Genomic DNA, 43193 nt, shown 5'->3' with positions numbered 1-43193 from the left:
TCCAGTTGCCAATGCGCCACCTCGGTCGCCGGCAAGGCGATGTCGCTGCGGGTGATTAGTCGCAGCGGCTGGGCATCGTCCAGCATGAAGCCCAGCCGATCGAGGGGGTAGTCGGTATCCAGCGGCAGGTAAGCGGCGCCGGCCTTGAGCACGGCAAGCAAGGCGATAACCAGCTCGAGCGAGCGAGGCAGAGCGATCGCGACGATACTTTCCGGCCCGGCGCCGTCAGCGATCAGAAGATGAGCGAGGCGATTGGCGTGTGCGTTGAGCTGGGTGTAGCTAAGCGACTGGTCGTCGAAAACGGCGGCGATGGCGTCGGGGCTGCGCGCCACTTGTTGCTCGAACGCGGCGGGCACGCTGATCTCGGGCACGGTATGCGCGGTGGCATTCCAGTCGTGCAAAAGTTGCTGGCGTTCGCCGCTGTCGAGCAGGTCGATGTCGTCCAGCGGCCGAAGCGGATCGGCCACCGCTTGCTCGATAAAATGCAGCAGCCGCCTGGCGTGCGCGGCGGTATCGCTTTCATCATAAAGCTGTCGATTGGCATCGACATTCAAGACGCAGCTGGCCTTGCCTGGCTGTCCTTCCAGGGTTACCGAGAAGTCGTTGACCAGGCCGTTGGATAAGGAGCATGACGAGGTCGGATATCCGTTGAGCCGAAATCCGTAGTCGAACGGCATGATGTTGATGCGCGGCCCAAAGGTGCTGGCTGCGGAGTGACGCATCAGTTGAATATCTTTGCCGCGGAAATACTGGTGCTTGAGCACGCGCAGTATTTCGCGGCTGCTGCGCCTGGCCAGTGTGGCCAGTGAGTCGCCGGCTTGCGGCTGTACGCGCAGTGGCAGCACGTTGGCGGTGGTGCCTGGGGTGTCGCGCAGGTGCTTGGCGCGCGCGGCGACGGGAAAGTCGAAGGTGTCGATCTGGCCGCCGCTGACTCGATACAGATAGGCGACGACGGCGGCGGTGATCAGCTGCGGCCATTTGGCTTCGCCACTCTCCGCGGCCATCAGTTTGGCGGTAAGCGTGGCGGATATCGGCGCAGCGTGGCGCCAGAAATCGCTGCTCTGGCCTAATGGCTGGCCGTTAAGCGCGCTGGTGTCGGCAAGGTTGCGCACGTAGTCGCGCCAGAAATCCTGGTCGCGCCGATAGCGTGCGGATCTGCGATAGGCCTGGTCGTCGTCAAGCAGGGCGTCGACGGCGCCAAGATGTGTCTGGGGAATCGCCACGCCCTGGCATAGCGCGGTATAGACGTCCGCTAGCCGGCTAATGTCCAGGGCCGAGCCGGCGCCATCGAGCACGATATGGTGGTAGCGCTTGTACCAGAGGTAGTGATCGTCGCTGAGCTTGAACAGTATGTAATTGAACAGCGGCGCCGTGCGCAGGTCGTAAACGTGCATGGCATCGGCATGCATGGCGGCCAATGCCATGTCCATCGGCTGCTGCGCGGTCGAGAGGTCGACATAGTCGAGCGGCAGGCTGGGTGGCTCGCCTAGATATTGCAGCGGACCTTCTGGCCCATCGCAGAAGCGCAGATGCAAGGTCGTTGTCTCGACGACAAGATGCTGCAATGCCTGCTTGAAGGCATCGACATCCACCGGGCCATCGATGTCCAGATAACCGCAGCTGTGATAAAGCCGGTTGCTGGGGTCCAGCTCCTGGGCAAACCACATTTCCGACTGTGGGGCGGAGAGAGGGCGCAAGACGCTCTGCTTAGCTAGGCTCATGACGACATCCGGCGGATAAGACGATGCAACGGCCATCTATCTGCAGCAGACGATGGCAGCCGTACGGTGGATTCGATGCGGGTGAGTGGGTGGGACATCGGCGTGCATCGGCAGACGCTGAATGGGCTTCAGGCCACGTTTTGCCGCCGATGGTTTTCCATTCGGCGGCCGGCACAAACAACGGCAATCATCCCCGCCACGGCGATTTCCTAGCTGGGCGCCTGACTGGAATACGGGTTGCACAGCGAGACCGCGATTTTTCTGGGGCCGGCGAAGGTGCGGCGGCCGTGCGCAAACTGCATATTGTCCAGCAGCAGTACATCGCCTCGCTGCCAGGCAACATCATAGGTTTGCTGGTTCAAGGCACTGCGAACCGCATGTAGGACATCGGGACTGATTTCGGCGCCGTCGCCGAAGAACGATTGCCGGGGCAGGCCATCGGCGCCGAACATGTCGATCATCGACTGCGCGGTATCGTCGCCCAGCGAAGAAACGTGAAACAGGTGCGCCTGATTGAAGAACACCTTTTCCCCGGTGACCGGATGGGTGGCGACCCCCTGGCATACTTGTCCGGTTCGCAGTGTTTCTTCGTCCAGCCAGCTGTGCTCGATGCCGGCGCTTTCGCAGAAGCTGGCCACCTCGTTCTTGTCGCTGGTCTGGAATACGGTTTCCCAGGGCAGGTCGACATAGGGGCGGTAGTGGCGCACGTATTTCACTTTGCGCTGCTCGAATTCGTCCATCAGCGTGCTGCCGATGGCTTTGCTCGCTGCGCTTACCGAAGCAATCGGCGTGGCTCCGCCGCTGGTCGCTGGCTGCAGGCAGCAAAAAGCCACCAGCATGGGCCAGTCGCGCTGATAGGCATTTTCACAATGCAGTGGAATCTCTTGCGTTTGCGGAAATTCGGTCGCCGTGAATACTTCGCCGCCCAGCGAGGTGCGCGGGGTCGAGCGATAGGTGTAGTTGAGTCGTGCGTCGGAAACGCCGCTCACCACCTCGCTGAATTTTTCCACCGTGTCCACTGGAAAGCCGCGAAACAGAATGGCGCCATGTTCAAGCAGGTCGTCTTTGAAGACGGCTGCGTGTTCGGCAAAGATCGATGCGAGGTCACGATGCCCGTTGGTGGCGGTAACCAATAGTGGGGATCTGACGTTTCCGCTCAATCGCTGCTTACTGATTTCTTGCATAAAGCGACTCCATGGGGATGGGGTTATTTCGCAATTAACAGAATTCAACGCCACAGGTAAATCATTAACCAAAGAAAATCCGCGCCATATTGGTTATTATTTATTTATGACTAATGGCACTGGTGTCCTAAATTTGCACTTATTTGTCTTTGGTATTTCACGGACATTACATTTTCGGGCTCGCATCCGGCTCGCCCCGGCTGTATGACAGTCAGGCGACAAACTTCTTCCGAGCCCTGAAAATAAGGGCTCGCCAAGCTCCATGAGTGAGTCCGTTCCGCGGCGGCTTTGCTATTACATGCGAGATTACGCATGCGACGTGAATTCGGCGTGATTCGACTTTATACCCGTCATCACATTTTCTTGACCGTCGTATCGTCGATCCTATGGCCGACTCGCTGCATCGGTGGCAAGCATGCAGTCACGACGCACGGCATCGGCGTCAGCTCATTCCCTTTGTCGCATTGCGTGCATCATGGTCGTCACATTTCTCGCTCAAGCTTGCCCCTGTCCCGCGTGCGATTTCCGCCAAGCCATGGCGCGGAAAGACGCCGGGCGGAGTGATTCATTTCTCAGCCGCCATCACCAGACAGGGTCCAACGACCACCATGAGTAGCGGAAACGTATTGCGTCATCCCGGCTTTTTACGCCTTCTAGCGGGAAGCGCGGCCGCCTTGCTTGGCGATCAGTTCACCTTCATCGCGATTCCCTGGCTGGTCTTGAAGCTGACTCAAGAGAGTCTTGCGCTTGGCATGGTGGTGGCTTTCATGGGCTTGCCGCGGTTGATTTTCTTGCTACCTGCCGGTGCCTTGGTCGACCGCTATTCGCCGCGCACCATTCTGGTCACGGCATCGCTTGCCAGCGCCGTGGTGCTGGGCTGCTTTGGCATGTTGGTGCTTGCCGACATGGTGACGCTATGGATGCTTTACGGCTTTGCCGTATTGATGGGTTTGGTCGGCACGTTCACGCTGCCTGCACGTATGGCGATACTTCCGCGGGTGGTTGCGCCGGAGCAGTTGCAGTCGGCCAACTCCATCATGATGGGTGCCACGCAGATTTTTGTACTGGCCGGTCCTGTGCTCGCCGGCATCTTGGTGAGTACGTCCAAGGGCCTGGGTACGGCCTTTCTGGTGGACGGCATTTGTTTTCTGCTTGCCGCGGTCAGTGTGCCGCGACTGGTGCGTGCGGCCGAATCGCCCGATGGCGAGAAAGACAAGCATATGTTCGCCGCGATCTTCGCGGGCTTTCGCTGGGTTTGGGGCGATCGCGTGCTGCGTCTACTGGTGGGTTACTGGATCATGGCGGCCTTTCTGGCGATGGGAACCATGCAGGTTGGGCTGCCGTTGCTGGTGGAAAAACAGCTTAAGCTCGATAGCGCGGCGTTCGGTCTGCTCATCTCGGTGAGCGGCGCAGGGCAACTCATGGGCATCTTGTTGTCTGGCTTGCGCGCGCTGAAGAAGATTCCGCTAGGCGTCGCCGTATGCATGGCCGATATCGTGGCGGGCTTGTCCTTGGTCGGCATGGGGATCAACCAGGTGCTGGCCGTGGCGCTGGTCCTGGTGTTTACCATCGGCGTCGGTGCCGGCTTCGTGCAGGTGGGGTTGTACACCTGGATTCAACATCGCATTCCCAATCATTTGCTGGGGCGCGTGGTCAGTATTCTGAGCCTGGTCATGACCGCGATCGCCCCGGTCTCGGCGCTGCTGGCCGGTACCTTCACGCACTACATCACGGTATCGGTGTTGTTCATGAGCATGGGCGGGCTATTGTCCTGCTTCGCCTTGCTGTTTCTCGCCAACCGCACGATTCGCGGCATCAGGGCGGTGGATGTGCTCGCCGTGACTGACGGCGGCGACGAGCCTGTCGTGGCGAAAGGCGATGCGATCCAGCCATCGACTTCCGAGGCCGTGACTGCGGATGGTTGAGCGCTCGCTTCAGTGATTTCGTGATGCGCTCATCATGTTGCCCCATGGCGCCGTTGTGCACGGTTGATCGATGCCGGGTCGGCACGGTCATTCGTAAGGCATAAGCCGTCTATTTGACTATTTCGTCACGTTACCGAGCGGCTGCGTCAAGTGGCCAGGCTGCGCGTGAAGATTCGGCGACGCATCGGATGTGCTGGCCAGGTGGGGCGCAGGCGGTTTTCTTGGTGTGTAGGAACCTGAGTCGCTGATGATGTCAATGTGAAGTGATCAAGATCGCCCCTGTTGACTAGGCTGCCGCGCTGGCTTTCACAAAACATGCATATGCTGCGCGTGTGATGACCTGTCGGTCACGATAATCGTCAGCGAGTTGTCTGCATAACAAAATGCCCCGGCCGGTGCCGGGACATTCACGTCGGGTGATTAAAAAGCTCAGGGGCCTTTAAGGCCTGCCACCAGGCGTTCGTCGCGTGGAATAACCGGTGAAATGGGCTGAATCGGAGTCGGCATCAACTTGGCGCTGTCGTTGCGGACACTGCTGGCACATTCGCTTACGCAAAATCCATAATCGGTCTCGCATTGAATAGGTCTTGCGCCGGCGAGAATGCATTCCTGGACATGTTGACGGCACAGTGCGCATGACTGCGCATCGGCATGGGCCGGGCTGGCCGATCCCAATACGGCTGCAATAACGAGGCCCGCAGATAAAGCGATATTACGCATCATAAAGCTCTCCCCTTCAGTGGATGATTCCCCCGTCGGCGATATTACCCTGACGATTATCGTCCGGAAAAGCGCGCTGAGTTATCGAGTAAAGCCCATGGCAGGCGCTAACCCTGCTTGTGCCTTATTCAGATCGAGGGAAATCATTCAATGGCGGCGATTATCCGTGGCTATTTGCCCGGTACGGCGGCCATGGCGGAACGAGGCATCGGTCACGATGGCACAACAATGCTCATCGTCATCATGCGCGGGCCACTTGCGCAGGGGTGGGGGCTACCCGATGATCGGTCGGATGGTGCAGGCCAGGGCCGTGGGCACTCCTCTGGTCGTTGGTACGCCTTCATCATGCAGTGCCCGTGCTATGGGGAGTGAATGGTATGAAGAGCATCTTCGTTGGATGGGTTCTGGCCGCCACGGCGCTGTCCGTGAATGCCGCCGATATCCGCAGTAGCGACAGGATTCCGCACGTCTATGCCAACGCACCGGTGTGTCCCGGCGGGCAGGTGGCGGTGGCGCACATCGTTAATGGCCGGCTGGTCTGGCAGTGCGTGCCTGTTTGACGACACTGGCCGGCTTGTGTCGAGCCGGTCGCTTGGCGCGAATCGGAATAAGTGTGTTCTGATTCGCGCTCTTTACCGCGTATCCATGTGCACGGTGGCATGAGCTTGCAGCGCAAGGCATGACGGCCTGGCTTTCGCTGCATCGCCGGGGTCGCGCACTCCATGCAGGCATCCGGCGATGGAATAAATGGACGTCTAAACACATCCTGGCGCGAGGCCTGCGCAGGGTGTGCCTTCGGTCAGGCGCGGCTTGAATCTATCGCCGCTGCGGTTTGATCCATGCAGCTGCCGAGGCTTCGGTACGCAGTGCATTCGCCGCAAAGCGACCAGTTACTTAGACGCGCGTGGCGCGGCAGCTCGATCCGCGTCTTCAGTGGAGCGTTCGTGCATGGCCGGGATTGCTTTCGTTACATCGACGGCCACGGCAAAGGCGCGCGCACGCCACGCGCATCGGCTCGATATGCGTTGAGTCTTCCTATGCCGGCCCGGTGGTATTTCCGCTAGGCCAAGACCATCGTGGAAACGGCCGTTGCGCGTTTCTGCGACGCAGTGCACTCAATCCGCTTGCCGTGCCGCGCCGGCCTTTCTGCTCGGGCGTTTCCGTGCGTGTGTCGATGTTGCGATGCAGCTTGTGTCGCGTCCGTAATTGTCTAAGCATGCCCCTCAAGTCGTATTTGTATGATAAATAGATTTCCTGAGGGAGGCGGGACGGAACGTCGGTCGGTCGACATATTCCTCTGCGCGGATTAGCTCTGGCGGTACTTCCGGGAAGGCCATGTTCCTGGTTCGTCCTCACGTCATCGAGGGCGGCGAAGCGATGCGCGACATCATGCGCGATCGGGGCATGCACCTTTTGCTATCCCGTTAATGCCAGGTCGTCATGCGCGTGCCATCGAGGCGAGCTGGACGGCGGCACGTGCCGGAATAGGGTCGGACTGCGACATACAACCGATGCATAAGCGGTGTCGACGATGGAGCGAATCCATCGTCGGCCAGTGGAGAAGTGCGCCTGATGTCCTGGAGAAGCATTAGAAGGCGCAGGTAACAAGGGGTAGTTCGTCTGACTGGCGCCGCCCAACAGGCGCGGTGTTGATGACGGATGTTCGAAGCGTCGGCCCTGAACCGCCGGCTTGCAACAAAACCATCGGCGATCACATTCGCCGTGCTGCATCTCGTAGGACTCGAGCAGGCAGCCAACTCAATGAGATCCATTAAAGGTGAGGGCGGGGGAATGCAACGACAGATTCTGGCTGGTTCGATCCATCAGGTGTTGTTCGCCGTAACGAGCGCGGTCTGCTTGACGTTCTGCTCCAATACACAGGCGCAGGAGGCAACCGCAGCGCCCAATGCCTCCCAGGCAAGCGCGGAAAAGAACGCCGGGCAGGACGCCAATAAGGAGCAAAAGCCGGCAAAGGATGTCACCCAGCTCAACGCTGTCAGCGTGACCGGCCAGCTCGCCTCGATCCGCCGGGCGCAGGCGATCAAGCAAGATTCCGTGGGTGTCGTGGATGCGGTGTCGGCCGAGGAGGCGGGTAAATTCCCTGACCAGAATGTCGCCGATGCCTTGCAGCGCGTACCCGGCGTGGCCGTCGACCGCTCCGGCGGCGAGTCCAGCCAGATCACGGTTCGCGGCTTCGGTCCCGACTTTGTCAATGTCTTGCTCAACGGTCGCACCATGGCAACCGATGCCAGCGACCGCGCCTTCAATTTCGATGTCTTGCCGTCCCAGTTGATCAGCACGGCGGCGATACAAAAAACGGCGTCAGCGGATGTCGCCGAAGGCGGCATTGGCGGCACCGTCAATATCATTACGGCGCGACCGCTGGATACCAAGGGCTTTCATGCCTCCGCCAGCGTCGCCGGCGTGAACGATAGCCTTAGCGTGAGCCCGAGTGGAAAAGTCACCCCAAGAGCATCGATGCTGATCAGTAACACGAATGCGGACGGCACCTTCGGCTGGTTGATCGCGGGCATGTACGACAAGCGTGACCACCGCGAGCAATCGGTGGATGCGCAGGGCTGGATCACCGGCCTTAACTACAGCAAGATCAATCCCGCCTACACCAATATCGCGTTGCCACAGACGCTGGCCGGATCAGTCTACGAGCAGACGCGTACGCGGCGAGGTCTCAGTGGCGCGATCGACTGGCGCCCCACCCAAGACCTGACCGTCAAGCTGGACACCATGTTTTCGAATTACAAAGTCGATTCGAAATACCACGGCTTTGGCTCTTACATGAATACCGGGGACGTCAAGTCGATTACCGCCGACCCCAATGGCACGGCCTTGAGTTTTACGCGAGGCAACACGGGCGTGCTTGCCAACGACTACATCGAGCAGTCGGCGCCGCGTAATGCTTATAACTTGCAGACTGGTCTCAACCTTGCCTACAAGATCAATGATTCGACCACCATCGACTGGGATACGGCGGTATCCCGTGCCTGGAATAAGGAGTCGGCGAACAGCTATTTCTTTGTCGTGGGCACCCGCAACGTCGGGGTCAGCCCGACCTGGGTCAATAACGGCTCTTCGCAGTTGCCCAGCTATAGCAATCTGATTTCGACCACCGACACCTCGGACTTGCGTGCGCATTGCTGCTCGGTCGGCGGCCAGGAGCCGAATGTCAGCGACAAGATTCTGCAGAGCAAACTGCATTTGTCCAAGAGCTTTAACGAGGGCACGCTGGCCGGCCTCGATTTCGGCATCGAGGGTACCGATCGAACCAAGACCCTGGTCAGCTGGGTTACCCCCAATAGCCTGCTGTGCGGTGAGTACTGCGGCTACGTGGCATCCATCCCCGCCGATGCCATCGGGGCGCATGTCTTCAATGCAGGCAACCTGGCCAATGGGGTATCGCCGGGTTTTCCGACCCAATGGCTTACTTATGACGTGAATAAGCTGCTGGCCTATCTGGCCAGTCCGGCGGCCTACAATCAATTGCCCAACCCCGCCGCATTCGCCGCGGCGCTGGCCGCCAATGGCGGTTCGTTCGCCGCGCGGCAGGACCCAAACACTTACAGCCGGATCAACGAAAGAACCAAGTCGGCTTATGGCAAGGCCAATTTTCAGGGCACGATCATGTCCAAGCCCTGGACCCTGGAAGTCGGCCTGCGCTACACCGAAACCGATACGACCTCGCGCGCTTATTCGGTGCCGTTGGAGGCGATTACCGTCAATCCGAACGATACGAGTAATTCGATACCCAGCTATGGCTCGCTGGCACCTATTTCGGCGACGGGTAGCTATCGCAACTGGCTGCCATCGGCCAACTTCAAGTTGAATCTGCGCGACGACATCATCTTCCGGACAGCGCTTTCCAAGACGGTGACCCGGCCGGACCTGAGTAATCTTTCCGCGGCAACCAGCTACAACTTCAGGCCGCAGACGCAAGGGGTTACCAAGGGTAATGCCGAGCTGCTTCCCTACGGCTCGAAGAACTTCGACATGGGCCTGGAGTGGTATATCAACGACGCCAGCTATGTGGCGATCGATGGGTTTTACAAGAAGGTCAGCAACTTCAATACCCTGGTGACGACCAAGACGACCATCCTCGGATTCCCCTTTGACCTGACCCAGCCAGTCAATTTGAATTCGGCGACGATTAAGGGCGAAGAAGTCACCTTCAATTACCAGTTCACTCGACTGCCGGCGCCGTTCGACGGCCTGGGCGTCGCAGCCAACTACACGCATGTCACCAGCAACGCGTCGATCAGTCCGTCGATTATCGCCAAGGCCGGCAAGTTCGCGGTTCCCGGCATTGGCGACTCGGCCAATCTAAGCGGTTACTACGAGAAGGGGCCGATCCAGCTGCGCCTGGCCTACAACTGGCGCGACAAATATCTATCGACGATTTCAGGAGACGAAAGCCAGCCGACGACGGTAAAGGCTTATGGGCAGCTGGATCTGAGCGCCAGCTACAAACTGATGGATAACGTCTCGGTGTTTTTCGACGCTACCAATATCACGCGCGAAAAAATCTTCCGCTACCAGGTCTATACGAATCGGCCGACCTACGCCGAAGTCGATGGAAGAACGCTGTCCGCCGGCATCAGGGCTTCATGGTAATGCGCGGCCATCGGCAAGCAGGGCGGGCGCGCGATGTGGGCAGGCCGAAGTCGGCAACGGCAGCATCGGCCTTGAAATGGCTGGGCGTGTCGATGTGCATGGCCTTTGCCGCGGCCGGCGCGGGCAGGGCGGCTACCAAGCAGCCCGGCAGCCCGCCGGCGTCGCATGCGCTGAGCGTGCAGCACGGCAAATTCATGCTCGACGGCAAGCCCTTTCAGATTATTTCCGGCGAAATGCACTATCCGCGTATTCCGCGCGAGTACTGGCGATCCCGCTTGAAGATGGCCAAGGCGATGGGGCTTAACACCATCACCAGCTATGTTTTCTGGAATGCTCACGAAAGCACCCCGGGGGTCTACGATTTCCAAGGGCAAAACGACCTAGCCGAATTCATTCGCGAAGCACAGCAGGAGGGGCTGTACGTCATTCTCAGGCCCGGCCCCTATGTCTGCGCCGAATGGGAGTTCGGTGGCTTTCCCTCATGGTTGCTGAAAGACCAGGACATCAAGGTGCGCTCGACCGACCCGAAGTTCATGCGGCCGGTACAGCGCTGGCTGCATCGACTCGGCTCGGAAGTGGCTGGCTTGCAGCTGGCCCGTGGCGGCAACATCATCGCGGTGCAGGTGGAAAACGAATACGGCAGCTTTGGCGATGATCAGGTCTATCTGGACGGCATCCGTCGCACGCTGGTGGACAGCGGCTTTGATAAATCCTTGCTCTATACCTCCGATAGCGCCGACCGCCCCGGCGCGCTGCCCGATCTGCCGGTGGTGATCAATTTCGGTACCGGCCATGCCAAGGAGAAATTCGCGCAGTTGCATCGGTGGCGCCCGGATGGGCCTTCCATGACCGGTGAATACTGGGCGGGCTGGTTTGATCATTGGGGCGCGCCGCATCACACCGCGGATGCAAGTGTCGAGGCCAAAGAGCTGGCCTGGATGCTGGGCCAGGGCTACTCGGTCAGCATGTATATGTTTCATGGCGGAACATCGTTCGGCTGGATGAATGGCGCCAACTGGGACGAAGACAGCTATCAACCCGACGTCACCAGCTACGACTATGACGCCCCCTTGGGTGAGAGCGGCCGCCCCAGCCCGAAATACTTTGCGCTGCGCAAGGCCATCGCCGAGGCCACCCAAAAAGCACCGCCGCCGCTGCCGGAGATTCCGTCCACCCAGGCTATCGCCGGCATAACGCTTAATGAGTCGGCGTCGCTTTGGGATAACCTGCCGACGCCCACGATGTCTCATGAGCTCAAGACGATGGAGGATCTGGATCAGGCTTATGGCGACATTCTTTATCGAAAAAAGGTGGTCGCCGAAACAGCTGGCGAGCTGGTCATCGACGGTTTGCATGATTACGCGCAAATCTATGTCGATGGCGCTCTGGTCGGCACACTGGATCGCCGACTGAAACAGAACAAGCTTGCGGTGAAGCTCGCCAAGGGCAGCACGCTGGACATTCTGGTCGAAAATTCCGGGCGGATAAATTTCGGCAAGGAGCTGCTCAAAGAACGCAAAGGCATTCTCGGATCGGTCAGCGTGAAAGGCAGTGCGCTCAGCGACTGGCAAATTTATTCGCTGCCATTGAGCAACTATGCAAGTCTGAACTACAGCAGTAAGCCCTGCCGGCAGGCGCCATGTTTTTATCGCGGAAGCTTCGATGCGGCGATGTCGGGTAGCGCATCGGCAGATACCTTTCTCGATACGACGGGCCTGACCAAGGGCTTCGCCTGGCTTAACGGTCACCCCTTGGGTCGTATCTGGAAGATCGGCCCGCAGCGCACCCTGTATGTTCCGGGGGTATGGCTTAAGCCCAAGGGCAATCAGCTGACGGTGATCGACTTGCAAGGGGCCGGGCGGCCGGTGCTGAACATGTTGAAGCAGCCTATCCTCGATGCGAAAGCCACGGCCGCGCTGCCCTAGGCAGGTTCTGAGCCCGCGATGACGCAAACCCTTTTTGTCTGGAGATCTTCTTAATGAGCGGTTTGACCTCAAACATCATGCGCACCGCGCTGTTGTCCGCGCTGGTCTTCACGGCATCCGTACAAGCCCAGCAGGCCCAGGATGCCCAGGCGAAAGATGCAGCAACGGCGTTGCCGCAAATGGGTTTCAATAATTGGAACTCTACCCATTGCCGTGCCGAATTCGACGAGGCGATGATTCGCGGCGTCGCCGACAAATTCGTCAGTCTCGGCCTTCGCGATGCCGGTTACCGCTACGTCAATATCGATGATTGCTGGGCCAACTGGAAACGCGACCAGGACGGCAACCTGCAGGCCAACCCCGAGCGCTTTCCCGGCGGCATCAAGGCGCTGGCCGACTATATCCATGCTCGCGGGCTCAAGTTCGGCCTTTATTCGAGCGCGGGGGTAAGCACCTGCGAGCCCAGTGAAAAGAATCGCGGTTTTCCGGGCGGGCTGGGTCACGAAAAGCAGGACGCCGCCTTGTTCGCATCCTTCGGTGTGGATTATCTGAAATACGATAATTGCAACAATCAAAAGATCGACGCCAAGCAACGTTATCAAGCCATGGGCGAGGCGCTGCGGGCGAGCGGGCGGCCGATTTTCTACAGTGTTTGCGAGTGGGGCGAAAACAAGCCCTGGCTGTGGGCGGGAGACCCCGCCGTCGGCGCAAGCTCATGGCGTACCACCGGGGACATCCGCGACAAGTACACATCGATGGTCGAGATATTCAAGCAGAATGTCGTACTTGATGGTTACGCCAGCCTGGGACATTGGAACGACCCGGATATGCTCGAAGTCGGCAACGGCGGCATGACCCATGAGGAATACCGCACGCACTTCAGTCTATGGGCGATCATGGCGGCACCGCTGCTGATCGGCACGGACTTGCGCAAGATCAAGCCGGATGCGCTGGACATTCTGTTGAATAAAGAAGTGATCGCGGTGGATCAGGATGCGCTTGGTGTGCAAGGCAAGCGCATCCGTGATGCCAGTGGCATTCATGTGATCGTCAAGCCGCTCAAGGACGGTAGCCGTGCCGTGGCGGTGTTCAACGAAACCAATGCCCAGCACGACGTCGCGGTCAGCGCCGAAGAGCTCGGCTTGAAGGCATCGGGGGCATACCGCATACGGGATCTGTGGCAGCACAGCCAGTCGCAAGGCGATGGCTCGATCAAGACGCATTTGCCTGCGCACGCCACGGCGATGTATCGCATCAGTGCCATGTAATTTTCCGCTTGCCGGCAGCTGTCTGGCTGCCGGAGCTGGCGCCGGTCGTGTCGATGCGGGGCAATTGTTGCCTATGAATATCCTTGTTAGTCTCTGGCCATGGAGACCACGAAGATGCTCGATCGGTTTCGCCGTTCCGGCCGCCTGACGCTGACCGGGCAGGTGCTGGAGTCGCTAGGGCAGGACATCGTTTCCGGAAAGCTGGGCAATGGCAGCTTCCCTACCGAGGCGGAAATTTCACAGCGTTTCCAGACCAGCCGAAGCGTCACCCGCGAAGCAGTGAAGATGCTTACCGCCAAGGGCATGGTCTCGGCCAGGCCGCGCAGCGGTATCGTCACCCAGCCGCAAGAGCAGTGGAGCTTGCTGGACCCCGACGTGTTGCGCTGGATGCTCGAGCGAAAATTCTCCTACGAGCTGCTGCGTCATTTCACCGAAATGCGCCTGGGCATCGAGCCCATCGCCGCCGCGCTCGCCGCGAAGAACGCCAGCCCAAGTGCGTTGCAGGCCATCGAGCATGGCCTGCAACGGATGATTGCCGCCGAGCATGGCGACGATGATCATCTGGAGGCGGATATCTCCTTTCATGTGGCGATATTGAACGCGACCGGCAATCCGTTCTACGTTCAGCTCGACGAGCTGATCACGACGGCGCTGAAAATTTCCATCCGCATGACCAACCGCATCAAGGGGCATACGGCCAGCGTGCCGGCGCACCGGCGTGTATTCGATGCGATCAAGGCCGCGGATGAGTCGCGCGCAAGCGCCGCGATGATGAAAATCATTGCCGAGGTGATCGCGCTTATTTCACGTGCACAGGCACTCGATGCGCGCGCAAGCAAGCCAAAGAAGCTGAAGTGACGCGCGGCAATGACCCGTGCAGCTATAGGAGTCGCCGTTGTCGAAAAAGAGCCAGGAAGCATTCGAGCACCGCCTGCAGCGGGTAAGCGACGCCAACGACGACGGCTAATGCTCCCAGACATCTCGCGGTATTGGCCAGTCACTGCGCGGCTGAAACAAAAAACGGCGACCGTTGCTGGAACGATCGCCGTTTTGCCATGCGAGATGCCGGGCCTGCGGCCCGGGTGATGCCTTGTTAGCGTTGCGCGCCCTGCGGCTGTGGTTGCTGTGGTGCCTGCGGTTGCTGATGCTGTTGCTGCTGTGGGTTCGATGGCTGCTGTTGTTGCCCGGCCTTCTGGAACTCGGCGCTGCTTTGCTCCAGCGGCTTGTTTACGGATTGATCGACATTCACTTCGGCCATGCGCTTGAGTGGCGAGTTAAGATCGCCTTGCACGGCGAAGGCGCGCTTGCCGTCGTCGCTCAGTACCACGTGATCGACCCGGGAAAGGCCCTCGGCACGGGCTGCCGCGGTCAGCGAGCCGGCAAGGTTGATGGATTTCTGGTCCGAGCTGCGGCCGTGTTCCACGTCGATGGCGCGGACGTTTTGCAGCGCCTGGGTATACATCGCATTACCCGGGTTGTGGCTGTCGGCCAGGCTGGCCTGAGGCGGGTGCGCAGCCAGTTGCACGGCTTCCAGTGTCTTCGGGCCGGCGACGCCATCGGGCGTCATGTTGTGCGCGCGCTGAAATTTCTCCACGGCAGCCTTGGTGCCGGCGCCGAAGCCGCCGTCCGCATGCAGTGGGCGGTCGTGCGCATCGGTGAAACCCAGCTTGGCCAGATCGGTTTGCAGTGCGGTGACCTTGTCGCCGTGCGATCCCTGATGCAATGAGCCGTTGCCGCCCGCCGCATGATGTTTGTGCTTTTCCGGCTCGATCGCTTTCAGGGCGTCCTTGATGTCTTGATCGCTGGCCGACTTCGATGGATTGAAGTTCGGATCGCCCACCTTGGCATGCGCGCGATCGAGGGCAGCGGCTTTCTCCGGGTCCTTGTAGGCGTTCTTGTATTGCTCGGCCAGGGTGGCGGCCTTGGGGCCGTCGTAGTACGAGTAGGTGCCCTTGATCTCGTTGGCTTTCGCAAGCACGTCGTTGTAGTCGCCGCCGTCCTTCATCACCTTTTCGAACTTCTTCATCTGCGACGGGATCTGGTTCTCCGTCTTGGCCAGAATGGCGACGGTTTCTAGGCGACGATCTTCCGGGATGTTCTTGCCGTACTTGTCCAGCATGTCCATCGCCGACTGGGTCGCGTCTTTGATCTGCGGATAGTCGACGTTCTTATGGATCCACTTCTGGCCGTCTTCGGAGGATGCCCACGCATTGATGCTATTGCGGGTGTCTTTGTCGATGAAGGCGAGGGTGGTGCGGTTGTGTTCGCCGTTGCCGTGAGTCAGCAGGTCGCTGCGAAGCTGTGCGGTGTTCTGGGTGAACTTCAGGTCGTGATCTTTGGCGTATTTCGCCGACTGATCGATGATGCCGTCCACGTAGGTGGTCTGGCCGGGCTTCAGCGCCGCGCCGTCGGTCGAACCCAGTGCCCAGGTGCCGCGCTTGCCCAGATCGACCTGGATGGTGCCCAGCGAATAGCCGCTGTCGGCGACGATTTTGTCCGCGCTGCCCCAGTTGGGGTCCGAGGTGCCGGAGGTGACGCCGGCGATAGAGAGATGAAACGAAGACGGGCCGCCTTCGGTGCCGCGCCCCACGACAAAATAGGTGGCGCCTGCAAGCGAGTTGACGTCGTGTGTATCGAGACCGGGCATGGTATTCCTCCTTGAAGTAATGATCTGACTACTGGTCGTTGGCGATGGTTAGATACTTGTCCAAGGCATTGGCGCGTTCGCAGAGGCGGAATATTTCGTTCTGGGTCAGCTGAAGGTCGGCCACCGCTTCATTGCCATAAAGCGTGACTTCGAAATCGCCATTCTTGTTGTGGAAGTCCAGCCACGCCCGTTCGGCGCTGACCAGTCCATCCTTCGCCTTGCCGTTGAGCTTGCCCAGCAGCGCCTTGTAAGTGGTGTTGAGCCGGGTGTCCTGGGTCTTCTTCTCGGCGGACAGGCAGGCGGCCGTGGCGACGGTGTCGGAGCCGGCCTTGTCGATGCAGGCATAAAACGTGGTGGTAATGCCCTTGGGCGCCTGGCGCTTGATCACCTGGCTGGTGCTGTCGGCGGCGAGCGCTGCAGCGCCGTAGACAAGAAGGGCGAGGCTAAGGGCGAGGGTCTTGACCGTTCTCATGGTGTAACTCCTGATCGTCCGTTTCTTATGACTGCTGCGAGGGTCAAGCCGGCAGCCAGCGTACGTTAAATGCTGACAGCCTTGCGGGCGGACGCTTCACTGCGAGGCGCACCGGAAGGCGGAGCATATTGGATCAATATTGACCACTCAACAGGCGCCCCTCCATCAGTCGACAGGGCGGTCCGGTGCCGGGGCGGCTCGGGCGGCCGCGGGCCGAATAGGCCAGGCTTGGAAAGCTATTGATTTCTCTGGTTTAACTTTAATTTGTTTGTACAAAATAATGATTTTATTGAATTTTAATTGGCCGTAGCCAGTGGCGCTACGGCCTGCCTGGTTCATGGTTTTGGGTTTATCGGTTTCAAGGGCTCAAGAACCTAAGTCGCCTGCGTAGCCATCACCGGTGAAATATTCGCGGCGCGTAACGACGGCCACAACACACTTAGTTGCCCGAGACTCAGCACGATAAGCGCGCTGATGGCGATGTAGGTTTGCGGCATGCGGGCCATTTCGTAGTGATCCACGATAAACGAGTTGGCGACATTGGCCAGGATCACGCCGATGACGGCGCCGACCCCGACCACCAGAAAATTCTCGGTATGAAAATACGTGAGAATATCGATGCGTCGGGCGCCCAGGGCGCGTCGAATACCGATCTGCCGCCGCCGCTGCGAGACCCAGTAGCTGGTCAAGCCGACGATGCCCAGTCCGGTGATCAGCAAGAGCAGCACGCTGACATAACCGAGGATCAGCGCCATCGAACGAAGCGGGCGATAAGCGTCCGCCCGGGTTTCTTCGAACGTGCTCACCTTGCCCAGGACACGAGTGCGGCTGACTGTGACCAGTGCTTTCTGCGCGGCCTGCAAGACGGCATCGCGCTGTCCCGGCTTGGCCCGCACCACATAAAGACTGGTGGCGCCCTGCCACAAGAACGGGGCCAGCACCGAGAACTCGGCGATGTCAGTCGCGGTGGATACGTTGGACGCCTGCATCTGCTCGACGATGCCGATAATGGTCGATGGATTCTTGCCAAGGTAGATCGGCCGACCCAGCGCGCTGCCGTTGGGAAACAGCCGTGTCGCCAGGGCCTGGGTCACCACCACCACCGCCGCTGAGTCGGGGTTTTCATGATCCCGATCCAGGTCGGCCACCTCGCTACTGGTAAACCAGCGACCGGCCACCAGATGCACGCCCAAGGTCTTGAGTCCATGATCGTCCACCGGATACAAGGTGGTCTCGGTAATGCCCTTGACGTCTTCGGCATTCAACGCCACGGTGAAGTGATAGCCGCCGCCAAGCAGCGGCAGGCCCAGGGTCACCATTGCATCTTCCACGCCCGGTAACGCGCGCAGGGTAGCCAGGTCAGTTTGCACGCGGGATTTGAAATCGCTGGAGTTGTCGCCCCACAGGTTATAGAACGAAAAGATATTCGCCTCGTCCACGCCGCTGGGGCGGGCCATCCGCTGCACCTGCTGCTCGGCAATGAACAGCGCGTTGCACACGATGGCCAGGGTCAAGGCAATTTGCAGCACGATCAGCACAGCACCCACCGGGTTGCGGCGTAAGGCTGACAAGATCGGAAGAACTTCCATCGCCGTATTCCTTTATTGTGTTTTCAGTTGCAGGGCGGGCTGGATGCGGCTGGCGCGCCAGGCGGGGTAAATGCCCGCGCCCACCGTCGCCACCTCGGCCAGCAACAGGGTGATCAACACCAGCACAAAATCGACCCGGGTCACGTTGGCGAGACTTTCGGCCACGATGCTGCGTTCGGTGGCGGCACCGAGCAGGGTCAGCAACAGGCCGGCAATGCCGCCAAGCGCCCCGATCAGCGCGGTTTCGGTCAGGCATTGCATGAATAAGTCGCGTTGCGAGGCGCCCAGGGCGCGCCGTACCCCCAGGTCAGCCGCGCGGCCGCTGAACTTCGCCAGCATCAAGCCGATCGCAGTGATCAGGCAGACCAGCAAAAAGCCAAAGCCCAGCGCCATGATGGCGCGTACTTCATCGGGGATGACGTGCTTGTAGACCAGCCATTCGCGCACATTGCGCAGCCGGGTCATCGGCGACCAGTTGAAACGCCCCGAGCGTTGCTGATCGGCGGCGTACTGGCCGAGAAACTCGCGATAGCTGGTCGCCTCGGCGGTGGTCGGCAGCTGCAGCCAGTACTGAATCCACACGCAGTTCGAGCTGAGCAGGCCTTGCCAGCCGGCGCCTGCATCGGGCACTTCATCGCAATTGGTGTGGCCGATGGTCTGCATCTGCCGATCGATCGCCGTGGTGAACGGCAGGAACAAATTGTCGGACTGCGCCAGCGCATCGCCGCCAAGATCGTAAAAGCGCGGCGCGGGATTCCACGGCTTGAGCACGCCGATGATGCGGTAATCCTGCCCGCCCAGGATGATGCTCTTGCCCACGGCATCGACGCCGTTGAACAGGCGCTCGGCCAGCTTTGAGCCGATCACCACGACATTGGCTCGAGCCTCTTCGTCCGCCGCAGTCCAGGCACGGCCGGATTGAAACGGTGTGTCGAACATGGCAAAAAAGCCAGGGCCGGTAGCGCGCGCGGAAACCGCGAACTGCGCCTTGCTGGTATCGGCCGGGGTCACGGTCAGCCGCGTTTGATACATCGCCGCCTGGCTTAGCGCCGGGTGCGAGCGCATCAATGCCTGGGTGTCGCGATAGCTTAGAAGATCCGGCGGCTCATCGCTTTTGCTGCGTGACTTCGGCCCCAGGCTATCGAGCTGTGCGACGAACAACTGCGACGATTTCCAGGGAATCGGATCCCCGGACATCGCGTAGTAAATCGTATACGTACTCATCGAGCCGCCAATGCCAATGGCAATGGTGGCGATCGTGAGTCCGGTAAGAATCAGATTACGTTTGAGACTGTTGGCGGCAAGCCTCAGGTAATAAGCGAACATAGACGTATCCTTTGCTAAAGAACTGCCACGGCGGACACCCATCTGGCAGATACCGCATCAAGCCGTGACCAGCAGGGTGTCGCGGGGTGTCGAAACACAAAACCTTCTACGCGGGCCCCTCAGGTGAAACAGCGGCATGATTGGGCAGCCCGTGTAGAGGTCATGTCATGAGACTTAGAAATCCATCGTGCGGCAGCCGAAAAGGCATTCAGAAGTAAGGCCTGCGTCGCGGCACATCTGCACGAATTTGTTGGATTCGATGATTTGCTTGCTCTCCGGCGTGTATTGCAGGCCGGCGACGAATTTCAGCCAGGGCTCCTGGCCCAGCGCATAGACATAAGCCGTTTTGCAGCCGAGTTCCTCGACGATGCTCCAGGCATGCGCCGCGTCCGAGCCCGACAAGCGCCGCGACTCGTCGTCCTTGCGGCCCACCGGGTTGCTCAGGTAGGTGCCGTAAAGCCAGGTCAGCGGCGCGCCGTTGCATTCCATGCCGACGAACAGGTGGTCGACCTTGCCTAGCCGCTCGGCGATGCGCCGGTACAGATGGTGGTCCTTGCCGTCAGAGTCGGCGACGAAGAGAAAGCTGCGCTGCTTCACCTTCACGTACATGGCATGTTTGCTGCTGATGCTCAGGTCGGCGTGCTCGCCGTAAAAGGGCAGGCTGCTGATGACGCCGTCCGGTATCTCCACGCTGTCCATCGGGTCCATCACATCGACGTTGAAAAAGCCCAGGCTTTTCAGCGCCAGGCGCATCGATGGGTCGGCAAAATTGTGCGCATTGTTGCGTGGTACCAGAATGCGGCCGATCCGATTGCGCAGCTGCAAGAGCACTTCGGGGCAGAAGTGATCCTGGTGGTTATGCGTCAGAAAAACATAGTCGATCACATCGGGCAGGTCGTTGAAGGTCAGCCGCGCTTCGGCTTCATTGGCGTCCCAGGTCACGAACGGATCGATCAGGATCGACACCGCGTCGGTCTGGATCAACACGCAGGCATGACCGAAATAACGCACCCTGACGCCATCGCCGCTGTAGTTGGGTTGGTTGCGCGACGGCGGGGTGGCGGTAAAGAAGTCGCGAAAACGCTCGCGCAGGCTCTCATCGACGCCCAGCGAACTCATCAGCTCGTTGAACGACACCGAGCTGATCCGGCTGGACGACAACAGGTCCAGCCGCTGGTCCGAAAACGGCATGGGTACGATGACCCGCCCGGGGGCATCGATGCGCGGGGTATTGAGAAAAAAGTTGCGATCCTCGTCCTTCATATCGCTGAAGCAAAGCTCCTGCGTATACGCATTGCTCAGGCCGGTGCCGTAAAGCAATTCTTCAAACAGGCGCAGGGAAGGGCGATGGTTCAGGTCATAAGTGGCCTCGACCAGGCCGGCCAGCGACGCCGGCAGTTTCTTGTAAATATGGTCGAGGCTGTGGCCGGTTTCGGTTTTTTGCAGCTGGCGGTCGAGCTTGATCAGGTCGTCGGCAAACTGGATCAAGCCGGAGCTGTGCTGCAAGGTGTCTTGCAGCAGGGCGCGAACGACCGGGACATCGCCTTGCTTCAGTTCCAGAAAGGTGCCGCCGAGCAGCTCGGGATTCTTCGAGGCTGCTTCGTGCACCCCTGGGCTGGCTATAAACGACTTCAGCATCGGTACTTGCCGGAACGCCAGGTTGAGTGCCTGTTGTGCAGGTGACAACAAATGGCCCCACGCATACCAGCGGCATGACAGCGGCTCGATCTTGGTGTCATTTTTTAAGTAAACCTGATCCTCTGAATAAACGGCACTCATGACTGCTCCTCCGGCAATACATTGCTGACAGTGTGGAAAACATGGTGAGAAAAGACCGGCATCGTGAAACGCTTGACCGCCTGGGTCTGCGGCAACATGGCAAGCCTCATATGCAGGCGCTCGCATTCAACGCTTGCGTCAGCACCTTGCCGATCTCGGCGCGGAACTCGGCATCGAGCATGCTTTCGACGGCACGCGCAGATGCATGGCCCGAGGCAAGCGCGGCGCGGAAAAACAGCATGTCCCCGAGGTATCGCGCCGGTGCAAAGGTCTGCAGTAACGACGCACTGCGGTCAAAGTGGTTTTTCATCCGCACGATGCTGTCGCGGTCGGCCGCCGACACCAGCCGCTGGCGAATCAGTTCGTCCAGGATCTCGTCGCTGCCTTGATCCTGCGCCGACAGCTGTTGCGCGCTAACGCCAAAACCAGCCAGGACGATCGATAGCGTTTCCCGCTCAGCCGCACGCGACTGTGCTTCGGTCAGGCGCTGCGCCTCCGCTTCCTGCGCGGGCGGATACGCATCGAGCAAAGCCAGCAAGGCCACTTCATCGCCGGCCTGCTGCAGCTGGGTCGCCATGGCGTGGGCGACAAGCCCGCCGATCGACCAACCCAGCAGGTGATATGGACCCGTCGGCTGTACCTTGCGTATTTCGCGGATGTAGTAAGCGGCATCCTCTTCGATGCTGGAGCGATGGGTTTCCGGATGGCTGTTTTCTGGCGCATGCAAGCCGTAGATCGGACAGTCGGCGCGGATATGGCTGACCAGGCCGGCGTAGCACCAGGGCAGATTGCCGGCAGGCGGCAGGCAGAACAGCGGAGCCTGCCGTCCCTTGCTGCGCAGCGGCACCATCGCGGGCAAGGAGCTGGCGGCCAGGCGAGCATGGAACTGCTCGGCCAGCCCCGCCACGGTGGGCGCCTCGAACAAGGCACGTATCGGCAATTCGATGCTTAGCGTCGTGCGGATACGGCTGAGCAAGCGCGTGGCCAGCAGCGAATGGCCGCCCAGATCGAAGAAGCTGTCGTCAATGCCGACCGATTCCCGGCCCAGTACTTCGGCGAACAGGCTGGCGAGAATTTCCTCGTGTGGCGTGCGCGGCGCGCGGTGCACGGACGAGGCGAAATCCGGTGCCGGCAGCGCCTTGCGGTCGAGCTTGCCGTTGCTGGTCAACGGCAGGCCCGCAAGCACCATCAGCGCGGCAGGCAGCATGTGCTCAGGCAGCTGTTCGGACAGTGTCCGGCGCAGCGTAGCCACCTCGATCGACTGCCCCGGGGCGGCTACCAGATAAGCGACCAGCTGCTTATGACCGTGCTGATCGTCGCGGGCGACGACGGCGGCCTGGGCTATCGCGGCTTGCTGCAACAGGCTGGCTTGGATTTCGCCAAGCTCCACGCGAAAGCCGCGGATTTTCACTTGCTGGTCGGCGCGACCGACAAAATCCAGCTCGCCATTCGGTAGCCAGCGAGCCAGGTCACCCGTGCGATACATGCGGCTGCCGTGCGCATCGAACGGGTTGGCGATAAAGCGCTCGGCGGTTTGCAGTGGGCGATGCAAGTAACCGCGAGCCAGGCCCGCGCCGGCGATATACAACTCACCGGCCACGCCGACCGGCAACGGTTGCAAGGCGGCATCCAGTACATAGACCTGGGTGTTGCGGATCGGCCGGCCAATCGAGGGCGCCTGCTCGCCCGACAAACGGGCGGTGACGGTCGAGCAGCCGGTCGTTTCGGTGGGGCCGTAGGCGTTGACCATGCGGCGTTGCCGTGACCATTGCGCCGCGATGGCTTGCGGGCAAGCCTCGGCGCCGGTGATCAGCGATTGCAGGGTGCTGAGGTTGTGCTCGGTGCCTAGCGTGGCCAATACGGTCGGCAGCAACAAGGCATGCGTGATCTGCTCCTCCTCGATCACCTGGGCCAGTTCATGACCCAGCAGCATGCCTTGGCGTGGCAGCACCAGGCGGGCGCCGCTGGCAAAGGCCATCAAGGTCTCCATCACCGACGCATCGAAGCTGGTCGAGGCGAATTGCAGCACTCGCGCCGATGCATCGATGGCGAAGCGTTCGATCTGGCTGAGCGCCAGGTTGTGCGCGCTGGCATGCGTGACGACCACGCCTTTCGGTCGGCCGGTCGAGCCCGAGGTATAAATCACATAGGCCGGATGGGTCGGGGCGAGCGTGGCGCGGCGATCCTCATCGCTGAGGTCGGTAGGCGCGGCTTGTTGCACGCGCTGGATCTGCCCGGCCTGATCCAACGGCATCAGCGAGCAGCCCGGCGGCAGGCGTTCGGCGACCGCGCTGATCGTAATCACCCGCAACGGCATCGCATCGGTAAGCATGAAAGCCAGCCGCTCGCGTGGATACTCAGGGTCCAGCGGCAGATAGGCCGCGCCGCTCTTCAGCACGGCCAGCAACGCCACCAGCATATCCAGCGAGCGCGGCAGGGCAATGGCGATGATTTGCTCGGGGCCGGCGCCGTCCTCGATCAGACAACGAGCGAGTTGATTGGCTCGCGCATTGAGTTGCCGATAGCTAAGCGTCTGCTTTTCGAACACCACCGCGACAGCGTCGGGTGTACCTGCGACTTGCTGCTCGAACCACGATGGCAAGGTCTGCGCGGGCAGCGGGTGGGCGGTATCGTTCCAGCCGAGTAGCAGTTGTTGGCGCTCCGCCGTACTGAGCAGGTCGATCTCGCCGATGCGCTGGTTGGCATCCACGGCGACCGCTTCCAGCAGGCGTACCAGGCGTTGGGCGAATAGCTCGATCGTGGCTGTATCGAACAGATCGGTGGCGTACTGAATGCTGCCGTGGATTTCCAGCGGCGTGCCATCGGCGGCACGGCTTTCGGCAAAACCGAAGGTCAGGTCGAACTTGGCGGTGTCCTGGCCAGCCGCTTGCGGGGTAAAGCTCAGGCCAGGGAGTTGCAGCTCGGCGACGCTATGGTTTTGCAGCACCAGCATGACCTGGAACAGCGGGTGATGATTCAACGAGCGCGGCGGGTTGAGAATTTCGACCAGCCGCTCGAAGGGCAGGTCTTGATGGGTGTATGCAGCCAGGTCATGGCTGCGTACCTGGCCCAGCAAGTCGCGGAAGCGAGGGTTGCCCGAGGTATCGGCACGCAGCACCAGGGTATTGACGAAAAAGCCGACCAGGTCGTCCAAAGCATCATCGGTGCGGCCGGCAATCGGCGTGCCGATGGGGATGTCATGACCTGCGCCGAGCTTGCTCAACAGCACCGCGACGGCGGCGTGCAGCACCATGAACAAACTGGCCTGACTGCCGCGCGCCAGCTCAGACAAGCGCGTGTGTATGCGCTGGTTCAAACGGAAGCCGACATGTTCGCCACGGAAGCTGGCCTGGGCCTGGCGGGGGCGATCGGTGGGCAGGCTGAGCTGTTCCGGCAGATCGGCCAGCGCCGAGGTCCAATAGGCGATTTGCCGGGCAATCGCGCTGTCGGCGTCGGACTCATGCCCCAGCCACTGCCGTTGCCATAACGCATAGTCGGCGTACTGCACCGCCAAGGCGGCCCAGGTGGGCGGGTGATTGTGCAGGCGTGCCGCATAGGCACGGGTCAGGTCGTGCTTGAGCGGGGCCAGCGAGGCACCGTCAGCGGCGATGTGATGCAGCAATAGCAGCAACACATGCTCGGTCGGGTTCAGCCTGAACAGCGATGCGCGGATGGGTAGCTCACGACTCAGCTCAAAGCTATAAGCGGCGGCCTGATCGAGTTGTTGACTAAGGCTGGCCTCGCTGGCGGCGAGCCATTCAAGGCTTAGCCGGGCGGTATCGGTGCTGAGAATGGTTTGCCAGGCCTCGCCATCGCTGTCGGCAAAGATCGTGCGCAGACTTTCGTGGCGCAGCAGCACATCGTTCAGCGCGGCCTGCAAGGCGTCGGTATCGAGTGGTCCTTGCAGGCGCAAGCCCAGGGGTATGTTGTAGGTCGCGCTGGGGCCCTCGAACTGATGCAGGAACCACAGCCGCTGCTGCGCAAACGACAGCGGAATGCGCCCAGGCCGTGGCATCGGGTGCAGCGCCAGGCGGGCGATATGCTCGGTGCCTAGCTGCTCCGCCATGCCGGACACCGTCGGCGTTTCGAACAGCGCGCGGATCGGCAGCTCCACATCCAGGGTCGAGCGGATACGGCTGACCAGCCGCGTCGCCAGCAACGAATGGCCGCCCAAATCGAAGAAGCTGTCGTCGATGCCGACCGACTCCAGGCCGAGCACATCGGCAAACAGGCTGGCGAGAATCTCCTCCTGTGGCGTCCGTGGCGTACGTCGGCTGGTCGAGATGAAATCGGGCGCCGGCAGCGCCTTGCGGTCCAGCTTGCCATGGGCGGTCAGCGGCAGTGCGTCGAGCACGATCAGCGCGGCGGGCACCATGTAATCGGGCAGGTGCTCGGACAGGGTGCGGCGCAGCGACACGGCATCGATATGATGACCGGCCGCAGCCACCAGATAGCCGACCAGTTGCGGCTGGCCGGCGTGATCCTCGCGGGCAATCACGCTGGCATGGGCGACGGCGGCTTGATGCATCAGGCAGGTTTCGATTTCGCCCAGCTCGATGCGGAAGCCGCGGATCTTGACTTGATGATCCGCGCGGCCGACAAAATCGAGCTCGCCATCGGGCAGCCAGCGCACCATGTCACCGGTGCGGTACATCCGGCTGCCGGCGGAGTCGAACGGGTTGGCGACAAAGCGTTCGGCGGTCTGCGCGACGCGGTTGAGGTAACCGCGGGCCAGGCCGTTGCCCGCGATATACAGCTCGCCGGCGACACCGACGGGCCGTGGCTGCAAGGCCGCGTCGAGCACGTACATCCGGGTGTTCCACAGCGGGCGGCCGATCGGTACCAGGCCAGCCGGTGCGCGGGCCGGGTCGGGTTTGCGCTGTACCTGCCACAGATGCGACGACACCTGGATCGTCGTTTCGGTTGGGCCATACAAATTGACGATCGGTGCACGCCAGCGCTGCACCAGCTTTTGCGCCAGCTCCTGCGGTAAGGCTTCGCCACCGGCGAAGATCAGGCGAAACCGCGGCTGCGCTGCGCTGGTAAGCAGGGTCGGCAGCATCGATGGCACCCATTGCGCCAAGGTGATTTGCTGACTCTCGCTATAGGCGAGGATGCCGTCGAGATCGTGTTTGAGCCGGTCCGGCAGGAGATACATCGGAATACCGCTAAGTAACGGAATCCAGAGCTCCCATTCAGCCGCATCGAAACTGACCGAGGTACGCGCCAGCAAACGGTCGTCGGGGAAACAGGGGTAGCAGGTCTGCATCCACTGCATGTGATTGACCAGGTTGGCCTGGCTGACCATGACCCCTTTGGGCTTGCCGGTAGAGCCGGAAGTAAAGATCACATATGCCAGATGCGCTGCTCGTAGCGGCCGCTTGCGCTGTGCGTCGGTGGGATTGCTGTCGGGCCGCTGCGCCAGATCGGCCTGCATGTGGTCGTGGTCAAGCAGCAACAAGCTCACCCCGGCCGGAAGCTGGGCGGCGGCGCCGGCATGGCTGATCACGCACGCCGGCACGGCGGCATCGAGCATGTAGGCGAGGCGGTCGCGCGGATACTCCGGGTCCAGCGGCAGGTAGGCCGCACCCGCCTTGAGCACGGCCAGCAGCGCGACCACCATGTCGATAGAACGCGGCAGCGCGATCGCGACGATCTGCTCCGGGCCGATATCTTGCGCGATCAGCTTATGCGCGAGCCGATTGGCGCGGGCGTTGATCTGCCGATAAGTCAGCTCGCTGGCTTCGAATACCACCGCGATGGCATCCGGCGTGCGCGCGACTTGCTGCTCGAACCACTGTGGCAGGGTGAGTTCGGCCAGCGGGTGGTCGGTTTCGTTCCAGCCGAGCACCAGTTGCCGGCGTTCGGCGGGGCTGAGCAGGTCGATCTCGCTGATACGCTGGTCGGCGTTGTCGGCGACCGTTTCCAGCAGCCGCACCAGCCGCTGCGCCAATTGTTCGATGGTCGCGGCATCGAACAAGTCGGTGGCGTATTGAATGCTGCCCCAGAATGGCTGCGGCGTGCCGTCATTCGCGCGGCTCTCGGCAAAGCCAAAGCTCAGGTCGAACTTGGCGGCGCCATAGCCGGTGCTTTGCGCGGCAACGGTAAGGCCAGGTAACGCCATCGTCGCGCTGGCGTTGTTCTGCAGCGACACCATGACCTGGAACAAGGGGTGATGGCTTAGCGAACGGGCTGGGTTGAGAATCTCGACCAATCGCTCGAAGGGCAGGTCTTGATGGGTATACGCGCCCAGGTCATGACTGCGCACGCGCGCCAGCAATTGAGCAAAGCTGGGGTTGCCCGAGGTATCGGCGCGCAACACCAGCGTATTGACGAAGAAGCCGACCAGGTCATCCAGGGCGTCATCGGTGCGACCGCCGATAGGCGTGCCGATGGCAATGTCATCGCCCGCGCCCAGTTTGGACAGCAGCACGGCAACCGCCGCATGCAGCACCATAAACAGCGTGGCTTGATGCTGACGTGCCAGCTCGCTTAGCCGTGCATGCAGCCGGCTGTCCAATGCAAAGCCCACATGCTCGCCACGGAAGCTGGCCTGCAGGGGACGCGGCCGGTCGGTGGGCAGGCTGAGCTGTTCGGGTAGGTCGGCCAGCGCCTGCTTCCAATAGGCGATTTGCGCGGCAATCGCACTGTCCGCCTGGGATTCGTGACCCAGCCATTCGCGTTGCCACAGGGCATAGTCGGCGTACTGCACCGGCAGCGGTGGCCAGGCCGGCGCATCGCCTTGAAGGCGTGCGCTATAGGCCGTCGTCAGGTCACGCGTCAATGGCGCCAACGACAAGCCATCGCTGGCGATGTGATGCAGCAACAGCAGTAATACATGCTGGGTCGGCCCTAGCGGGAACAGCCAGGCACGCACCGGGATCTCGCGGCCCAGCTCAAAGCCATAATTCGCGGCTTCGCTCAGTTGCTGCGCCAGGTCGGCTTCGCTGCTGGCCACGATCTCCATCGGCAGCTGCGTTGCGTCGGCATCGAGAATGGTTTGCCAGGCGCTGTCACCGCCATCGCTGAAAATCGTGCGCAGGCTTTCGTGGCGTGCCAGCACATCGTTCAAGGCGCCCTGCAGCGCCGGTATGTCGAGATGCCCGTCCAGGCGCAGGCCCAGGGGAATGTTGTAAGTCGCATTAGGCCCCTCGAACTGCTGCAGAAACCACAATCGCTGCTGGGCGAACGACAACGGAACAAGCGTCGGCCGAGGCATCGGCTGCAACGCCTGGCGTGCCCGATGGCCGCGACTCAATGGCCCGGCGAGCGCGGAAACGGTGGGGCTTTCGAACAATGTCCGCAGCGGCAGCTCGACCCCCAGGGTGGCGCGGATGCGACTGAACAAGCGGGTCGCCAGCAAGGAGTGGCCGCCCAGATGGAAGAAGTTGTCGTCGATGCCCACCGTTTCGAGGTTAAGCACTTCGGCGAACAGCCCGGCGAGGATTTCCTCCTGCGGTGTACGTGGCGTGCGTTTGCTGATCGAGACGAAGTCCGCCGCGGGTAAGGCGGCGCGATCCAGCTTGCCGTTGGCGGTCAGTGGCAAGGTATCCAGCACGATCAGGGCGGCTGGCAGCATGTAATCGGGCAGGCGTTCGGCCAGGCTGCGGCGCACCAGCGCGACATCGATGCGCTGGCCTGCCGTGGCGACCAGATAACCGAGCAACTGCTTTTGACCGGTGTGATCCTCGCGCGCAATCACCGTGGCCTGGGCCACGGCAGGCTGCAGCATCAGGCAGGTTTCGATTTCGCCCAGCTCGATGCGGAAGCCGCGAATCTTCACCTGCTGATCGGCGCGACCGATGAAATCGAGTTCGCCATGGGCCAGCCAGCGCACCAGGTCACCGGTGCGATACATGCGCTGGCCCGCTGCGAAGGGGTTGGCGACGAAGCGTTCGGCCGTCAGCGCCGCACGATTGAGGTAGCCACGGGCCAGGCCGTCGCCGGCGATATACAACTCACCGGCGACACCGGCGGGCAGCGGCTGCAGCGCGTCATCCAGCACATACACCTGGGTGTTCCAGATCGGACGGCCAATCGGAATACGTTCGTTGCGCAGGTTGTCCGTCGTCACGGTATGCACGACGCAACCCACCACTGTCTCGGTCGGGCCGTACTCATTGACCAGCGACGAATGAGGGGCGTGTTCCAGCCAGCGTGCCACCGAGGCCGGGTTCAAGGCTTCGCCACCGATGACCAGGGTATGGGCCATGCCGGCACGGTGCTCGGGCAGCACCAGCTGATTGAGTACATCCAGCTGTGCCGGGGGTAGCTTGAGCAAGCCAAACGGCGCGGCGTGCGCGGGGTAGCCGGCCAGTACCTCGAACTCCTGCTGCTGCGGCAATAGCGTGACGGTTTGTCCGGCCAGCAACGGCAGGTACAGACTCGTCACCGTGGCGTCGAACGACAATGATGTATTGACCGGCGCACCCGTGCCTTGGGCAGTGGGGTAGGTGGCGCCGGCCCAGGCGAGGTAATTGCTCAAGCCGCGATGCGTGATCACCACGCCCTTCGGTTTGCCGGTCGAGCCCGAGGTATAGATGACGTAAGCCGGGTGCGCCAGGGTCGGCGCGCCGCGACGCTGGTCGTCGCTGAGGTCGGTATCTGCCGCTTGTTGCAGGCGATGGATTTGCGTCACCTGATCCAGCATCAGCAGCGGTGCGTGGGCTGGCAGGCGTGCGGCGATATCGCTGACGGTAATCACCCGTAACGGCGTGGCATCGCCCAGCATGAAGGCGAGGCGGTCGCGCGGATATTCCGGGTCCAGCGGCAGATAGGCGGCACCGCTTTTCAGCACGGCGAGCAAGGCCACCAGCATGTCCAGCGAGCGGGGCAGGGCAAGGGCGATGATTTGCTCGGGGCCGGCGCCTTCCTCGATCAGGCAACGCGCGAGCTGATTGGCGCGTGCGTTGAGCTGTCGATAGCTAAGCCACTGCTTTTCGAACACCACGGCGACGAGGTCGGGGCTGCGCCTTGCTTGCTGTTCAAAAAGCTGCGGCAAGCTCAGGGCGGGCACCGGCTGCGCGGTGTCGTTCCAGCCGAGCACGAGTTGTTCGCGCTCGACCGGGCTGAGCAGATCGATCTGGCCGATGCGCTGGTCGGCGTTGTCGGCGATGGCTTCGAGCAAACGCTGCAGCCGCTGGGCGAACAGCTCGGCGGTGGCCGCATCGAACAGATCGGTGGCGTACTGAATGCTGCCGTGGATTTCCAGCGGTGTGCCATCGGCGGCACGGCTTTCGGCAAAGCCAAAGGTCAGGTCGAACTTGGCCATGCTGTAGCCAGTCGCTTGCGCCGCCAGCGTCAGGCCGGGCAGTTCCAGCGTATCGCTGCTGTTGTTCTGCAACGCCACCATTACCTGGAACAACGGGTGATGACTCATCGAGCGCGACGGATTGAGAATCTCGACCAGCCGCTCGAAGGGCAGGTCTTGATGGGTGTACGCACCCAGGTCATGACTGCGCACCTGGGTCAGCAATTCGCGGAAACTGGGGTTGCCCGAGGTATCGGTGCGCAGCACCAGGGTGTTGACGAAAAAGCCGACCAGGTCGTCCAGGGCGTCATCGGTGCGGCCGGCAATCGGTGTGCCGATGGGAATGTCATGGCCTGCGCCGAGCTTGGACAGCAGCACCGCGACGGCGGCGTGCAACACCATGAACAGACTGGCCTGATGGCTGCGTGCCAGCTCGGCCAGCCGCCTATGCACCTGGCCATCCAGATGGAAGCCCACATGGCCGCCGCGGAAGCTGGGCTGCGTCGGATGCGCTCGATCCGTCGGCAGGCTCAGCAATTCGGGCAGATCGGCCAGCGCCTGCTTCCAATAGCTGATCTGCGCCGTGAGCGCACTGTCTGGATCGGATTCATGACCCAGCCACTGCCGTTGCCATAACGCATAGTCGACGTACTGCACCGGCAGCGCGGCCCATGCCGGCGGCTGGCCCTGGAGGCGAGCCGTATAAGCGGTGCCGAGATCGCGAGCCAACGGTGCCAGCGATGCACCGTCGCCGGCGATGTGATGCACCAGCAGCAACAGTACATGCTCGGTCGGGCTTAGCCGGAACAGCCACGCGCGTAGGGGAATCTCATGCGCCAGGTCGAAGCTGTAGGCCGAGGCGTGGCTTAGCTGTTGCTGGATATCGACGTCGCTCGCCGCAACGATGTCCAGCTTTAGCTGGGCGCTGGCGGCATCGAGAATGGTTTGCCAGGCGCTGTCGCCGTTGTCGCTGAAAATGGTGCGCAGGCTTTCATGCCGGGCCAGCACATCGTTCAAGGCGGCTTGCAAGGCATTAGCATCGAGCTGGCCTTGCAGGCGCAGGCCCAGGGGGATGTTGTAGGTCGGGCTGGGGCCTTCGAACTGATGCAGAAACCACAAGCGCTGCTGGGCGAACGACAATGGAATGCGTTCGGGCCGTGGCATCGGATGCAATGCCGTGCGAACCGCACGCGCCACGCCGAGCTGCCCGGCGACGCCGGCCACAGTGGGATGCTCGAACAAGGCGCGAATCGGCAGTTCGGTTTCCAGGGTCGAACGGATGCGGCTGACCAATCGAGTGGCCAACAGGGAATGCCCGCCCAGGTCAAAAAAACTGTCGTCGATACCGACCGAGGCCAGCCCCAATACTTCGGCGAACAGGCCGGCGAGAATTTCTTCCTGTGGCGTGCGCGCGGCACGCTTGCTGGTCGAGATAAAGTCCGGCGCGGGCAGCGCCTTGCGATCGAGCTTGCCATTGGTAGTCAGCGGCAAGGCATCGAGCACGACCAGCGCGGCCGGCACCATGTACTCGGGCAGATGCTCGGACAAGGTGCGGCGCAGCGACAACGCATCTACTTGATGACCCGCCGCCGGCACCAGATAACCGACCAGCTGTTTATGCCCGGGCTGATCTTCGCGAACGATGACGGCAGCCTGGGCGACCATCGGCTGTTGCAGCAGCGAGGCTTCGATCTCGCCCAGCTCGATGCGGAAACCGCGGATCTTGACCTGGCCATCGGCGCGGCCGACAAAGTCGATCTGGCCCTGGGGCAACCAGCGCACCAGATCGCCGGTGCGATACATGCGCCCGCCGTGCGCGTCGAACGGATTGGCGACAAAACGTTCGGAAGTCAGCGCAGCGCGATGCAGATAACCGCGTGCCAGACCTTCACCGGCGATATACAACTCACCGGCTACGCCGACCGGTAATGGCTGCAAGGCGGCATCGAGCACATAAAGCCGGGTGTTATCCATCGGCGCGCCGATCGGCACGCTGGCCGCCACGGCATGCGGCGAACGCATGGGATAGTGGGTGGCGAACGTGGTGGTTTCGGTCGGGCCGTAGACGTGGACGACGCGGGTGTTCGGGCAGCGGTCGATGACTTTCTGGAAGGCGGCCGGCGAGGCGGCTTCGCCACCGGTCCACACCGCGCGTACCTGGCTGAAGCAGTGCGGCTGCTCTTCGGCCAGCAAGCGAAACAGCGCCGTGGTGAGGAACAGCGCCGTGACGTTTTGTCGGGTGATGACACGCTCAAGCACGTGAATGTCGGTATCGCCGGGCGGCGCCACGATGATCTGCTGGCCAGACAGCAGCGGCACCCAAAGCTCGTAGGTCGAGGCATCGAAGGCCTGCGCCGAATGCATCAGCACGCGTTGCTGGGCACCGTCTTGCCAGCAGCGGTCCATCGCCAGTTCCAGCACGTTGCGATGCGTGATGCCGATGCCTTTGGGTGCGCCGGTAGAGCCGGAGGTGTACATCACATAGGCCAGCTGGCCCTCGGGCACACTGATCGCCGGCGGGGTCGTCGGATGCCGGGCAATCGCCGCGGCATCAAGATCCAGCTGCACCAGTTGCGCGTGATGCGCGGGCAGGCGAGCGGCCAGCGCCGACTGGATGACCAGCACCGGCGCCTGGATATCGTCGAGCATAAAGGCCAGACGGTCGGCCGGATAACGCGGGTCCAGCGGCACATAGGTGCCACCGGCCTTGAGAATGCCCAGCACGCCGATCAGCACATCGAGCGAACGTTCCACGCACAAGCCGACCATGGTCTCCTGGCCGACACCGAGCGCTTGCAGGTGATGGGCCAGCTGATTGGCGCGGCGGTCGAGTTGCGCATAGGTAATGGATTGATCGTCGGCGATGGCGGCGATCGCATCGGGCGTCTTGCCGGCCTGTTCGGTAAAACGCTGCGGCAAGTTGCCGTTGGCGGCCGGGCGCTGTGTTTGGTTCCACTGGATCAGCAATTGCTGGCGTTCGTCCGCGCCGAGCAGGTCGATCTGATCCAGGCGCTGATCCGCATCCGTGGCAACCGCCTGCAGCAGGCTGACGATGCGTTGGGCGAATCGCTCCACCGTGGCCGCATCGAACAGGTCGGTGGCGTACTGGATGCTGCCGCGGAGTTCCTGCGGCGAACCATCCGCCGCACGGCTTTCGGCAAAGCCGAAGATCAGGTCGAATTTGGCCACGCCATAGCCCAGCGACTGCGGTGCCAGGGTCAAGCCGGGGAATTCCATCGCCGCATCGGCATTGTTCTGCAACACCATCACCACCTGGAACAACGGATGATGGCCCAGTGAGCGCAACGGATTGAGGATTTCGACCAGTCGCTCGAACGGCAGGTCTTGATAGGTGTAGGCGCTCAAGTCGTGACTGCGGACCCGGGTCAGCAGTTCACGGAAACTCGGGTTGCCCGAGGTGTCGGTACGCAGCACCAGCGTATTGACGAAAAAGCCGACTAGGTCGTCGAGCGCATCGTCAGTACGGCCTGCAATAGGCGTACCTATCGGTATATCGGTGCCGGCGCCGAGTTTCGACAGCAGTACCGCAATGGCCGCGTGCAAGACCATGAACAGGGTGGATTGATTGTCATGGGCCAGCGCCGCCAGGCGTGCATAAAGAGCGGCATCGAGACGGAAGGCGACATGGCCGCCACGGAAGCTGGCCTGTGGCGGACGCGGCCGATCGGTGGGCAGGCTGAGCTGCTCGGGCAGATCGGCCAGCGTACGTTTCCAGTACGCGATCTGCGCGGCAATGATGCTGTGAGGATCGGATTCGTGACCCAGCCATTGACGCTGCCACAGCGTGTAGTCGGCGTATTGCACCGGCAGCGGCGCCCAATCGGGTGCCTGCTGCTTCAAGCGTGCGCTGTAAGCCTCGGTGAGGTCGCGAAACAGCGGCGCCCATGACCAGCCATCGCTGGCAATGTGATGCACCAACAGCAGCAGCACATGCTCGTCCGGGCTTAGCGGGAACAGCCAGGCGCGGATCGGAATCTCATGCGCCAGATCGAAGTGGTAGACGGCCGCCTCGCTGAGCTTGTGCTCAAGCTCGGCCTCGCTCACGGCAACGATGTCCAGGTTTAGCCGGGCCACCCCGGCATCGAGAATGGTTTGCCACGCGCTGTCGCCGCCGTCGCTGAAAATGGTGCGCAGACTTTCGTGACGCATCACCACGTCATTCAATGCCGCCTGCAGCGCCGTCGCGTCGAGCTGGCCGTGCAGGCGCAGGCTCAACGGAATATTGTAGGTCGCGCTTGGCCCTTCGAATTGACGCAAGAACCACAGCCGCTGTTGCGCAAAGGAGAGCGGCATCCGCTCTGGCCGCGGCATCGGCGTCAAGGCCAGGCGCACACTGCCGCCGGCCCCCAGTTGCTCGGCCAGGCCGGCAACGCTGGGGCTTTCGAACAGCGTACGGATCGGCAGTTCAACATCCAGGGTCGAGCGAATGCGGCTGACCAGCCGCGTCGCCAATAGCGAATGGCCACCCAGGTCGAAGAAGCTGTCGTCGATGCCTACCGATTCGAGGTGCAGCACTTCGGCGAACAGGCCGGCGAGGATTTCTTCCTGCGGGGTGCGCGGCGCGCGTTTGCTGACCGAGACGAAATCCGGCGCCGGCAGGGCGCGGCGATCGAGCTTGCCATGCGCGGTCAGTGGCAACGCATCAAGCACCACCAGCGCGGCCGGCACCATGTAGTCGGGCAGCTGCTCAGCCAGGGTCTGGCGTAGCGTCGGCGCATCCAGGCTTTGTCCGGCGCTGGCCACCAGATAGCCGACCAATTGCTTCTGGCCTGGCAAGTCTTCACGCGCAATCACCGCCGCCTGGGCCACTGATGACTGTTGCATCAGACAGGCTTCGATTTCGCCCAACTCGACGCGGAAGCCGCGGATCTTGACCTGGCTGTCGGCGCGTCCGGCGAAATCGAGCTGGCCGTTGGGCAGCCAGCGCACCAGGTCGCCGGTGCGATACATGCGCCTGCCGCCGGCGTCGAAGGGGTTGGCGACAAAGCGTTCGGCGGTCAGGGTGGCGCGATGGACATAGCCGCGCGCCAAGCCTTCACCGGCGATGTACAGCTCACCGGCGACGCCTTGCGGCAACGGCTGCAAGGCATCGTCCAGCACATACAGCTGGGTGTTATCCAGCGGGCTGCCAATCGGTACGCTGGCACCGACGCTATAAGGGGCGAGCATGGCGTGATTGGTGGCAAACGTGGTGGTTTCGGTCGGGCCGTAGCCATTGACCACCTTTAGCCGTGGAAAGCGATCCAGCAGCGATTGAATGACGATGGGCGAAAGCACATCGCCACCGGCAATCACCTGGCGCACCTCGGCAAAGCAATCGACGCACTCTTCCGCCATCAGATGAAACAGGCCGGCGCTCAGCCACAGCGAGGTCACGTTTTGCTGGCGGATGACACGTTCCAGCACGCGAATATCGGTTTCGCCCGCTGGCGCCACGACAATTTGCCGGCCGCTGAGCAGCGGCACCCACAGCTCATAGGTCGACGCATCGAAGGCTTGCGCCGAATGCATCAGCACGCGTTGCAGGGTTTCATCCTGCCAGCGTCGATCCATCGCCAGTTCCAGCACGTTGCGATGGGTCACGCCAATGCCCTTGGGCGTGCCGCTGGAGCCGGAGGTGTACATCACGTAGGCCAGGTGCTCGGCGCGTGCGGTTGTCTCGGGCGCGCTGATGGGGCGCCGGGCAATCGCCTCGGCCTCGCCATCGATTTCCACCACCCGGGCCCAGTGTGAAGGCAGCCGCTCGACCAGCTCGGCCTGTGCCACCAGCACCGCGATCATGGTGTCGTTAAGCATGAAGGCCAGGCGCTCGGACGGATAATCCGGGTCCAGCGGCACATAGGTGCCGCCCGCCTTGAGGATGCCAAGCACGCCGATCAGCACATCCAGCGAGCGTTCCACGCACAGCCCGACCATGACCTCCGCGCCCACGCCGAGCGCTTGCAGATGGTGTGCCAGTTGATTGGCGCGGATATCGAGTTCGGCATAGCTTAGCGATTGATTGCCGGCGACCGCGGCGATCGCATACGGCGTCCTGCCGGCCTGCTCGGCAAAGCGTTGCGGCAAGGTGCCAGTAGCGACCGGGCGCTGGGTATCGTTCCAGTCCAGCAGCAACTGCTGCCGTTCGGCATGACCGAGCAGATCGATCTGGCTGATCGGCTGATCGGGATTTTTCGCCACCGCCTCAAACACCGCGCGCAGCCGTGCCACCCAGGTCTGCGCCGTGGCGCTGTCGAACAGGTCAGTGGCGTAGGTCAGGCTGGCTGCCAGCCCATCGGCTGCGCCGCTGTCGGTACGCCGCTCCGAGAAGGTAAAGGTGAGATCGTAGTTGGCGCTGTCGCCGCTCAGCGGCTGCGATGAAACGTCAAGGCCGGGTAGCTGCAGCGATGCATTGGAGTTGTTGCCGAACACCAGGGCCACCTGGAACAGCGGATGGTGCGACTGCGAGCGGACCGGGTTGATGATTTCGACCAGGCGCTCGAACGGCAGATCCTGATGCGTATAGGCGGCCAGATCGACCGCGCGGACTTGCTGCAACAGCTCGCGGAAGCTGGGGTTGCCCGAGCAGTCGGTGCGCAATACCGAGAGATTGACGAAGAAGCCGACCAGATGGTTGAGCGCGTCATCGGTGCGCCCCGCCAGCGAGGTGCCGATGGGAATGTCGGTGCCCGCCCCGAGCTTGCACAACAACGTAGCGATGGCCGCGTGCAAGACCATGAACAACGTGGCCTTGGCATCGCGCGCCAGTTCCAGCAAGCGGACATGCAGCGGCGTGTCTAGCTCAAAGATGCGTAGTTCGCCATGGAAGCTCGATTGCGCCGGGCGCGGCCGGTCCGTAGGCAGCGTCAGCTGCTCGGGCAGGCCGGCGAGCGTTTGCTTCCAGTAAGCAATTTGCGCGGCAAGCGCGCTGTCCGGGTCCGATTCATGGCCTAGCCATTGGCGCTGCCACAGCGCGTAATCGGCGTACTGCACCGGCAGCGGCGACCATGTCGGCGGCTGACTTTGCAGGCGTGCCGCATACGCAGTGGCCAGGTCGCGCGATAGCGGCGCCCACGACCAGCCGTCGCTGGCGATGTGGTGCACCAACAGCAGCAACACGTGCAGCGTTGGGCTTAATGCGAACAGCCATGCACGGATCGGCATCTCGCGCGCCAGGTCGAAACTGTAGCCGGCGGCCAGGTCGAGTTGACGCTCAAGTTCTGCTTCGTCGCAGGCGACCACGGAAAAATTCAGCGATACGGCATCGCTGTCGAGAATGGTCTGCCAGGCGTGGCCATCGCGGTCGCTTTCGCTGAACACCGTGCGCAGGCTTTCGTGGCGTATCAGCACATCGTTCAAGGCCGCCTGCAAGGCTGCCGTATCGAGCTGGCCTTGCAGCCGTAGTCCCAAGGGAATGTTGTAGGTCGGGCTGGGGCCTTCGAACTGGTGCAGAAACCACAGTCGTTGCTGGGCAAAAGACAGCGGAATGCGTTCGCTGCGCGGCATCGGCCGCAACGCCGAGCGCGCGGCGCCGCCCATGCCTAACTGCCCGGCCAGGCCGGACACCGTGGGGCTTTCGAACAGGGCGCGAATCGGCAACTCGACATCCAGGGTCGAGCGAATGCGGCTGACCAGGCGGGTGGCCAGCAAGGAATGGCCGCCCAGATCGAAGAAGCTGTCATCGATGCCGACCGATTCCAGGCCGAGAATTTCCGCAAACAGGCCGACCAGGATTTCTTCCTTCGGCGTGCGCGCCGTGCGTCGGCTGGTGGAGATGAAATCCGGCGCGGGCAGTGCCTTGCGATCGAGCTTGCCATTGGTAGTCAGCGGCAAGGCATCGAGCATGACCAGGGCGGCAGGCACCATATGCTCGGGCAGGTGTTCGGACAGCGTGCGCCGTAGCGTGGCGGCATCCAGGGTTTGTCCAGTGGCGGCGACCAGATAGCCGACTAATTGCTTGTGACCGGGCTGATCCTCGCGAACGATGACCGTGGCCTGGGCCACCGACGGCTGCTGCAGCAAACAGGCTTCGATCTCGCCCAACTCGATGCGGAAGCCACGAATCTTGACCTGACTGTCGGCGCGGCCGACAAAGTCCAGCTCGCCCTGCGGTAACCAGCGCGCGACGTCACCGGTGCGATACATGCGGCGACCGTTCGGATCGAACGGATTGGCGATAAAGCGCTCGGCGCTCAGCGCCGGGCGATTCAAGTACCCGCGTGCCAAACCCTCACCGGCGATATACAACTCACCGGCCACGCCGACCGGCAACGGCTGCAAGGCGGCATCCAACACATAGGCTTGCAGATCGGGGATGTGTTTGCCGATCAGGCTATTGCTGCGCGCGGCAATCCGTTCGCGGTCCAAGGCGACAAAAGTGACGTGTACGGTGGTCTCGGTGATGCCGTACATATTCACCAGTCGCGGACTGTCTTCGGCATGCCGCTCGTACCAGTCATGCAGGCGCGCCAGTTCCAGCGCCTCGCCACCGAAGATCACCCAGCGCAGCGACAATTGCTGACCCAGCTGCGGTTGCTCTCGATCGGCCTGCATCAATTGATAGAACGCCGAGGGCGTCTGGTTGAGCACGGTAACGCGTTGTTCGACCAGCAGCGTGAGGAAGTCGGCGGGCGAACGGCTGGTGAGATACGGCACCACCACCAGACGTCCGCCATGCAATAGCGGCCCCCACAGCTCCCACACGGAGAAGTCGAAAGCGTAGGAATGGAACAAGGTCCAGACATCGCTCGCACCAAAATGGAACCAGTCCTGCGTGCTGGCCATCAGCCGGGTGACGTTCTGGTGTGGAATGACCACGCCCTTGGGCTTGCCGGTGGAGCCGGAGGTGTAGATGACATACGCCGGATGCCGGCTATGCAGCGGCTGCACGCGCTCGCGGTCGGTCGGGTTATGGGTCGGGCAGGCGGCGATGGCCGCACTGACCAAGGCATCGTCGAGGCATAGCAGCGGAGTCGCCGGGATGGCGGGCGCATATCGGTGCGCAGCGCCATGGTATTGCCCCGGGGTGCCCGACAGATCGAGTTGTTCGATCGGGCATAGCGGCGCCGCGATCACCGAATGCAACAGATGCAGCAATTGTTCGGTCAGCGATACCGCCGTGTGGCGATCGAACAAATCGTTGGCGAAAGCCAGGCTCGCCGAGATGCCCGCCGGGATACCGCCGGCAGCACGGCTCTCGGTGAAGTTGAACAGCAGGTCGAAGCGCGTGCCGCCGGCCGAACGCAAGGGCTGCGACGAGGTATCCAGCCCTGCCAGGGTCGGGGCGGTCTCGTCTTGGTTTTGCAGCGCCAACAACACCTGGAACAACGGATGATGCGAGTTGGAGCGCTGCGGATTAATGATTTCGACCAGCCGCTCGAACGGCAGATCCTGATGCGCATAGGCGGCCAGATCGGTGCCACGCACACTGGCGAGCAAATCCTGAAAGCTGGGATTGCCCGAGGTATCTACGCGCAAAACCAGAGTGTTGATGAAAAAGCCGACCAGATCGTCGAGCGCATCATCGGTGCGTCCGGCGATCGGCGTGCCGACGACGATGTCGTTACCCGCGCCATGTCGTGATAGCAGCGTGGCGACCGCGGCATGCAGCACCATGAACAGCGTCGCGCGGTTGTGCCGGGCCAGTTCCAGCAAGCCACGATGCGTCGCCGCATCGATCTCTACTTGCACATGGTCGCTGCTCAGCGAGGCCTGGGCCGGACGCTGGCGATCGGTCGGCAAGATCGGCTGCCGCGGCAGGCCGGCGAGGGCCTGTTTCCAATAGCCGATCTGGCGGGCGATGGCGCTGTCGTGATCGGCGTCCGTGCCGAGCAGGCGCTGCTGCCACAGGGTGAAGTCGGCGTATTGCACTGGCAGTTCGGCCCAGCGCGGCGCATGCCCCTGGCGGCGAGCGCCATAGGCATCGCCCAGGTCGCGCAGCAGCGGCGCTACCGACCAGCCATCGGCGGCAATGTGATGCACCAGCAACAGCAAGACGTGTTCGCTCTCGCTTAGCGCAAACAGCCATCCGCGCAGGGGTATTTCTTCAGCCAGCTTGAAGCTGTAGGCGCTGGCCTGGGTCAGTTGTTCGGCGAGTTCGGCTTCGCTGGTGGCGATGGATTCGAGGCTTAGCTGCAGCGTCTGCGGGTTGAGAATGATTTGCTCGCCGACGCCATCGGCTTCGGCAAACATCGTGCGCAGGCTTTCATGGCGTGCCACCACATCGTTCAGCGCCGCATGCAACGCGGCGCTGTCGAGTGGCCCTGCAAGGCGCAAGGCGACAGGAATGTTGTAAGGCTTCGGGCCTTCCAGCTGATGCAGAAACCATAGCCGTTGCTGCGCGAACGAGAGCGGGATGGTTGGCGGGCGCTCGCTGCGGCCCAAGGCCAATCGGGCGGCATGGCCCTGGGTCAGCTGCAACACCAGTTCGGCGATGGTCGGCGTATCGAACAAGGCATGGATGGCCAGTTCCACCCCCAGGGTCGAGCGGATACGACTGATCAAGCGGGTGGCCAGCAAGGAATGGCCGCCCAGGTCGAAGAAGTTGTCGTCGATGCCGACCGTTTCCAGGCCAAGCACTTCGGCGAACAGGCCGGCGAGGATTTCTTCTTGCGGATTGCGCGGTGCGCGGCGGCTGATGGAGCCGAAATCGGGTGCCGGCAGCGCCTTGCGGTCCAGCTTGCCATTGGCCGTTAGCGGCAAGGCCTCGAGCACGACCAGCGCCGCGGGCACCATGTAGTCAGGCAAGTGCCCGGACAGCGTGCGGCGCATGCTCGTCGTATCGACAACCTGTCCCGCGGCGGCGACCAGATACCCCACCAGCTGTTTCTGCCCCGCCTGATTCTCACGGGCGATCACCACCGCCTGGGCGACGGCAGGCTGTTGCAACAGGCTGGCCTCGATCTCGCCAAGCTCGATGCGGAAGCCGCGAATCTTCACTTGATGATCGGCGCGGCCGATAAAGTCGAGACGGCCATCGGGCAGCCAGCGCGCCAGGTCGCCGGTGCGATACATGCGCCTGCCGCAAGGATCGAACGGGTTGGCGATAAACCGTTCGGCGGTCAGCGCCGCGCGGTTGAGATAGCCACGCGCCAGGCCTTCACCGGCGATATACAACTCGCCAGCGACGCCGCTGGGCAGCGGCTGCATGGCGGCATCCAGAATGTATACCTGGGTGTTCCAGATCGGACGGCCAATCGATGGTGCGTCGGTGCTGGCCTGGTCGAGTTCGGCGAAGGTCGACCAGATCGTGGTTTCGGTCGGCCCATAGAGATTGACGACATCGGCGCCGGCGCGGTGAAGCTTTGCCGCCAGTGAGCTGGCCAGGGCTTCACCGCCGACCAGCGCGCGCAGCCCCTGCAAGGCAGCCGTGCCGGCGGCGGCCAGCTCCTGCCATAGCGTAGGCGTCGCCTGCATCATGGTGGCGCCGGTTTGCACGATGAGTGCCGCCAGCGCCAGCGGATCGAGCACGGTTTCCCGCCGCGCAAGCACCAGGCTGGCGCCGCTGACCAGCGGCAGGAAGATTTCCAGCGCGGCAATATCGAAGCCGATGGTGGTGACCGCAAGCAGCCGCTCCTGCGGGCCGAAGGCGAGTTGCGCCTGCATCGAGGCGAGGAAATTTCGCAGGCCGCGGTGCGCTATCACCACGCCTTTCGGCTTGCCGGTAGAGCCGGAGGTGTAGATCACATAGGCCGGGTGCAGCGCGGTTGTGGCGCGCACGCGTTCGGCATCGGCGATGTCGCCATCGGCACATTGGCGCAACTCGGCGATGAGCGCGGCATCGTCCAGGTTCAACCGCGATGGCACCGTCGGGAAATCGATCTCCACCGCATGCTGGGTGGCGATGCAGGCCGCACGGGCATCCTCGGCCATATAGGTGAGCCGGTCATGCGGGTAGTTGGGGTCCAGCGGCAGATAGGCCGCGCCGGATTTGAGCACCGCCAGCATGGCGATGACCATATCCACCGAGCGCGGCAGGGCGACGGCGACCATGTCTTCCGCACCGATGCCTTGGCCGATCAAGACCCGCGCCAGGCGATTGGCTTGGGCATTGAGTTCGCCATAGCTGAGCGATATCTGGTCGAAGATCAGCGCCACGGCATCCGGGGTCGCTGCCACCTGTTGTTCGAACAGCCGTGGCGTGGTCTCGGCAGACACATTGTGTGCGGTGTCGTTCCAGCCGAGCAGCAGCTGCTGCCGTTCGGCGCCATCGAGCAGGTCGATCTGCTCGATGCGTTGCCCGGCGTTGCGGGCGACGGCTTCTAACAGGCGTACTAATCGCTGCGCGATGCGTTGCGCCGAGGCGGCGTCGAATAAATCGCTGGCGTATTCCATGCTCGCCCGCAGTGTCTGCGGATTGCCGTCCAGCGCGGCGCTTTCGGTAAAGGCAAAGCTCAGGTCGAACTTGGCGATGTTTTGCTCAGTCGCCTCCGGGGTAATCACCAGCCCAGGCAAGGCCAGCGCATCGCCCATGTCGGTCTGCATCGAGACCATCACCTGAAATAGCGGATGGTGACTGTGCGAGCGGGCTGGGTTGAGAATTTCCACCAGCCGCTCAAAAGGCAGGTCTTGATAGGTGTAGGCGTTGAGGTCATGGCTGCGTACCTGCGCCAGTAACTCGCGGAAACTCGGGTTACCGGAGGTATCGGTGCGCAGCACCAGAGTATTGACGAAAAAACCAACCAGGTCGTCGAGTACATCGTCGGTACGGCCGGCGATGGGCGTGCCGATGGGAATGTCGTTGCCGCCGCCGAGCCTGGATA

At 62.0% G+C, this 43193-nt stretch carries 15 protein-coding genes (1 of these 15 only partly in view); 6 read left to right on the top strand and 9 right to left on the bottom strand.

Features of this window, described 5'->3' with window-relative positions; genetic code table 11:
* The coding region (locus OUZ52_RS01765) for a condensation domain-containing protein (protein WP_266156589.1) at positions 1 to 1721 on the bottom strand (1721 nt) is incomplete at its 3' end.
* Positions 1722 to 1930: 209 nt separating this feature from the next.
* Positions 1931 to 2905 carry a TauD/TfdA family dioxygenase gene (locus tag OUZ52_RS01760; protein ID WP_266156588.1) on the bottom strand — a complete coding sequence of 325 codons (975 nt, stop codon included), beginning with the start codon at positions 2903 to 2905 and terminating at the stop codon, positions 1931 to 1933.
* 608 nt (positions 2906 to 3513) lie between these two features.
* Here OUZ52_RS01760 and OUZ52_RS01755 point away from each other — a divergent pair.
* Positions 3514 to 4830, top strand: coding sequence for an MFS transporter (locus OUZ52_RS01755; RefSeq protein ID WP_266156586.1), 1317 nt, complete (start codon positions 3514 to 3516; stop codon positions 4828 to 4830).
* A 429-nt stretch (positions 4831 to 5259) separates the two neighbouring features.
* Here OUZ52_RS01755 and OUZ52_RS01750 read toward each other — a convergent pair whose 3' ends face one another.
* Complete coding sequence (locus OUZ52_RS01750) at positions 5260 to 5553, bottom strand: hypothetical protein (protein ID WP_266156585.1); 294 nt, start codon at positions 5551 to 5553, stop codon at positions 5260 to 5262.
* 374 nt (positions 5554 to 5927) lie between these two features.
* Between OUZ52_RS01750 and OUZ52_RS01745 the strand changes: the two genes are divergently transcribed.
* The 5 genes from OUZ52_RS01745 to OUZ52_RS01725 all read left to right on the top strand — a co-directional run bounded on the left by OUZ52_RS01745 (position 5928) and on the right by OUZ52_RS01725 (position 14227).
* Positions 5928 to 6110, top strand: a complete 183-nt coding sequence (locus OUZ52_RS01745) for a hypothetical protein (protein WP_266156584.1) — start codon at positions 5928 to 5930, stop codon at positions 6108 to 6110.
* Positions 6111 to 7341: 1231 nt separating this feature from the next.
* Positions 7342 to 10176, top strand: a complete 2835-nt coding sequence (locus OUZ52_RS01740) for a TonB-dependent receptor (protein WP_266156583.1) — start codon at positions 7342 to 7344, stop codon at positions 10174 to 10176.
* A gap of 35 nt (positions 10177 to 10211) precedes the next feature.
* Entirely contained in the window at positions 10212 to 12101 is a 1890-nt protein-coding gene (locus OUZ52_RS01735; protein ID WP_266156582.1) for a glycoside hydrolase family 35 protein, read from the top strand.
* Positions 12102 to 12154: 53 nt separating this feature from the next.
* The gene (locus OUZ52_RS01730) at positions 12155 to 13369 is read left to right on the top strand and encodes a glycoside hydrolase family 27 protein (protein WP_266156581.1); all 1215 of its coding nucleotides are present in this window, start codon (positions 12155 to 12157) and stop codon (positions 13367 to 13369) included.
* A gap of 114 nt (positions 13370 to 13483) precedes the next feature.
* Positions 13484 to 14227 carry a FadR/GntR family transcriptional regulator gene (locus tag OUZ52_RS01725; protein WP_266156580.1) on the top strand — a complete coding sequence of 248 codons (744 nt, stop codon included), beginning with the start codon at positions 13484 to 13486 and terminating at the stop codon, positions 14225 to 14227.
* Between the two features lie 235 nt (positions 14228 to 14462).
* Here OUZ52_RS01725 and OUZ52_RS01720 read toward each other — a convergent pair whose 3' ends face one another.
* From OUZ52_RS01720 to OUZ52_RS01695, 6 genes are all read right to left on the bottom strand, one after another.
* Positions 14463 to 16016 carry a peptidoglycan-binding domain-containing protein gene (locus OUZ52_RS01720; protein WP_266156579.1) on the bottom strand — a complete coding sequence of 518 codons (1554 nt, stop codon included), beginning with the start codon at positions 16014 to 16016 and terminating at the stop codon, positions 14463 to 14465.
* Between the two features lie 28 nt (positions 16017 to 16044).
* Positions 16045 to 16488: a lysozyme inhibitor LprI family protein gene (locus OUZ52_RS01715; protein WP_266156578.1), complete on the bottom strand. Its 444-nt coding sequence runs from the start codon at positions 16486 to 16488 to the stop codon at positions 16045 to 16047.
* Positions 16489 to 16862: 374 nt separating this feature from the next.
* On the bottom strand, positions 16863 to 18077 hold the full coding sequence (locus tag OUZ52_RS01710) for an ABC transporter permease (protein ID WP_266156577.1): 1215 nt from the start codon (positions 18075 to 18077) through the stop codon (positions 16863 to 16865).
* Positions 18078 to 18089: 12 nt separating this feature from the next.
* The gene (locus OUZ52_RS01705; protein WP_266156576.1) at positions 18090 to 19403 is read right to left on the bottom strand and encodes an ABC transporter permease; all 1314 of its coding nucleotides are present in this window, start codon (positions 19401 to 19403) and stop codon (positions 18090 to 18092) included.
* A gap of 174 nt (positions 19404 to 19577) precedes the next feature.
* A complete protein-coding gene (locus OUZ52_RS01700; RefSeq protein ID WP_266156575.1) occupies positions 19578 to 21182 on the bottom strand; it encodes an MBL fold metallo-hydrolase in 1605 nt (534 codons plus the stop codon).
* A 106-nt stretch (positions 21183 to 21288) separates the two neighbouring features.
* Positions 21289 to 43193 carry the 3' portion of a non-ribosomal peptide synthase/polyketide synthase gene (locus OUZ52_RS01695; protein ID WP_266156574.1) on the bottom strand. The gene runs 9133 nt beyond the window's last position, so 21905 of the gene's 31038 nt are visible here — the last part of the coding sequence; the start codon falls outside the window, past its right edge; its stop codon occupies positions 21289 to 21291.

Origin of the sequence: Dyella silvatica (assembly GCF_026283955.1) — a bacterium.
In the GTDB taxonomy this organism is placed as follows: Bacteria; Pseudomonadota; Gammaproteobacteria; order Xanthomonadales; family Rhodanobacteraceae; genus Dyella_C; species Dyella_C silvatica.
This window is presented reverse-complemented; position numbering and strand designations above follow the sequence as displayed.

Bases quoted from the DNA above. Each gene is read 5' to 3' on its own strand.
- OUZ52_RS01760 (WP_266156588.1), bottom strand. From the start codon at position 2,905: ATGCAAGAAATCAGTAAGCAGCGATTGAGCGGAAACGTCAGATCCCCA.
- OUZ52_RS01755 (WP_266156586.1), top strand. From the start codon at position 3,514: ATGAGTAGCGGAAACGTATTGCGTCATCCCGGCTTTTTACGCCTTCTA.
- OUZ52_RS01750 (WP_266156585.1), bottom strand. From the start codon at position 5,553: ATGATGCGTAATATCGCTTTATCTGCGGGCCTCGTTATTGCAGCCGTA.
- OUZ52_RS01745 (WP_266156584.1), top strand. From the start codon at position 5,928: ATGAAGAGCATCTTCGTTGGATGGGTTCTGGCCGCCACGGCGCTGTCC.
- OUZ52_RS01740 (WP_266156583.1), top strand. From the start codon at position 7,342: ATGCAACGACAGATTCTGGCTGGTTCGATCCATCAGGTGTTGTTCGCC.
- OUZ52_RS01730 (WP_266156581.1), top strand. From the start codon at position 12,155: ATGAGCGGTTTGACCTCAAACATCATGCGCACCGCGCTGTTGTCCGCG.
- OUZ52_RS01725 (WP_266156580.1), top strand. From the start codon at position 13,484: ATGCTCGATCGGTTTCGCCGTTCCGGCCGCCTGACGCTGACCGGGCAG.
- OUZ52_RS01720 (WP_266156579.1), bottom strand. From the start codon at position 16,016: ATGCCCGGTCTCGATACACACGACGTCAACTCGCTTGCAGGCGCCACC.
- OUZ52_RS01715 (WP_266156578.1), bottom strand. From the start codon at position 16,488: ATGAGAACGGTCAAGACCCTCGCCCTTAGCCTCGCCCTTCTTGTCTAC.
- OUZ52_RS01710 (WP_266156577.1), bottom strand. From the start codon at position 18,077: ATGGAAGTTCTTCCGATCTTGTCAGCCTTACGCCGCAACCCGGTGGGT.
- OUZ52_RS01705 (WP_266156576.1), bottom strand. From the start codon at position 19,403: ATGTTCGCTTATTACCTGAGGCTTGCCGCCAACAGTCTCAAACGTAAT.
- OUZ52_RS01700 (WP_266156575.1), bottom strand. From the start codon at position 21,182: ATGAGTGCCGTTTATTCAGAGGATCAGGTTTACTTAAAAAATGACACC.